General features: G+C 70.4%; 33 protein-coding genes and 5 pseudogenes (1 of these 38 running past the window's edge). 19 read left to right on the top strand and 19 right to left on the bottom strand.

Translation table 11 applies throughout. The annotated features are described in order from the left end of the window. Positions 1-1,660, bottom strand: a 1,660-nt coding sequence (locus STRIP9103_RS38420; protein WP_048821733.1) for a condensation domain-containing protein, incomplete at its 3' end; no start/stop codon positions are given. A gap of 199 nt (positions 1,661-1,859) precedes the next feature. Here STRIP9103_RS38420 and ccrA point away from each other — a divergent pair. The 4 genes and pseudogenes from ccrA (at position 1,860) to STRIP9103_RS38435 (ending at position 18,864) form a co-directional block, all read left to right on the top strand. After that, positions 1,860-3,191, top strand: a complete 1,332-nt coding sequence (gene ccrA / locus STRIP9103_RS38425; RefSeq protein WP_048821734.1) for a crotonyl-CoA carboxylase/reductase — start codon at positions 1,860-1,862, stop codon at positions 3,189-3,191. Positions 3,192-3,346: 155 nt separating this feature from the next. Beyond that, a pseudogene (locus STRIP9103_RS38430) lies at positions 3,347-10,633 on the top strand (amino acid adenylation domain-containing protein); the annotation flags it as partial. Between the two features lie 20 nt (positions 10,634-10,653). Then, the gene (locus tag STRIP9103_RS53640) at positions 10,654-11,280 is read left to right on the top strand and encodes a hypothetical protein (protein WP_411572444.1); all 627 of its coding nucleotides are present in this window, start codon (positions 10,654-10,656) and stop codon (positions 11,278-11,280) included. 42 nt (positions 11,281-11,322) lie between these two features. Beyond that, positions 11,323-18,864, top strand: a complete 7,542-nt coding sequence (locus STRIP9103_RS38435; RefSeq protein WP_009336427.1) for a non-ribosomal peptide synthetase — start codon at positions 11,323-11,325, stop codon at positions 18,862-18,864. 275 nt (positions 18,865-19,139) lie between these two features. On the opposite strand, the gene STRIP9103_RS38440 is transcribed toward STRIP9103_RS38435, so the two are convergent. From STRIP9103_RS38440 to STRIP9103_RS52390, 7 genes and pseudogenes are all read right to left on the bottom strand, one after another. Then, positions 19,140-19,964: an IS5 family transposase gene (locus STRIP9103_RS38440; protein WP_009336408.1), complete on the bottom strand. Its 825-nt coding sequence runs from the start codon at positions 19,962-19,964 to the stop codon at positions 19,140-19,142. A 233-nt stretch (positions 19,965-20,197) separates the two neighbouring features. Next, positions 20,198-21,003, bottom strand: a pseudogene (locus STRIP9103_RS38445) (transposase family protein). 58 nt (positions 21,004-21,061) lie between these two features. Then, positions 21,062-21,936, bottom strand: a protein-coding gene (locus STRIP9103_RS47685; RefSeq protein WP_374005668.1) for an IS5 family transposase whose coding sequence is annotated in 2 segments (ribosomal slippage) — positions 21,062-21,544 and positions 21,547-21,936 — 873 coding nt in all. Because the reading frame shifts where the segments join, the coding sequence is not laid out codon by codon here. Positions 21,937-22,049: 113 nt separating this feature from the next. Continuing rightward, positions 22,050-22,913, bottom strand: coding sequence for a hypothetical protein (locus tag STRIP9103_RS50335; RefSeq protein ID WP_009336420.1), 864 nt, complete (start codon positions 22,911-22,913; stop codon positions 22,050-22,052). Continuing rightward, positions 22,910-23,623: a ParA family protein gene (locus tag STRIP9103_RS38465; protein ID WP_009336425.1), complete on the bottom strand. Its 714-nt coding sequence runs from the start codon at positions 23,621-23,623 to the stop codon at positions 22,910-22,912. The genes STRIP9103_RS50335 and STRIP9103_RS38465 overlap by 4 nt, the downstream gene beginning before the upstream one ends. A gap of 194 nt (positions 23,624-23,817) precedes the next feature. Beyond that, positions 23,818-24,387, bottom strand: a complete 570-nt coding sequence (locus STRIP9103_RS38470; protein WP_009336410.1) for a helix-turn-helix domain-containing protein — start codon at positions 24,385-24,387, stop codon at positions 23,818-23,820. After that, the gene (locus STRIP9103_RS52390) at positions 24,384-25,367 is read right to left on the bottom strand and encodes a helix-turn-helix domain-containing protein (protein ID WP_009336431.1); all 984 of its coding nucleotides are present in this window, start codon (positions 25,365-25,367) and stop codon (positions 24,384-24,386) included. The genes STRIP9103_RS38470 and STRIP9103_RS52390 overlap by 4 nt, the downstream gene beginning before the upstream one ends. Before the next feature lie 198 nt (positions 25,368-25,565). Here STRIP9103_RS52390 and STRIP9103_RS52395 point away from each other — a divergent pair, with 198 nt between their 5' ends. Then, positions 25,566-25,874: a hypothetical protein gene (locus STRIP9103_RS52395; protein ID WP_141580735.1), complete on the top strand. Its 309-nt coding sequence runs from the start codon at positions 25,566-25,568 to the stop codon at positions 25,872-25,874. A gap of 444 nt (positions 25,875-26,318) precedes the next feature. Here the strand turns inward: STRIP9103_RS52395 and STRIP9103_RS53645 are convergent, their stop codons facing one another. Beyond that, complete coding sequence (locus STRIP9103_RS53645; protein ID WP_048821737.1) at positions 26,319-26,714, bottom strand: hypothetical protein; 396 nt, start codon at positions 26,712-26,714, stop codon at positions 26,319-26,321. 154 nt (positions 26,715-26,868) lie between these two features. On the opposite strand from STRIP9103_RS53645, the gene STRIP9103_RS38490 reads away from it, so the two are divergent. Next, positions 26,869-27,561, top strand: coding sequence for a response regulator (locus STRIP9103_RS38490; protein ID WP_009336432.1), 693 nt, complete (start codon positions 26,869-26,871; stop codon positions 27,559-27,561). Positions 27,562-27,747: 186 nt separating this feature from the next. Then, a pseudogene (locus STRIP9103_RS38495) lies at positions 27,748-28,356 on the top strand (glyceraldehyde 3-phosphate dehydrogenase NAD-binding domain-containing protein); the annotation flags it as partial. A gap of 600 nt (positions 28,357-28,956) precedes the next feature. Here the strand turns inward: STRIP9103_RS38495 and tnpA are convergent. Continuing rightward, positions 28,957-29,388: an IS200/IS605 family transposase gene (tnpA, locus tag STRIP9103_RS38500; RefSeq protein WP_078614191.1), complete on the bottom strand. Its 432-nt coding sequence runs from the start codon at positions 29,386-29,388 to the stop codon at positions 28,957-28,959. Positions 29,389-29,411: 23 nt separating this feature from the next. Between tnpA and STRIP9103_RS38505 the strand changes: the two genes are divergently transcribed. The 3 genes from STRIP9103_RS38505 (at position 29,412) to STRIP9103_RS38515 (ending at position 34,847) form a co-directional block, all read left to right on the top strand. Next, positions 29,412-30,734: an RNA-guided endonuclease InsQ/TnpB family protein gene (locus STRIP9103_RS38505; RefSeq protein ID WP_009336404.1), complete on the top strand. Its 1,323-nt coding sequence runs from the start codon at positions 29,412-29,414 to the stop codon at positions 30,732-30,734. Between the two features lie 391 nt (positions 30,735-31,125). Then, positions 31,126-32,703: a rifampin monooxygenase gene (rox, locus tag STRIP9103_RS38510; protein WP_009336429.1), complete on the top strand. Its 1,578-nt coding sequence runs from the start codon at positions 31,126-31,128 to the stop codon at positions 32,701-32,703. A 410-nt stretch (positions 32,704-33,113) separates the two neighbouring features. Beyond that, a complete protein-coding gene (locus STRIP9103_RS38515) occupies positions 33,114-34,847 on the top strand; it encodes a sensor histidine kinase (RefSeq protein WP_009336411.1) in 1,734 nt (577 codons plus the stop codon). A 3-nt stretch (positions 34,848-34,850) separates the two neighbouring features. On the opposite strand, the pseudogene STRIP9103_RS47695 reads toward STRIP9103_RS38515, so the two are convergent. Beyond that, positions 34,851-35,492, bottom strand: a pseudogene (locus tag STRIP9103_RS47695) (ATP-binding cassette domain-containing protein); the annotation flags it as partial. 48 nt (positions 35,493-35,540) lie between these two features. On the opposite strand from STRIP9103_RS47695, the gene STRIP9103_RS52400 reads away from it, so the two are divergent. The 3 genes from STRIP9103_RS52400 to STRIP9103_RS38535 all read left to right on the top strand — a co-directional run bounded on the left by STRIP9103_RS52400 (position 35,541) and on the right by STRIP9103_RS38535 (position 37,665). Further along, entirely contained in the window at positions 35,541-35,945 is a 405-nt protein-coding gene (locus STRIP9103_RS52400; RefSeq protein ID WP_234022411.1) for a Gmad2 immunoglobulin-like domain-containing protein, read from the top strand. A gap of 174 nt (positions 35,946-36,119) precedes the next feature. Beyond that, positions 36,120-36,650, top strand: coding sequence for a sigma-70 family RNA polymerase sigma factor (locus STRIP9103_RS38530; protein WP_048821741.1), 531 nt, complete (start codon positions 36,120-36,122; stop codon positions 36,648-36,650). Then, positions 36,634-37,665: a hypothetical protein gene (locus STRIP9103_RS38535; RefSeq protein WP_009336423.1), complete on the top strand. Its 1,032-nt coding sequence runs from the start codon at positions 36,634-36,636 to the stop codon at positions 37,663-37,665. The genes STRIP9103_RS38530 and STRIP9103_RS38535 overlap by 17 nt, the downstream gene beginning before the upstream one ends. Positions 37,666-37,804: 139 nt before the next feature. Here the strand turns inward: STRIP9103_RS38535 and STRIP9103_RS38540 are convergent, their stop codons facing one another. Continuing rightward, positions 37,805-38,989, bottom strand: coding sequence for a serine hydrolase domain-containing protein (locus STRIP9103_RS38540; RefSeq protein WP_048821742.1), 1,185 nt, complete (start codon positions 38,987-38,989; stop codon positions 37,805-37,807). Positions 38,990-39,186: 197 nt separating this feature from the next. Here STRIP9103_RS38540 and STRIP9103_RS38545 point away from each other — a divergent pair, with 197 nt between their 5' ends. Further along, a complete protein-coding gene (locus STRIP9103_RS38545; protein WP_048821743.1) occupies positions 39,187-42,324 on the top strand; it encodes an AfsR/SARP family transcriptional regulator in 3,138 nt (1,045 codons plus the stop codon). 75 nt (positions 42,325-42,399) lie between these two features. Here STRIP9103_RS38545 and STRIP9103_RS48660 read toward each other — a convergent pair. The 5 genes and pseudogenes from STRIP9103_RS48660 to STRIP9103_RS38565 all read right to left on the bottom strand — a co-directional run. Continuing rightward, a pseudogene (locus STRIP9103_RS48660) lies at positions 42,400-42,855 on the bottom strand (molybdopterin cofactor-binding domain-containing protein); the annotation flags it as partial. Between the two features lie 177 nt (positions 42,856-43,032). Further along, entirely contained in the window at positions 43,033-45,051 is a 2,019-nt protein-coding gene (locus STRIP9103_RS38550; protein ID WP_009336381.1) for a beta-galactosidase, read from the bottom strand. Positions 45,052-45,095: 44 nt separating this feature from the next. Next, complete coding sequence (locus STRIP9103_RS38555) at positions 45,096-45,977, bottom strand: carbohydrate ABC transporter permease (protein WP_009299416.1); 882 nt, start codon at positions 45,975-45,977, stop codon at positions 45,096-45,098. Next, positions 45,974-46,948 carry a carbohydrate ABC transporter permease gene (locus STRIP9103_RS38560; RefSeq protein ID WP_009336413.1) on the bottom strand — a complete coding sequence of 325 codons (975 nt, stop codon included), beginning with the start codon at positions 46,946-46,948 and terminating at the stop codon, positions 45,974-45,976. Before STRIP9103_RS38560 ends, STRIP9103_RS38555 begins: the two co-directional genes overlap by 4 nt. Then, positions 46,945-48,255 (bottom strand): ABC transporter substrate-binding protein, encoded by a 1,311-nt coding sequence (locus STRIP9103_RS38565; RefSeq protein WP_009336417.1) that lies wholly within the window; start codon positions 48,253-48,255, stop codon positions 46,945-46,947. Before STRIP9103_RS38565 ends, STRIP9103_RS38560 begins: the two co-directional genes overlap by 4 nt. Positions 48,256-48,725: 470 nt before the next feature. Here STRIP9103_RS38565 and STRIP9103_RS38570 point away from each other — a divergent pair, with 470 nt between their 5' ends. From STRIP9103_RS38570 to STRIP9103_RS38580, 3 genes are all read left to right on the top strand, one after another. Continuing rightward, positions 48,726-49,790 (top strand): LacI family DNA-binding transcriptional regulator, encoded by a 1,065-nt coding sequence (locus tag STRIP9103_RS38570; RefSeq protein ID WP_199790611.1) that lies wholly within the window; start codon positions 48,726-48,728, stop codon positions 49,788-49,790. A gap of 226 nt (positions 49,791-50,016) precedes the next feature. Beyond that, complete coding sequence (locus tag STRIP9103_RS38575) at positions 50,017-50,634, top strand: hypothetical protein (protein WP_009336395.1); 618 nt, start codon at positions 50,017-50,019, stop codon at positions 50,632-50,634. 81 nt (positions 50,635-50,715) lie between these two features. Continuing rightward, positions 50,716-52,218, top strand: a complete 1,503-nt coding sequence (locus STRIP9103_RS38580; protein ID WP_181800130.1) for a glycoside hydrolase family 43 protein — start codon at positions 50,716-50,718, stop codon at positions 52,216-52,218. Between the two features lie 112 nt (positions 52,219-52,330). Here the strand turns inward: STRIP9103_RS38580 and STRIP9103_RS38585 are convergent, their stop codons facing one another. Then, positions 52,331-54,964, bottom strand: coding sequence for an alpha-L-rhamnosidase (locus STRIP9103_RS38585; protein WP_048821746.1), 2,634 nt, complete (start codon positions 54,962-54,964; stop codon positions 52,331-52,333). Next, entirely contained in the window at positions 54,964-55,737 is a 774-nt protein-coding gene (locus STRIP9103_RS38590; protein ID WP_009336385.1) for an alpha/beta hydrolase, read from the bottom strand. The genes STRIP9103_RS38585 and STRIP9103_RS38590 overlap by 1 nt, the downstream gene beginning before the upstream one ends. A 272-nt stretch (positions 55,738-56,009) precedes the next feature. On the opposite strand from STRIP9103_RS38590, the gene STRIP9103_RS38595 reads away from it, so the two are divergent. Beyond that, positions 56,010-56,990 carry a LacI family DNA-binding transcriptional regulator gene (locus STRIP9103_RS38595; protein ID WP_009336390.1) on the top strand — a complete coding sequence of 327 codons (981 nt, stop codon included), beginning with the start codon at positions 56,010-56,012 and terminating at the stop codon, positions 56,988-56,990. 485 nt (positions 56,991-57,475) lie between these two features. Then, on the top strand, positions 57,476-57,671 hold the 5' portion of the coding sequence (locus STRIP9103_RS38600) for an ABC transporter substrate-binding protein (protein ID WP_009336379.1). 1,364 nt of this gene lie beyond the right edge of the window; 196 of the gene's 1,560 nt are visible here — the first part of the coding sequence; its start codon is at positions 57,476-57,478; its stop codon lies off the right edge, out of view.

Below are 57,671 nucleotides of genomic sequence, written 5' to 3' on the forward strand. Positions count from 1 at the left end.
CCTCCAGCATGAACACCGTCCGCTCCTGCGGATACGCGAGGTCCAGCGGCAGATACGACGCCCCCGCCTTCAACACCCCCAGGATCGCCACGACCATCTCCACACCCCGTGGGACGGCCACCGCGACCACACCCTCCGGACCCACACCCCGCCCCCGCAGCCAGCCGGCCAGCTGCCCGGCCCGCGCGTCCAACTCCAGATACGACAGCGGCCCCTCGTCCTCGTCCGGACTCACCACCGCCACCGCGTCCGGCACCGCCGCCACCCGCGCCCGCCACAACTCCACCCAACTCCCCGCCAGCACCCCACACCCCGTGTCGTTCCACCCCTCAAGCCGCTCACGCTCACCCCCCAGCAGCAGATCCACAGCCCCCACCCGCACCCCCGGATCAGCCATCACCTGCTCCAACACCCGCAAAAACCGCTCCTGATGCCCCGCCACACTCACCCCATCCCACAACTCAGGATTGGCGAGGAACGACACCAGCATCCGGTCGCCGCTGACGCAGAAACCCGTCATCAGGTCGACCGGGCAGGCGAAGAAAATCTCCCGCTCCGTGCGATGGCCGTCGAAGTCCAGGTCGCCGCCGGAGATGATGTTCACGGTGACGCCCGGGAGTTCCTGGCCCGCCGAGGTCGTGCCGATCTCGCGAACGAGGTGCTCGTTGCGGAAGCGCTGATGCCGCATCACCCGGCGCACCTCCTCTGCGGCCTGCCGGGCGAGCGCGGTGAACGGTGCCTGGCTGTCGACGTGGAGCCGCAGGGGCAGGATGTTCGACATCACGCCCGGAGTGGCCTGGGCGACAGGACCCACTCGGGCGCTCACCGGCAGGTTCACCACGACGTCCGCCGTGCCGTTCATCGCGCCGACATACGCCGCCATCGCCGCGATGATCACGGCGGAGCGCCGCACACCGGCCGCGTCCGCCGCGCGGTTCAGCCCGGCCAGCTCGATGCTCACCTGGTCGGCGCGCACACAACCGCGGGTCACCTCGGCCGAGTTCCAGCCGACGCCAGGCCCGCCGGTCAGCAGGGAAGGGCTGAGGCCCTCCTCGGCCCGCTCCAGCCAGAACCGCCGGTCGGCGGCGTAGTCGGCGGACTCCTGGTACGTCAGCTCCGCGTCGACCAGGCCGGCGAGGGAGCCGTATCCGGGGTCCGGTACCACCTCGCCGCGCACCAGGGCGCGGTAGACCTCCGCGACCCGCTGTTCGATGAGGGAGAACGCCGAGATGTCGCCCATGATCTGGTGGTACTGCTGATGCCACCGGAAGTGGTCCGGGCCGAGGGCGAGCAGCGCGTAGTGGAACAGCGGCCCCCGGTCGGTGGGGTAGGCGCGGTTCCAGTGGGCGTCGACCCAGGCGTCGGCCGCCGCGCGCGGATCGTCCGCGCCGGAGAGGTCGACGACCGTCAGTTCCCATGCGAGCGACGGATCCGCCACCTGCCGCACCAGCGGGCCGTCGGAGACGAAGTACGTGTGCAAGGCGTCCGTCTCCGAGACCACCCGCCGTAGCGCAGCCTCGAACGCCGACAGCTTCAGAGGACCGAATATCTCCCGCTCCACCGACGCGATTCGGGGATTTCCCAGGATCTGCAGCGAGAGCCAGATCTCCAGTTGCGCGACGGTCAGGGGCAAGGCGGTGTGATTGTCCAGCTCAGGCATGGCACCTCGTCTCTTTCGCGTGCCTACCGGACCGACACTGGCATGGGCGGTCGGCACCGCACATCACCCGCATGAATAGTCGGCGACCACTACCAAGGCTGGTGATGCGACGGTGCACCGGCCTGCCCCTAGACTGGCGAAATCCCAGCACAGCGGGTATGCCGCAGAGTCACTCCCCAGGAGTGAGAAACGAGTGGTTGTGCAGGAAATAGTCAGTGCTGCTCTCTCCGAGAACGCGACAGGCGCCGATTTCGCCGGAATCCGAATTCCGGAGAGTTATCGGGGAACTGTCGTCCGCAAATCCGATGCCGAGGCTTTTGAGGGAATGGCGACGGCCGACAAGGACCCGCGCAAGACCCTTCACATACAGGACGTGCCGGCGCCCGAACCCGGTCTGGGCGAGGTGCTGGTCGCGGTCATGGCCAGCTCGGTGAACTACAACACCGTGTGGTCCTCGATCTTCGAACCGATGCCGACCTTCCGCTTCCTGGAGCGCTACGGCAGGCTCAACGACCAAGCCCGCCGGCACGATCTGCCGTACCACGTCATCGGTTCCGATCTCGCCGGTGTGGTCCTGCGCACCGGTCCGGGGGTCAACTCCTGGGCGCCCGGCGATCGGGTGGTCGCGCACTGCCTGTCCGTCGAGCTGGAGAGCGCCGAGGGGCACGGGGACACCCTGCTCGATCCGGAACAGCGGATCTGGGGCTTCGAGACGAACTTCGGGGGCCTGGCCGAACTGGCCCTGGTGAAGGCGAACCAGCTGATGCCGAAGGCACGCCATCTGAGCTGGGAGGAGGCCGCCTCACCCGGTCTGGTCAACTCCACCGCCTACCGGCAACTGGTCTCCCGCAACGGCGCCGGGATGAAACAGGGCGACAACGTCCTCATCTGGGGCGCCAGCGGCGGACTCGGCTCCTTCGCGACCCAGCTCGCGCTGGCCGGCGGCGCCTTCCCGGTGTGCGTGGTCTCCTCCCCGGACAAGGCGGAGATCTGCCGCGCGATGGGCGCCGAGGCGGTCATCGACCGCAGCGCCGAGGGCTACCGGTTCTGGAAGGATGAGCACACCCAGGACCCGAAGGAGTGGCGGCGCTTCGGCACGCGCATCCGCGAACTGACGGGTGGTGAGGACATCGACATCGTCTTCGAGCACCCCGGACGTGAGACGTTTGGGGCCAGTGTGTACGTCGCCCGGAAGGGCGGCACGATCGTCACCTGCGCCTCGACCTCCGGTTACACCCACGAGTACGATAACCGCTACCTGTGGATGTCCCTGAAACGGATCGTCGGCTCGCACTTCGCCAACTACCGGGAGGCCTGGGAGGCCAACCGCCTGGTGTGCAAGGGCAAGATCCACCCCACCCTGTCGAAGGTGTTCCCGCTGCCGGAAGTCGGCGAGGCCGTGCACGAGGTCCACCGCAATCTGCACCAGGGCAAGGTGGGCGTGCTGTGCCTGGCGCCGCGCGAAGGACTCGGTGTCACCGACGCGGAACTGCGCGCCCGGCATCTGGACGCCATCAACCGCTTCCGCTGACAGCGGACCGGCAGAGCGACGACGGCGGAGCATCTCGCACCGTCAGCCCCCCTGAGGCCAGACCTCGTGAAACCGCCTTCCTTCTCCCTTTCTCGCCCCGCCGGCCGCGACCGCCCGCGAAGCGACCGGATCCTCATCGGAAGAGACGTGGTGACATGCCCGAGGACACGAAGCGTTCCGCCCTGCCCCTGACGGCCGCACAACTGGAGATCTGGCTCTCGGCGCAGATCCGCGGAGTCGACCCCGTCTTCTCGATGCAGCGCGAAATCTTCGGGCCGGTGGATCCGCCGCTGTTCATCAGAGCGTTGCGGCAGGTCGTCGTGGAGACGGACGCCCTGCACACCCGCTTTGTGGCCGAGGACGGGCAGGTACGGCAGATCCCGGATCCGTCGCTGGAGTGGGAGCCGGCCGTCGTCGACCTCTCCGCCGAGACTGATCCGCGCGCGGCGGCCGACGAGTGGATCGACCGCCGCTGGGAGCGCTCGTACGACATCACGGGCGGCCCGCTGTTCGCGTTCGCGCTGCTCAGGCTCGCCCCGGACCGCTTCCTGTGGCATCAGCAGTACCACCACCTGATCAGCGACGCCATCGGCGCCTCGCTGGTGGAGCGGCGGGTGGAGGAGGTCTACCGGCGGCTCGTGCGCGGGGAGTCCACCGGGTCCCCGTCCTACGGCTCGCTCGCCGCCCTGGCCGACGAGGAGACGGCCTATCTCGCCTCCGAGGAGTTCGCCCGAGACCGCGCGTACTGGCTCGACAGAGCGGCCGGCGGCCTGGTCCCGTCCGCGCTCGCCCCCGAGAGCGGCGCGCTGCCGGACCCCCGAGGCCGTGACGTCGTACGCGGCAGTCTGCGGACCCCGCACACGGAGATCGAGCTGGCCGGGCTGAACCGCGCGGCCGACGCGGCCGGGGTGCGGCGTTCCGCGGTGATCTTCGCCGCCGTGGCCCTGTACCTCAGCGCGGTCATCGCCGAGAGCGAGGTCGTCGTCAACCTCCCCGTCGGCGCCCGCACCGGACCCGCCGGCCGGACCACGCCCGGGGTGGTGGCGAACGTTCTCCCGGTGCGTGTCCGCGTCGACAGGGAGGAGCCGTTCGCCGGCCTCGCCCGGCGGGTGGCGGAACTGATCAGGGAGGCCGTCGAGCACCAGCGTTTCCGGGCCGAACTCCTGGCCCGCGAGGCGGAGACGGGGCCGGCCGCCCACGGCCAGGTACGGCGGGGTGTGCTGGTCAACATCATCGCCCCGGGCGGAGAACTCACATTCGACGGCCACCGGACGGAGCGGGAGATCACCTTCGCCCGCCCCGAGGACCTCTCGATGCGGTTCCACTCCGTCGACGGCGACCGCATGGTCTTCTTCCTGGGCGCCAATCCTGAGTTGTGGGATGGGGTGAGTGTGGCGGGGCATCAGGAGCGGTTTTTGCGGGTGTTGGAGCAGGTGATGGCTGATCCGGGGGTGCGGGTGGGGGCTGTGGATCTGCTGCTGGGGGGTGAGCGTGAGCGGCTTGAGGGGTGGAACGACACGGGGTGTGGGGTGCTGGCGGGGAGTTGGGTGGAGTTGTGGCGGGCGCGGGTGGCGGCGGTGCCGGACGCGGTGGCGGTGGTGAGTCCGGACGAGGACGAGGGGCCGCTGTCGTATCTGGAGTTGGACGCGCGGGCCGGGCAGCTGGCCGGCTGGCTGCGGGGGCGGGGTGTGGGTCCGGAGGGTGTGGTCGCGGTGGCCGTCCCACGGGGTGTGGAGATGGTCGTGGCGATCCTGGGGGTGTTGAAGGCGGGGGCGTCGTATCTGCCGCTGGACCTCGCGTATCCGCAGGAGCGGACGGTGTTCATGCTGGAGGACACCCGTCCGGCGCTGGTGCTGACCACGACCGGCGTGGCGGACAAGCTGCCTGTGGTGGCGGGGGTGGAGGTGATGGCACTGGACGGTGCTGCCGCCGCCGAGATCGCCGCACAGCCGGCAGCAGACCTGGACTTGGCCGTTGAGCTTCGGGCGGAGCATCCGGCATACGTGATCTATACGTCGGGTTCGACGGGTCGGCCGAAGGGTGTGGTTGTCCCGCACCGGGGGGTTGTGAACTATGTGTCGTGGCTGCAGGCCGAGCACAGCATCGGTGTGGGGGATCGGTTGCTGCACAAGACACCGGTGACCTTCGACGTGTCGGTGCGGGAGCTGCTGTGGCCGCTGGCGGCGGGTGCGGCGGTGGTCCTCGCGCGGCCCGGCGGGCAGGGCGACGCCCGGTACATCGCCGAGCTGATCACCGCCGAGGAGGTCACGGGGACGCATTTCGTGCCCTCGATGCTGGAGGTCTTCACACAGGAACCGACGGCTGCGGGGTGTACGAGTCTGCGCTGGGTGATGTGCAGCGGGGAAGCCCTGTCGGCGTCCGCGGTGGCCCAGCTGACCGCTCTGCTGGATGTGGCGGTCCACAACCTCTACGGCCCCACCGAGGCGTCCGTCGATGTCACCGCCTGCCGTGACGTCACTCCGGAGGGTCCGGTTCCGATCGGTGTGCCCGCGGCCAACACCCGCCTGTACGTCCTGGACTCGGCACTGCGCCTGGTCCCGCCGGGCGTTGCGGGTGAGCTGTACCTGGCCGGCGCGGGACTCGCGCGTGGGTATGCCCGGCGTGCGGGACTGACCGCGCAGCGTTTCGTGGCCTGTCCGTTCGAGCCGGGTGAGCGCATGTACCGGACGGGGGACATTGTGCGCCGGCGGCGGGACGGGCGGCTGGACTACCTCGGGCGTGCGGACGACCAGGTCAAGATCCGCGGTTTCCGTATCGAACCCGGCGAGATCGAAGCCGTCCTGACCCGGCATCCCGGTGTCGCGCAGGCCGCGGTCACCGTCCACGAAGACCCCTGCGGCCCCCGCCGCCTGGCCGCCTACCTCACCCCCACCACCGACACCACCGAGACCGTGCTGGACGGGGTGGAGGTGCGGGAGTTCGCCGCCCGCCGCCTGCCCGAGTACATGGTCCCTGCCGTGTGTGTGGTCCTGGACGCGCTGCCCCTGACCCCGAACGGGAAACTCGACCGGCGGGCCCTGCCCGCCCCCGACTTCACCGCCCTGACCACCTCACGCCCGGCCCGCACCCCCCACGAAGAAGCCCTGTGTGCCCTGTTCGCCGACCTCCTCGGCGTGCCCGGTGTCGGGATCGACGACAACCTCTTCTCGCTCGGCGGGGACTCCCTCCTCGCCGTCCGGCTCGCGGCCCGTGCCCAGACCCAGCTCGGCACCCACATCACCCTCCGCGACGTCTTCCGCACCCCCACCCCCGCCGGCCTGGCCGGGCTGACCAGGCGCAGTCTTCCGCCGCGCCCGCCGCTGGTGAAGGCGGCACGGTCGGCGCGGCTGCCGCTGTCGTTCGCGCAGAACCGCCTGTGGTTCCTGTACAACCTGGACGGCTCCGGCAACGCGTACCACATCCCGCTCGCCGTGCGACTGAAGGGCGAGCTGAGCCCGGCGGCCCTGGAGGCCGCGCTCGCCGACGTGACGGACCGGCACGAGATCCTGCGGACGGTGTTCCCCGACGACGGCGGCAAGCCCTGGCAGCGGATCCTTCCGGCGGACCGGGCACGTCCACGGCTGACGGTCTCGGACGTCGACGCCGATGCCGTCGGGCAGCTCCTGGCCGACGAGGTCGCGCGGCCCTTCGACCTCACTCGGGAGATCCCCCTGCGGGCGCGCCTGCTGCGGACCGCCGCCGACGAGCACGTCCTGCTGGTCCTGCTGCACCACATCGCTGCGGACGGCTGGTCCATGGGCGTCCTGATCCGTGAGCTCGACACGGCCTACCGGGCACGCCTTGAGGGGAGCGTGCCGGAATGGCAGCCGCTGCCGGTCCAGTACGCGGACTACACCCTGTGGCAGCACGGGCTTCTCGGCTCGCGGGCGGAGGAAGGCGCGGACGTCGCCGGGCCCGGACAGGAACAGGCGGACTTCTGGCGGCGTGCCCTGGCCGGGGCCCCCGAGTGCATCGACCTGCCCTGCGACCGGGCACGTCCCGCCACGGCCGGACGGGACGGGGCGGTGCTGGAGCTGCACTGGCCGCCCGCGCTGCACCAGGGGATCACGGCGCTCGCCCGCGAGAGCGGCGCCAGCGTCTTCATGGTGTTGCAGGCCGCGCTCGCAGCCGTCCTGACCCGGCTCGGCGCGGGTGAGGACATCGTGCTGGGCGCGCCCGTCGCCGGGCGGGGGGAGGACGCTCTCGACGGGCTCATCGGGTTCTTCGTCAACACGCTCGCCCTGCGCACCGACACCAGCGGCAACCCGGCCTTCCGTGATCTGCTGCGCCGCGTCCGCGACGCCGACCTCGACGCCTACGCCCACCAGGACCTGCCCTTCGAGCGCCTCGTCGACCTGCTCAGTCCCACCCGCAGCCTCGCCCACCACCCGGTCTTCCAGGTGATGCTGGCCGTCGACAACACCTCCCGCCCGCCGCTGTCCTTCCCCGGAGTCGAGGCCCGGTACGAGAACGTCTTCCCCACCGAGGCCAAGTTCGACCTGTCCTTCAACTTCTCCGAGACCCGTGACGGCGACGGCCGCGGCGCGCCCGCCGGGATCCGGGGAACGCTGCACTACCGCACGGACCTGTTCGAGGAGTTCACGGCGAGGGCGTTCGCCGACCGCCTGGAGCGCTTCCTGGGCCAGGTCGTGGCCGACCCCGGCACACGGCTCGCGGCAGCCGAGCTTCTCGGCGCCGACGAGCAGCGCCTCCTGGACGGCTGGAACGACTCCGCGTATCCGATACCGGACGCCGACTGGACCCGGCTCTTCGAGGAGCGGGCGGCCGAGACCCCGGACGCGGTGGCCCTGGTGAGCCCTGACGAAGGCGGCGCCCCGGTGCCGTACCGGGTGCTGAACGAGGAGGCCAACCGGCTCGCCCACTGGCTGCTGCGCCGTGGCGCGGGCCCCGAGGACGTCGTCGCCGTCGCCGTGCCGCGCGGTGTGCGCATGGTGGTCGCGATCCTCGCCGTGCTCAAGGCGGGCGCCGCCTATCTGCCGGTCGACCCCGACCATCCCGCCGAGCGCGTGGCCTACCTGCTGCGGGACGGACGTCCCGAGCTGGTGCTTGCCACCGCCGCCACCGCCGGGAGGCTCCCGGCCGTCGACGGGGTGACCGTCGCGGCCGTCGACGACCCGGACGTCGTCCGGGAGCTGAGCGCGCTGTTGGTCACCGATCCCACCGCCGGGGACCGGCAGCGCCCGCTGCTGCCGGCCCACCCCGCCTATGTCGTCCACACCTCGGGTTCGACCGGCCGTCCCAAGGGCGTGGTGATCCACCGCCGAGGGCTGGTCGACTTCACGCAGTGGCTGCAGCGGGAGTACCGGCTGGCGCCCGACGACCGGATGCTCCACAAGTCGCCGGTCACCTTCGACGCCTCGGTGATCGAACTGCTGTGGCCGCTGACGACGGGCGCCGCCGTCGTGCTGGCGAGGCCCGGCGGCCAGCAGGACCCGCGGTACATCGCGCAGGTCATCGCCGCCGAGGCCGTCTCCGCCGTGCATTTCGTGCCGTCGATGCTGGAGGTGTTCACGCAGGAACCCGCCGCCGCGCGCTGCACGGGGCTGAAGTGGGTGATGTGCGGCGGCGAGGCACTGCCCGCGGCGACCGTCACCGCCGCGACCGAACTGTTGGGGACGCCGGTCCACAACACCTACGGACCTACCGAGACCACCGTCTTCGTCTCCGCCTGCCAGGCACTGCCGGGCGAGGCGGTGACCGTCGGCCGGCCCGTGTCCAACACCCGCCTGTACGTGCTGGACCCGGCGCTGCGGCCGGTACCGCCGGGGGTCGCGGGGGAATTGTACGTCGCCGCCGAGGGGCTCGCGCGCGGCTACACCGGCCGCGCCGCGCTGACCGCCGAGCGCTTCGTGGCCTGCCCGTTCGGCTCCGGGGAGCGCATGTACCGGACCGGGGACGTGGTGCGCCGGCGCGGCGACGGGCAGCTGGAGCACCTGGGACGGACGGACGAGCAGGTCAAGATCCGCGGGGTGCGCATCGAGCCGGGCGAGGTCGAGGCCGCCCTGCTGCGCCACGAGGCCGTCGGCCAGGCGGCCGTGACGGTGCACGTGGACTCCGTGGGCACCAAGCGGCTGGTCGGCTACCTCGTGCCCGCCGCCCCCGCTCCCGGCGGGGCGCCCGACGTGCTGGACGTGGCGGAGGTCCGGCGGTTCGTCGCGGGGCTGCTGCCGGACTCTCTGGTGCCCGCCCTGTGCGTCGCGCTCGCCGAACTGCCGCTGTCGCCGAACGGGAAGCTGGACCGGCGGGCGCTGCCCGCGCCGGACTTCACGACGACGGCCACCCGCGAACCCCGGACCCCGCGCGAGGAGGTGCTGTGCGGGCTGTTCGCCGACCTCCTCGCACTGCCCCGCGTCGGCGTCGACGACGACTTCTTCACCATCGGCGGGGACAGCATCCTGTCGATCCAGCTTGTCAGCAGGGCTCGGGCACAGAGCTTGGCGATCTCGGTACGGGACGTCTTCGAGCACAAGACACCGGCCCGGCTGGCCGCCGTGGCCGCGGACGTCGCGGACGAGGAGGAGCACGCCGGGAGCGCCGACGACGGGACCGGAGCGGTGCCACTGACCGCCGTCATGCACGAGCGTCTGCAACGCGGCGGCCCCGTCAAGGAGTTCAACCAGACCCTGCTGCTGGTGGTCCCGCCGGACGCGGACGAGGCCCGACTCACAGCGGCGCTGGGGCTGCTGCTTGACCACCACGACACCCTGCGGCTGCGGATCACCAGCGGGCCGTCGCAGCCCTGGGAACTGGACATCGCGCCGCGCGGCTCGGTCGACCCCGCGGCCTGCCTCACCCGCGTCGACGTCGCCGGCCCGCACGACAGCGCCCAGGGCACTTCCCCGGGCCCCTGGAGCGAGGAGCGGCAGAGGGTCGTCCGGGCCGAGGCCGAGGCCGCGCGCGGACGTCTGGACCCTTACTCCGGCCGTGTCGTCCAGGCCGTCTGGTTCGACGCCGGTCCGCGTGAGCCGGGCCGGCTGCTGCTGGTGATCCACCACCTCGCTGTCGACGCCGTGTCCTGGGGCGTGCTCCTGCCGGACCTGGCCCGCGCCTGGGCCCTGGCCGCCGACCCCGACGGTGTCCGGCCGCTCGACCGGGTCTCCACCTCGTTCCGCACCTGGGCCCGCGCGCTCACGGCCGAGGCCGTCCGGCCCGCGCGGACCGCCGAACTCCCGTACTGGTGCGCCGTCCTGAGCGACGTCGAACCGCTGCCGGGCACGAGGGAGGCGGGTACGGGCGCAGCGTCCTCCGTCACGATGACCCTGCCGCGCGAGGAGACGCTCCCGCTGCTCACCGACATACCGGCGGCCTTCCACGCCACCGTCGAGGACATCCTGCTCACCGCCCTGACCATGGCGTTCCAGCGCTGGCGCGGGCCGCGCGCGGGCGGGGGCGGTCCGCTGGTCGTCGGGCTGGAGAGCCACGGCCGGCAGCCGTCGACAGCATGCCGCGATCCAGCGACCTCTCCCGCACGGTCGGCTGGTTCACCGTGTGCCGCCCGGTCCGGCTCGACCTCGGCCCGCTGGACGCCACGCGGGACGTCACCGAGGGCGCGGCGGTCGGCCAGGCCGTCAAACACGTCAAGGAACTGGTGCGCCGGGCCCCCGACAAGGGACTCGGCTACGGACTGCTGCGCTACCTCAACCCCGACACCGCCCCCAGCCTCGCCGAACTGCCCCACCCGCAGATCACGTTCAACTATCTGGGCCGCGTCACCAGAGCCGCCGGGGCGACCGTCATATGGACCCGCGCCCCGGAAGCGCACGGCCTCGCGGCCGAGTCGTCCAGGGCGACCGCGAGCGGCGGCATCGAGATCAACACCGTGGCCTACGAGGACGGCGACGGGCCCGTGCTCCAGGCCACCCTGTCCGCTCCCGGCGGCATGCTCGCAGCCGAGGACGTCGGCCGCCTGGCCGCCCTGTGGCGGACCGCGCTCACCACGGTCGTCACCAGCGCGAGCCACCCCGACGCCGGCGGCCGGACCCCGTCCGACATGCCGCTCGTCTCGCTCGACCAGCAGCAGATCGACGATCTCGAAAACGTCTGGCGCGCGCTGAACTCCAGGAACTGACGGCGCCTGCGCACCCCCCTCTCCCACGAAAGGAACCCGGACATGGAATTCGGGATCGAGGACATCTGGCCGCTCGCGCCGCTGCAGGAAGGGCTGTTGTTCCACGCGGAGTACGAGGCCGAGGGAGGTGACGTCTACAACCGGCAGATGAGCATCGATCTGGAAGGGGAGATCGACCCGGCGGCCCTGCACGCCGCCGCTGTGACGTTGTTGCGCCGCCATCCCAATCTGCGGGCCGGATTCCTGACGATGGGCGCGAGCGGCCCCGTGCAGGTGGTGGCGAAGGACGTCACGGTGCCGTGGCGTGAGGTCGACGTCTCGGACGAGAGCGCGGAGACGTCCGAGAAGCGGGCGCGCGCCGTGGCGGAGGAGGAGTACCGAGCCCGGTTCGACATGGCCAGACCGCCTCTGGTCAGGTTCGTCCTGCTGCGCCTCGGTGAGCGCCGGCACCGCTTGGTGCTGACCAACCATCACATCCTGTGGGACGGCTGGTCGCTGCCCCTGCTGGTGCGGGAGCTGGTGGCGCTGTACGAGCGGGGCGGGGACGACACGGGGCTGGCGCCCGCCGCCTCCTACCGTGCGTACGTGGCGTGGCTGGCGGGCCAGGACCGTGACGTGGCGCTGGCGGCGTGGCGGGAAGCACTGGCGGGGCTGTCGGCGCCGTCGCTGCTCGCTCCGGGGCACGAGGTCGCCCGCAGCGCGGTCCGGCGCGGTCTGGTGACCCACCGGCTCCCTCAGGCTCTGACCAGCCGGCTGGGGGAATGGGCGCGTGCGCGTGGCGTGACGGTCAACACCGTGATGCAGATGTGCTGGGCGCTGCTGCTGTCCGGCATGACGGGGCGTGAGGACGTGGTCTTCGGCATCACCGTCTCGGGCCGGCCCGCCGAACTCGCCGACGTCGACGCGATGGTCGGCCTGTTCATCAACACCCTCCCCCTCAGGGTCCGGCTGCGCGCCGACGAGCCGGTCGGCGACCTCGCGGCACGCATACAGGGCGAACAGGCGGCCCTCCTGCCCCACCAGCACCTCGGCCTCTCCCACATCCAGCGCCTTGCCGACACCGACACCGGCGGCGACCTCTTCGACACGGTGATGGTCTTCCAGAACTATCCGCACGCCGGTCAGAAGTACTCTGCCTCGGCCGCGAAACTCACCGTCGCCACCACGGGAGGAGACTCCCCGCACTACTCCCTGGCCCTCACCGTCGTACCGGACTCCGCGCTCCTGTTCCGGCTCGACTACCGCGCCGACCTGTTCGACCAGCCGGCGGTGGCGGAACTGGCGGCACGGCTGGAGCGCCTGGTGGAGCAGGCCGTCGCCGATCCGCAGGCACGGGCCGGACAACTGGACCTGCTCGGTGAGGACGAACGCCGGCTGCTGCTGACGGAGCGGACCGGCTCCACGGACGACCTGCTCGCCGGCGGCTGGGTGGAGCTGTTCCAGGCCCAGGTGGAACGCACCCCGGACGCGGTGGCGCTGGTCGGCCCCGACGAGGACGAAGGGCCGCTGACCTACCGGGAACTGGACGAGCGCGCGAACCGGCTCGCGCACTGGCTGATCGGCCGGGCGGTGGGCCCGGAGGACATCGTCGCGATCGCCGTCCCGCGCGGCGTGCGGATGATGGTCGCGACCCTCGCGGTCCTGAAGGCCGGCGCGGCGTACCTGCCGATCGACCCGGACCATCCCACCGACCGGATCACCTCCATGGTTCAGGACGTGCGTCCCCGGCTCGCGCTCGTCACCGCCGCAACCGCCGAGGCCCTGCCCACGGTCACCGGTGTCACGGTCACCGTCATCGACGAACCACCGATGATCGGCACCCTGGCCACGCTGCCGGCGACGCGCCCCACCGACGAGGACCGCACCAGCCCCCTGCGGGACACCCACCCCGCGTACATCATCTTCACCTCCGGGTCCACCGGCGGGCCCAAGGGCGTGGTCGTACCCCACCGCGGCCTGGCCAACTACGTGAGCTGGCTGCAGCGGACGTGCCGGCTGACTCCGGACGACCGGGTGCTGCTGAAGACGCCGGTGACGTTCGACGGCTCGGTGATCGAGCTGTTCTGGCCGCTGACGGTGGGCGCGAGGCTGGTGCTGGCCAAGCCCGGCGGGCACCAGGACGCGCACTACCTCACCGAGGTGATCGCCACCGAGCAGGTGACGTGCGTGCAGTTCGTCCCGTCGATGCTGGACGTGTTCGTCGACGAGCCGGCCGCGGCACGCTGCACGAGCCTGCGACAGGTGCTGTGCGGCGGTGAGGCGCTGCCCCAGGACGTCGTCGACCGCGTGACGCGGCTGCTGCCGGTGGAGGTCTACAACCTGTACGGCCCGACCGAGGTCACCGTGGACGCCACCGGCGGCCGCGTGTTCGCGGACGCCGATGACGGCGTGCCGATCGGCCGGCCGGTGGCGAACACCCGGCTGTACGTGGTGGACACGGCACTGCGGCTGGTACCGGCGGGAGCGACGGGCGAGCTGTACGTCGCGGGCGCGGGCCTCGCGCGCGGGTACGCGGGGCGTGCGGGGCTGACCGCCGGCCGGTTCGTGGCGTGCCCGTTCGAACCGGGCGGGGAGCGGATGTACCGGACCGGGGACCTCGTGCGGCGGCGCCCGGACGGCCAGCTGGAATACCTGGGCCGGGCGGACGACCAGGTCAAGATCCGCGGCTTCCGCATCGAGCCGGGCGAGATCGAAGCTGTCCTGCTGCGGCACACGGACGTCCGGCAGGCGGCGGTCGTCGTCCGCGAGGACCGGCCCGGCTCCGGCCGGAACCTGGTCGCCTACCTCGTCCCGGCCGCGCCCGCCGGAGCCGGGGCCCACACGGCGCACCTGGACACGGCGTCCGTGCGGGACTTCGCGATGAGGGCGCTGCCCGACTACATGGTCCCGACGGCGTTCGTCGTGCTGAAGACCCTCCCCCTGACGGCCAACGGGAAGCTGGACCGGCGGGCGTTGCCCGCGCCCGACTCCACGGCCCTGGTCACGCTGCGCCCGCCGCGCACACCCCAGGAAGAAGTGCTGTGTGGGGTGTTCGCCGAGCTCCTCGGCCTGCCGCGCGTGGGAGTCGACGACGACTTCTTCGCGCTTGGGGGCCAGTCGCTGCTGGTCATGCGGCTCGTGGCGAGGACACGGGCGCTGCTGGGCGCGGAGCTTTCCGCGCGGGACGTCTTCAAGGCGCCGACCGTCGCCGGTCTCGCCCAGCTCCTCGTCCGGGACGACTCGGCGCGTCCGGCGCTGAAGGCGGTGCAGCGCCCGGAGAGGGTGCCGCTGTCGTTCGCCCAGCGCCGCCTGTGGTTCCTCTACCAGCTGGAAGGCCCGAGCACCACCTACAACGTTCCCTTGACGCTGCGGCTGTCCGGCCGGCTGGACCGGACAGCCCTGGAAGCGGCCCTCGCGGACGTCGTGGGCCGGCACGAAAGCCTGCGGACGGTGTTCGCCGAGGTGGCCGGCGTGCCCTTCCAGCGCATTCTGGACGCCGGGGAGGCGCGTCCCGAGCTGAGGGTGAGCGAGGCCGACGCCGCGGGGCTGGACGCACGGCTGGCCGAGGCGGCGGAGTACCGCTTCGACCTGGGCACCGAGATGCCGCTGAGGGCCGAGCTGTTCACGCTGGGCCCCGACGAACAGGTGCTTCAGGTGCTGGTGCACCACATCGCCAGCGACGGCTGGTCCATGACGCCGCTCGCCCGCGACCTGGCCGCCGCCTACGCGGCACGCTGCCAGGGGCTGGAGCCGGACTGGCCCGACCTGCCCGTGCAGTACGCGGACTACACGCTGTGGCAGCGGGAGCTGCTGGGCGAGGAGTCCGACGCCGGCAGCCTGTTCGCCCGGCAACTGGCCTACTGGACGCGGCAGCTGGCCGGACTGCCGGAGCACCTGCAGCTGCCGGCCGACCGGCCCCGGCCGCCGGTGGCGTCGCACCGCGGCGACATCGCCAGGGTCGAGCTGAGCCCGGAACTGCACGCCGGGCTCGCGGACATGTGTCGGCGCACCGGCAGCAGCATGTTCATGGTCCTGCAAGCCGCGCTCGCGGCGCTGTTCACCCGGCTCGGCGCGGGCACCGACATCCCCATCGGCAGCCCCATTGCCGGCCGCACCGACCAGGAACTCGACGAACTGGTCGGGTGCTTCGTCAACACCTTGGTGATACGTACCGACACATCGGGCGACCCGACGTTCAGTGAGCTGCTGGGGCGCGTCCGGGAGAACGCGCTGGCAGCGTACACACATCAGGACGTGCCGTTCGAGAACCTCGTCGAGGTCCTCAACCCGGCGCGGAGCCTGTCGTACAACCCGCTGTTCCAGACGATCCTGGCGCTGCAGAACGTGCCGCTCGGCGAGTTCGACCTGCCGGGGCTGCACGTGTCCACCATGTCGATGCCCGTCAGGACCGCCAAGTTCGACCTGGTCTTCAACCTGCGTGAGCGGTACCGGCCGGACGGCGGCTCCGGCGGAGTGACCGGCGCCGTCGAGTACGCCACCGACCTGTTCGATCTCGCCACCGTCGAAACGCTGGTGGCCCGCTGGACGCGCCTGCTCGAAGCCGTGGTCGCGGATCCCGACACGGCGGTGAGCCGCATCGACATGCTCTCCGACGACGAACGCGCGCGGCTGCTGCACGGCCCTGCGGACAGAGCGGCGGAGGGGGTCGAGAACGTCGTCTCGAAGGCGTTCGAGGCGCGGGTGGCCCTGGCACCGGACGCGGTGGCGGTGGCGGCCGGGGACGTGTCGCTCACCTACGGGGAACTGAACCTCCGGGCCAACCGGTTCGCGCACCTGCTGAGGAAGCGCGGTGTGGGCGCCGAGCAGATCGTCGCTCTCGTCCTGCCCCGGTCGCCCGAACTCCTCGTGGCGGTGCTGGGTGTCCTCAAAGCGGGCGCGGCCTATCTGCCGGTGGACCCGGAGTATCCGCGGTCGCGGATCGAGTTTATGCTCAGCGACGCCCGTCCCTCGCTGATCGTGGACGATCCGCAGACCGTGCGTGAGACGGAGGCGTATCCGGAGACCGACCCCGAGGTGGCGGTGGATGCCAGACAGCCCGCGTACGTGATCTACACGTCGGGTTCGACCGGCCGGCCGAAGGGGGTGGTGGTCAGCTACGCGGGTGTCGGAGCCCTCCACGCGGCCTCCGTCGAACGGCTGGCCATCGACGACGGCAGCCGGATCCTCCAGTTCGCCTCGCCGAGCTTCGACGCGTCGTTCTGGGACATCACCAACGCCCTGCTGTCCGGCGCCACCCTGGTCCTGGCCTCGCCCACCGAACCGCTGACCGCCCTCACTGACCTGCGGCTCGCGGTGACGCACGTCCTGGTGCCCCCGTCGGTCCTGGCAGCCGTGGCCGAGGACGACGTCCCCGCGTCGACGACTCTGGTGGTCGGCGGCGAGGCATGCCCGCCCGGCCTGGTGGAACGGTGGTCGCCCGGCCGACGGCTGGTCAACGCGTACGGTCCGACCGAGGCCACGGTGTGCGCCACCATGAGCGGGCCGCTCTCCGTACTCAGCCCGACACCGCCCCCGATCGGCCGGCCGATCGCGAACACCAACGCCTTCGTGCTGGACGCCGGCCTGCGGCCGGTGCCGACAGGGGTGGCTGGGGAGCTGTACGTGGCCGGACCGGGGCTGGCCCGCGGATACCTGGGCCAGCCGGGCCTGACCGCTGAGCGGTTCGTCGCCGGTCCGTACGGCCCGCCGGGGTCGCGGATGTACCGCACGGGAGACGTGGTGCGGTGGCGGCGCGACGGAGAGCTGGAGTTCCTCGGGCGCGCCGATGAGCAGGCCAAGGTACGGGGCTTCCGGATCGAGCCCGGTGAGATCGAAGCGGTCCTCGCGGCCCATCCCCGGCTGGCGCAGGCGAAGGTGATCGTCCGGCAGGACCGCCCCGGCGACAAACGGCTGGTCGCCTACGTCGTGGCCGCCCCCATTCCGCAGGAAAGCACCGTGCTGACCGACGACGTGCTCGCCCACCTGCGTGAGCGCCTGCCGGAGTACCTGGTGCCGTCGGCGATCGTCGTGCTGGACCGGCTGCCCCTGACACCCAACGGCAAGGTGGACCGCAACGCGCTGCCGGCACCGGAACCAGTAGCCCAGGGAAGCGCCCGGACACCTCGGGAGCAGCCGCTCACCGCACGTCAGCGGACGCTGTGCGAACTCTTCGCGGAGACTCTGGGGGTGGAGGAGACCGGTCTCGACGACGGATTCTTCGCGCTCGGCGGGCACTCGCTTCTCACGGTCCGGCTCGTCCGCGCGATCAACCAGCGCTTCGGTACGCACCTTCCGCTCAACGTGATCTTCGAGCATGAGACCCCGGCAGCGCTGGACGCCCTGCTCGGAGCGGACGGTACGGACGAGGAGACCGGGGCCGAAGGGCAGGCGCTGCCGCCGGACCTCGCCGCCGAGATCTCACTCGACCCGTCGATCACCGCGCAAGGCGGGTACGACGGCTCGGACTTCGCTGCGCCGGACGCCGTTCTGCTGACCGGGGCCACCGGGTTCGTGGGGTCCTTCATCCTCCGGGAGGTCCTGGAACGCACCTCCGCCGACGTCTACTGCCTGGTTCGAGCCGGCACCCCGGCCGACGCGCTGGCGCGACTGCGGCGCAGCCAGGAACGCTACGGCCTGTGGGACGACCGGTTCGGCGCCCGGATCGTCCCGGTCCCCGGTGACCTGGCGGAGCCGCTGCTCGGACTGCCCGCCGACCGTTTCGACGACCTCGCCCGCCGGATCAACGTGGTGTACCACAACGGGGCTCGGGTCAACCACCTGGAGTCCTACGGGCAGTTGCGCGCCACGAACGTCTCGGGCGTCCGGGAGGTGTTCCGCCTCGCGGCCCGCCACCGGATCAAACCCGTGCACCAGATCTCGACGGTCGGTACCCTGGCCGCCGCTCCCGGCAAGGACCCCGACACGCTGCCGGAGGACTGGCTGAGCCCTCCGGACGCCATCGGGACCAACGGCTACGTGTGCACCAAATGGGTCGGGGAAGCCATCGGCCGGCTGGCTCGCGATCGCGGCATTCCGACCGCGACATACCGGCTGGCCCGGATCAGCGGCCACACCGAGACCGGGGCCATGGGGCCCGACGACGCGTTCTGGCACAAGGTGCGGGCATGCGCCGAGATCGGGGCCCGGCCCGTGCGCGACGACGGCACAGTCGAGCGGCAGAACCTGGTACCGGTGGACTTCGCCGCGCGTGCCTTCGTCCATCTGGCCCTCACCCAGCGGCCCGACGGCCGGATCTACAACATCGCGGCCCCCGCTGGCACGGCCGAGGACGCCGTGCTGGACTACGCGCAGGAATTCGGGTATCCGATGGAACGGGTCTCCCCGTCCGTATGGCGGAAGCGCGTGGAGAAAGCCGCCGCCGACACGCCCGTCTCCCGCACCGGTTCCCTCCACGCCGTCGCTCTGCTCAGCAGCGGGACTCGCGCCGTGCCGGGCAACGTTCCCACACGGTACGACCGACGCAACCTCCTGGCAGGGCTCGCCGACGCCGGCTGGGACTTCCCGGCGGTCGGTCCCGAGATCCTCGAACGGTACTTCTCCTACTTCGTAGCGGGCGGGTTGTTGCCGCCGCCCGACAGGTCGTAGCGGCCTGGGCCGAGTTGTCGGTGGGTGATCGGGCGGCGGGCGGCTTCGAGGAGCGCTGAGGAGAAGGCATGACACCTTCGCCTGAAACATGTCCAGGACCATCCAGCTCACGACAAGCGCAGCCGCAGGCACTGACACACCAGGAACGCTTTTCCGCGTAGGGCACCCTGCCCTCACTCATGCGCTCCCGCCCCGTGAACAAAGCCGTCGTTGCGATGGCATTAGAGGACATTTGATTTAGGCGTATTGCCATGTATGCCCTAGTAGGTTCCTCGTCAGGTTGGCATGGTCTCGTCCGTTATGCGTTTGGCGAGGTTGTCGATCGAGGCGATGTGGATCATGGCTTCGGAACTGGCGGTGAGGGTCACGTAGTCGCGGGCGAGATGGCGGTGCATCATGATCCAACCAATACTTCGCTCTACTACCCAGCGCCTCTTCACGATGTGAAATCCGCGCGTATCCGGGTTTCTGTTGACTACTTCGACGTCGATTCCGAGGCGGGCTCCGTGTTCGATTACGGCATTTTTGAAGCCGGTGTCGACCCAACTCTTGGAGATGGTTGGGTACTTCTCTTTCGCCTGGTCGAGGGAGCGTATTCCCAGGGCGTTTTCCGAGAGGCTGGCGGCAGTGACGGTCACGGCGAGGATGAGGCCGATGGTGTCGGTGGGGATGCCACGCTTCCTGCCGACGATCTTCTTGGCGGCGTCGGTTCCCTGGCTGGTCAGGGGTACGTTGGTGGAGGTCTTCACGCTCTGGGTATCGATCACGGAGGCGGTCGGTTCGGGCTTGCGGCCGTCCTTGACGCGGGCCAGGCCGGTCAGGTCATGGTTGAGCTGGGCGAGGATTCCCTCGTCGCGCCAGGTGGCGTAGTAGAAGTAGACGGTGCCGTGGCCCGGGAAGTCGTGCGGGAGGTACTTCCAGGGGATTCCGGTGCGGTTGATGTAGAGGAGTGCGTCGAATACGTCGCGCAGTTCGACTTTGGCCGGCTGTCCCGTTGGCCGGCGTTCGAGGCGGGCCTTTCTCCAGGCCGTCAGCGTCGGCTCAATCAGGGCCCATCGGGCGTCGGGCAGGTCGCTGGGGTACGGCTTGCGCTCGCTCACGGCGCAGCGTGATCACGAATACGACGGAGGAGCGGGTTCCGCTGGAACTCAGGCGATTCTGTGGCATTTTAAAATCAGACGGGTTTTCGGTTATGGAGCTGCACGAAATGGACAGCCGAGTACTCGACCCTGCAGAGTGCGAATAGCTCCTACCCGGTGAAGACGCCCAAAGCAGGGCATGGGCAAAACTCGCATACCGAAAAAACATTATGTGAACGCCCACTGAGCTTCTTTCATCCTGAATAGTCGCAGGTCAGCAGGGTGTGCACTGCGGTGACGGTCCGGCCGATGCGGTTCGTTGAGCACCGGGCCTTGCGGAAGATGCGCCATTGCTTGAGACGGGCGAAGGCGCGTTCGCCGGGCGCGCGGAGGCGGGCGTGGTCGCGGTTGTACTGCTGGTAGTGCTCGGGCAGTTCGCGGTGTCCGTAGTAGGGGGTGCGAACGGTGGCGCCGGCGCCCTGGTAGGCGCGGTCGGCCAGGATGAGGATCTGGCGGGTCAGGCAGGCTTGGACGATGCCGTGGGCGCGGGCCGCGGTCAGGTCGTGGGTCCGTCCCGGAGTTGCCCGGGAGAACTACAGCGGAGTTCCGTCCGGCGGGGTGATGACCTGGACGTTCATGCCGTGCTTCCTGTGCTTTTGCGAGTAGTACGGCTCGTCCGCCCGGATGCGGTCGGTGGGAATCAGCGAACCGTCGACAATGACGAAGTCGCCCTCGCCCAGGCCCACCAGGGCCTCGTGCAGGCCGGGCGCCCAGGCGGCTAGGACCTCGACGGTCTCGTCCACGTATCGCCACGCCGTCGCCTCCGACACCCCGAAACCGGCCCCCAGTTGGGCGAGCGTCTCGTTCTTGCGCAGGTGGGCCAGGGCGAGCAGAGCCTGTTTGAAGCAGCCCAGCTTCCGCCACGGCGAGTTCAGTTCACGCCTTCGGGTGTAGATGAGCCAGGAGACGTGCTCGACCAGCTCATACGGGACGTCGAGCATGGAAGGATACGGAACCAACAGAGCCCCTCGGTCGCCGGTGTGATGAGTGAGATCACCACGCCAACGACGAGGGGCTCTGCCACGTCACCACCCTAGGGTGCGTTTTGAAAGTGCTGGTCACAGCCACTCGTTGATGGCTGCGACCAGCACGGTCGCCTCGTAGCGAACTGCCAACTTGTCGTATCTCGTGGCGACAGCGCGGTGCCGCTTGAGGCGATTGATTCCGCACTCGACCGCGTGGCGCTCCTTGTAGTCGGCCTTGTCGAACTTAGGTGGCCGGCCGCCGTGGGAGCCGCGGTTCTTGCGGTTGGCGATCTGGTCGCGCTTCTCCGGGATCGTGCAGCGGATACCGCGCTTGCGCAGGTAGGCACGGTTCGCGCGGGAGCCGTACGCCTTGTCGGCACGCACCTTGTCCGGCCGGGTGCGCGGGCGGCCCGACCCGAGCCGGGGCACCCGGATGCGGCCCAAGACCACCTGGAACTGCGGGGAATCACCGCGCTGTCCTGCCGTGATGACCAGCGACATCGGTTTCTGGGCCTGCTCGACCGCCAGGTGGAGCTTGGTTGTCAGCCCGCCCCGGGAGCGTCCGAGCCCGTGGTCGTCGGGCTCGATGAACACACCGCCTGGCGGCTCGATCTGCAGATCCCCTTTTTGCGGGCGCCGGCCGCATGCTGGTGGGCGCGGGCGATGGTCGAGTCCACCGAGACGTCCCAGGTGATCAGTCCCTCGGCGTCGGCCTGGGCCTGCAGCTGTTCGAAGATGCGGTGCCAGGTGCCGTCCCGCTGCCAGCGGCGGAACAGGCCGTAGACCGTCTCCCACGGGCCATAGCGCTCGGGCACGTCCCGCCAGGGAGCACCGGCGCGGGTGCGCCACCGTATGCCGTCTATCAGTTGCCGCTTGGTGTGCACCGGTGGCCGTCCAGGCTTCTTGCCGACCGGGAGCAGGGGCTCCAGCTTCGCCCACTGTGTATTCGTCAGATCATGCCGCCCCACGAAGTGGGATCTTGACACATCAAGATCCACATATGAAACGCACCCTAGCTGACCAGCTCATTTCACTCCTGCAGCACTGGATGAAAGAGGCTCACTGAGAGATGAACGCCGCGTCAGAAGCCGCGGGCGCTGAGCCACTCGTCCAGCGCGACCGAGACGATGTCGCCGATGGGCAGGTGATCGAGTTCGTTGTCCAGTGCGAAGCGTTTGATCCGCTTCTTCAGCTTCAGGGCGGCGGGGACCGACGAGTCGAGGCTCTCGCGGGCGATGATGCGCTGGTTGAGAACGACGGCGACCTCGGGAACGTCCTTGGGACGGCCGGGGCCGTGCGCGTACGGCGTCCCCTCGCTGGGCGGCTCCTGCGATCGAGTGTCCTGTTCCTGGTGAGCCCCCGGACCATCGGTCCTCACCGGGAACGCCGTACCGCCTGCCGCCGGAGGAACGGCTGGGCGAATGGCCACCTCGGCGGCTGGAGCCGCACCAGCAGCCGCAGACGTGGCGGGAGACGGAGCATGCTGCGCAACACGTTCGACCGGCTGAGTGCCCTGGATCGCAGGTGTTGCAGGCTCGGGAGCCGGGGCCACAGGCCGCATGTGCCGCTCCACCGGCATTCCAACGGACTCTGTCCCCGCCTCGGGCACGTCGACGGCCGGGTGAGTCGGCTGACTGGCAGCTGGCTCCGGCGCCGGGCCGCTCGGCGCCTCGGCAGTCGGTTGGGCTGAGGTCTGCGCCACTTCGGGCACCGCCTCGGTCCGGTCGCGTGCCGACCCCTCGACCGGAACGGTCGAAGGAGCGGGCTGAACCTGCGGCTCGCCTGCAGTGGGATGGCCTTCGCCCTGGGCGGTGGCCTGTTCGGCGGCGTACTGCTCGGGGGTGAGTTCGGCGGCCGGGGGAGGGGGCGGCGGGGTCGCCTTCTTGGCCCCGCCGCCGAGGGTGCGACCGGTGCGGCGGGTCGGGGGCTTCATGCGCTCGCTCATGCGGTCAGCTCCTTCATCAGTTCGGCGTACTCGCTCAGCTCGGTCGGGATCTCGCCGAAGGCCTCCATGTAGTGCACCCAGGAGTGGATGGTTGTCTCGGCGAGGGGGAAGGGTTCGTCGCGGTCCGGGCCGATGCCCTCGCCCTTGGCGGGCTCCAGCAGCTGCTCCTTGGCCCGGCTGGGCAGGCTGGTGCGGTCGTCGGCCTTGACCAGGACCACGTGGGCGGTGACGTCGCGCTCGTTGCGGGCGGCGGCGCGCTCGGCCTCGTCGAAGGTGGCCACGAGCTTGCGGCGCTCGATCTTGGTGGGGGCGACCGGCACGATGAGCCGGTTCGCCTCGGTGACAGCCTCGTGGAAGATGCGGGCGCTGCCGCCGCCGGCGTCGACCACGATCGCGCCGAACTCGGCGCGCTTGGCGCGGATGTACTCGGCGATGTCGTCGAACGGGTACCGCTCGATGACCAGGTTGGCGGGGATCTCGAAGCCGGCGGCCTGGGCGACCTTGAACCAGTCCCAGGCCGACTGGCTGGTCGCGTCGGCGTCCAGCAGCAGCGTCGGCAGCCCCAGGACGACCGCGTAGTACAGGGCGATGAACCAGGCGGAAGTGGTCTTGCCGGTGCCGCCCTTGAGCATGCCGACAACGATCACGAAGGCGTCCCAGGCGCGGGCTGTGGCCACCGCCAGGGTCTTGATACGGGTGTTCTCGTTCACGTGTGCTTGATCTCCTGAAACTGAAAAGGTGCGTTGACTTGGCGGGGGTTGTCGACGGCGTCGACCCTTGCTTGGGCCTGGCTGCCTGCGGGCGAGCGGGGGTGCCCTTGCCGTCCAACCGAAGTCCGGATGATGCCGGAGGGGGACGTTCAGTCGAACGTCACCGCGGGGGTCATCAGAGAGGGCCGCAGTCCTCATGACCGCTTCCTCGCCTGGTCCGCGGGGCCATGGCGGTGCCGGGGCCGCATGGGAGTGCGGGCCTGGTGCAGGAGCCGGTAGACCGTGGCCACGGAGTAGTTGCAGTCCTCAGCCAGCTCCGGCACGGTGGCGCCAGCCTCGTACCGTGCGCGCAGGGACAGCGCGAGCTTCTGCCGCTCGGCGGCCCGCGCTGCGGCGCGCATCCGCAGCGTCTGCTTCGTGGTGCGCACGGTGCCGCCGGCCTCGATCAGCAGGCGCCGGGCAGCACGCCTCGTCCCAGCTCCCGCCGCGGCGAGCTCGGTGAGGGTCGCGCCGTGCTGCTCGTACAGGGTGCGCAGGTGGGCCGCGAGACGCCGGCGCGCTTGCGGGTCCTGGCGCATCCGGCGGGTCTGCCACGACGTGCGCATCTCGGTCCCGGCCTCGTGCAGCCGGTTGAGCACCGTGCCGTACGACAGCCCACTGGCGACGACGAGTTCGTCGACCGTGGCCCCGGACTCGTAGCGGGCGCGCAAGGCCTCCGGCGTGATCGGTACGTCCTCAGGCTGCCTCGATGATTTCCTGCTCATGCAGCGGACTCCCATTCTCTGAGTGCTTCGGTGTGTGCGGCGGCCAGCTCGTCGTACGAGCGCTGGTCGTAGGGGGTGATGAGGATCAATCGCCCGTCGCTGGCGACCCGCCAGGCCGGATCGACCTGGCCTGTCGCCGGGTTGAGGACAACTCCGCCGGGCCTGCGCCATTGCGTGGGAACCTCGTCTGGACGCAGCGCGGGTACCAGCACCTGACGGCCATCGCGGACCACAACGAGGGCCTTGCTGCGGTGCTCCGACAGTCGCTCCAGTGCCTCCCGATACGCCGCTCGTTCGGCGGCGTGGAGGGCCCTGCGGCTGGCAGAGGTGCCTGCGGTTCCGCACTGAGAGGCGATCTGGTCCCAGCCGCGCGAGGGCATGACTTGCCGGTCGGTAACAGTCTCCGGGTGACTGTTACCGAGACCTTCCAGGGCCCGGGGAGCCAACGACCAGACTTCGCCGACGTGGTGCACCAGGCCGTGGCGCGCGAGGCGGCGGAGGGCGCGATAGGCGGTGGCCCGAGAGACGGAGGAGGCGATGACGAGTTCGCTGACGGTCTGGTTAGGGCGTGCGTGCAGGGCTCCGATGATCAAGAGAGCGGGGCTGCCCAGACCGTGGTGGGCGAAGGCGTCGTGGGCCATGAGGCGGCTGATGACAGTGGAGTCGAGGTCGGTCGAGACTGGCGTCTCGGAGGTGGACCACTCCTCAAGTGCCGGGTAGGGGGGGAACTGAGTGGTCTTCTGACGAGAAGACGGGGACTGCGAGGAGCCACCAGGGCCGTTGCCGAGGTACCAAGTCGAGCCCTCCTTGCCACGGCCAGCCCGCAGCCGACGCAGCCACCCTCCTGGCTTCAGTACGGTCTCGTACGCGCTGCGCAGAGCCTGTCGGGAGATCCCGGCTTCCTCGGCGGCCTGGCGCTCACTCGCGGCGTGCAGACGGCCGCCAGCAGTCTCGGCGAAGTTGAGATGGGCCAGCAGCACTCGCAAGGCGGTGCGTCCTCGCTTCCCAGGCCACGGCGTGACCTCGATACGGTCGCGAAGAGCCGCGAGATCTTCGTGGGCGTGCTGGCGGGACACGACCTCTGCCGTGCTGTGGACCGTTGCGCAGGCGCTGTCCCACACTCGACGGATGTACGCGAGCGCGCGCGCCTGCCCAGACCGCATCGCGATGTTCTGTGTATGCCTGCCGCCCTCGTGATCCGGGTGCATGAGCAGGTGTGTCAACTGGTCGACGGTGCCCCCGGCGCGGGCGACGTGACAGGCGATGGCCGTGGTGATCCGGTGGCCGTGCTCGGCCATACCCTGCCGATCTTCGCGATGGACAACCCGTCCGCCGTGATCGAGCTTGCTGTAGCTACCCGCCGCATACCGGCCGGTGAGGTCTCCGAGAAGAACCAGATCAGCGGCGACCCGGGGGAGGCCGGTGAGTCCCTGCAGGGAGATTTGGGTGCCTGTGACTGCCTCTGGTTGGGAGTTTGCTGGACGTGAAGCCTTTTGGGAGTAGTGCGGAGAGCGTGCGTCGTATGGCATTCTGAGGTCGTCTCGCAAAGACATGGACGCCACCTAGGCCCGCTAAAACCACGGGTGGTGTCCGGAACCGACCTCCAATCGGTGCCAACGAAGCCTCCAGGATGGCCGTCCTGGGGGCTTTCGTATGCCTGGCTCCGATGGAGGCAGGCGTCCCCATCGCGGCTCGACCGGGGTCGAAGCGAAGAGCGTCGAGGTTGGCGTCCTGATCGAGCCCGCCAACTCGGGTCCACTCGGAGCCAGAATCAGAGGGATCGCCTCTGACTGCCTCCGAGCGGCCCGGGTCGAACCGGGGTCGAATCAGAGCGTTTCCCTCTGACTGCCTCCGATCGCCTCTGCAACCCGTCCTAGCAGGTCACAGCCGTTTCGACTGCCATAAGCCCAGGTCAGAGGGGTGCTCCGGAATTACCTGTCGTAGTAGGCCGTGTGCATGAGTTCCTGCATGTCGTCGAGCATCGGCATCCGTGGATTCGCGGGCGCGCACTGTTCCCCGTAGGCGTTCAGGGCCTGCTGGGGCAGGGCGTCGAGGAACGCGCGCTCGTCGATGCGGAGCGTGCGGAACGACGGCTCGATGCCCACGGCGTCGCGCAGGCGTTCCACGGCCGCGGCGAGCGACTCCACGCCCTCCTGCGCGGTCGCGGCGGGCAGGCCGAGGGGTGCGGGCGATGCCCTGGAAGCGTTCGGGGCGCGGTAGTGCAACCCGGCCCCGGCACCGAGACCGTGGGTCCCGCCACCGGCTGCCGTCGTCCCACGCCCCGGTTCCTCGACGGCGCCGACCCGCGGCACCACGAGCTCGGGCAAGCAGAGGCCGACCGGCCCTGGTCATTCGGCCGAACGGGGGCCGAACGGCCCTGGCCATTCGTCCCGGAACCGACAAGGATCTCCAACGAGACGGCCCATCGCGTCCACGCGGACATCGGCGCGGAACGCGGCACGCGGACAACAGGAGCATGCGATGGCGGACGGCGAGCGGCCGGGACCCGACAACCCGATCCGGGTCTTCCTGCTGGACGACCACGAGGTGGTGCGGCGCGGGGTGCACGACCTGCTGAACGACGAACCGGACATCACCGTGGTCGGCGAGGCCGCCACCGTCGAGCAGGCCCTCGTACGCGTCCCCGCGCTGCGCCCGCAGGTCGCGGTCCTCGACGTCCGCCTTCCGGACGGGGACGGCGTGACCGTGTGCCGCGAGCTCCGCTCGAGCATGCCTGACCTGGCCTGTCTGATGCTGACCTCGTTCGACGACGAGGAGGCCCTGCTGGACTCGATCATGGCCGGGGCGTCCGGGTACGTGCTGAAGCAGATCCAGGGCTCCGACCTGGTGGCTGCTGTACGCACGGTGGCCCGGGGCCAGTCCCTGCTCGACCCGAGCGCCACCACCAAGCTGATGGCCCGGCTGCGCGGAGGGCAGCGGAAGGAGGAGGAGCCGGACGCGCTGCCGGGTCTGACCGACCGCGAGCGGGAGATCCTCGCGCTGATCGGCGAAGGGCTGACCAACCGGCAGATCGGCCAGCGCCTGTATCTGGCCGAGAAGACGGTGAAGAACCACATCTCCCGGCTGCTCGCCAAGCTGGGCGTGGAGCGGCGCATCCAGGCCGCCGTGATCGCCACCGAGGCCCGGGACCGACTGCGGCAGGAAGGACACTGACGCGGGGCCGGCTGCAGCGAAGGCGTGAGGCGACGCGGCAGCCGGCGCCGGGCAACGGCGAAGCCCGGCACCGGGCCGAATTCCCTCGGCTCGCCCCCGTACGGCCCCTGCCCCTCTCGATCGCCTGTGCGCAGGCTGGGAACCCACCCCGGACACCACCGGGCACCGATCGGGAGGACGACGGACCTGACCGTGCGCGTGGGCATCAACGGCTTCGGCCGCATCGGCCGCAACTACCTGCGCCGCGTACTGGAGCGCGCGGAGCGCGGCACCGGTACCCCGGTCGAGGTCGTGGCGGTGAACGACATCACCTCACCGGCGGCGGGCTGCGGGTCGTCGTCTCCGCCGAGCGCGACCCGGCGGCCCTGCGTCCGAAGGCAGGCGCGCGGAAGGTGCTGCTGTCCGTGCCGGACAAGGGAGTTGACGCCACCGCCGTCATGGGTGTCAACGAGGGCACGTACGATCCGGAGCGGGACCACGTCGTCTCCAACGCCTCGTGCACCATGAACTGCGTGGCGCCCATGGTGAAGGTGCTCGACGAGGTCTTCGGTATCGACAAGGGCCTGATGACCACCATCCACGGCTACACCAACGACCAGGTCGTCCTCGACGGCATCGCCGTACGGGGCCCCGTGGAGGACGGTTCCCTGACCGACCTGAGCGTGGTCCTCGGCCGGGCCGTCACCGCCGAGGAGGTCAACGCCGCGTTCCGGGAGGCCGCCGACGGGCCGCTGAAGGGCATGCTGTGGGTATATCGACGCCCCGATCGTCCCCCGCGACGTCGTGGGCGACCCCCCTCCTCGACCTCACCGAGTACGTCGCCGCCCGCCTCCCGCTGGGCTGACCGCGGCGCCGACGCGGGCCGTGGGCTCGACACGAACCCACGAAACCTACGAACCTACGAACCTACGGTCCCTAGGGTGGAGTGACGATCGCCTTCCCCTGGGCGGTGTTTGCCCTCCGCCGTGCCGGGGACACGTGCACGACCGGGCTCGCAACCGGGACGGTCGGGCAGGCCGGTAGGGCCGTCCGGCCCCGATTCGCGCCACACCGCCGGGCCCAAGGTCCTGACCTGCATCGCCGTTCGGCCCCGATCCGGCGGAGGAGGCCGACAACGCGGCCGAGCGGCGGATTAATGGATTGCGGTTGTGATGTGTGAGCCGGGTGCCCGCGCACGTCTGCACTTCAGTCTGCGTTTCTGAGGAGACCCATGCTTTCGCCCGAGTCCGCCGCTGTCGTCCGTGCCACCCTGCCCGCCGTGGGCGGCGCCCTGGACGAGATCACGACGCGCTTCTACCTCTGACCTTGCGCAGTGCTCCCCCGGTTACGGGGGAGGTGAAGCGCGTCTCAAAACCGCTCCGACCCGCACGTGAGCACGGGTCTGTACTGTTTCGCTCAGCCTCTGGGACGCTGCTGGTTCTCGATGTACTGGCGTACGACGGTCAGCGGTGCTCCGCCGCAGCTTCCGGCGAAGTAGGAGCCGGACCAGAAGTGCCCGCCCCACAGGTAGCGGCGCACGTGCGTGCTGTATTCCTTTCTGAGCAGCCGGGCGGAGACGCCTTTGAGGCTGTTGACCAGCTTGGAGAGCTGGACCTTGGGCGGGTAGTGCACGAGCAGGTGTACGTGGTCGTGTTCGCCGTTGAACTGCTTCAGTTCGGCCTCGAAGTCGGTGCACACATCCCGCATGATCTCCTCGCATCTGGTGAGCATGGCGTCGGTGAACACCCCGCGCCCGTATTTCGTCACGAAGACCAAGTGCACATGCAGGTTGCAGACGACGTGACGACCCGTGCGTATATCGGGATTTGGATTCCGGCGCGGTGACATAAACCGAATGGTGCAGTGATCGTGTGACCACGGAACGTGCGCAAGGCGAGTGGCAGTTCGGGCATCGCGCCCGGCTGGCACTGAGCCCTGCGCAGGCCCGGCTCATCGACGACCAGGCGCACGCGGCCCGCACCATGTGGAACTGCCTACACGCCTGGTGGACGATGCTTCCCAGGGAACGCCGGTCACTGGCCGCCGCTGACGCGGTGATACGGCAGGCCCGCAAGGAGATCGACTTCCTTGCCGTCCTGCCCGCGCAGGCCGCGCAGGCGGTCCTCAAGACGTACCTCCAGGCGTGGAAGAACTGTTGGGAGGGCCGGACCGGGGAACCGAACTTCAAGGCTCGTTTGCGGTCGGTGATGAGCGTGGATATCCCGCAGGGCCGCGACCTTCAGATCACTCGGGTGCACCGCCGCTGGGGCATGGTCAACGTCCCCAAGGTCGGCCGTGTCCGCTTCCGCTGGACCCGCGACCTGCCGGTCGGCAGACACGCGAGCGCCGGCAGTCGGATCACTGGTGCTCGTCTCGTGAAGGATGCCCTCGGCTGGCATATCGCTTTCCGCGTCACCACCCTGGAACCCAGGCCCGAACCCCACCGGGGGCCGGAAGTCGGCATCGACGCCGGAGTGAACATCCCCCTCGCCCTCTCCGACGGCAACCACCAGGACCACGGGCGTCCGGCCCGCCTATCGGACAAAACCTCCGACCGGGACAAGTGGTTGAACCCCGAGGAGAAGGCCAAGCTGCTCCGCCTGGAGAGGCAGGCTGCCTGTCTCAAGCAGCACCGCAAGCCCAAACAGCGGTCATCGAACCGGCTGCGGGCGGTATACGACCAGATCGGCAAGCTCCGAGCGAAAGCCAAGCGACGGGCCACCGACTGGCAGCACCAGACCACCACCTACCTCGCCCGCACCTACAGCGTGCTCGTGGTGGAAGACCTGGACATCGCGAACATGACCAAGAGCGCCCGGGGCACCATCGAGGAGCCAGGCAAGAACGTCAAGCAGAAGGCCGGTCTGAACCGCTCCATCAGCCAGGAGGCATGGGGACGGACCGTGACGATGCTGACGTACAAGACCGCCCGCCACGGCGGCACCCTGCACAAGGTTCCCGCCCCCGGCACCTCCCGGCGCTGCTCAGCCTGCGGCCTCACCACGCCGGGCAGCCGGGAGTCCCAGGCCGTGTTCGTGTGCAAGAACCCGGACTGCGGCTGGTCGGGCAACGCCGACCACAACGCCGCCCGGAACGTCTTGCACCTGTACCGGACGGGCCACGCGCTCGTCCCGACTGCCGGAAGGGCAGTCGTCAGGCGCGCTCGTCGCGTCAAGCCCGCCACCGCAAGGTAGGCAGGAATCTCCTTCCTGAGCTTGCGAAGGGAGGAGAGCGCTTCAACAGACCATGTTCAGCGAGCACCCCGAGCTCCTGGACGGCATGTTCAACCGCGGCAACCAGGCCAGCGGCGAACAGCGCAAGGCACTGGCCGGGCCTGCTCCACGAGAGCGAGCAGCGCGCCGTCCGCACGGGCCCGTTCGGAGTCGTGATCACGTGGCTGGGAAAAGGAGTGGACGGGGTGATGCTCGGGTTTGTAGCTTGCGGTGGACCGGACACCGCCCGAGGAGGTGAGACCCATGACGCTGTATCGATGTGGGCGCTCCCTCTTCCCGTCACGGTCGGGCGATTGACGTAGGTGTCGCCGGGAGCGCCTCGACAACAAGGCACTCCCGAAAGGCAACACCCATGGACTCTCCGCAGTTCACCGCCGAGCCGTCGTCGAACGATACGGTCGAGCCCGACTTCACCGTGGCCGACGTCCCCGGAGTTCTCAGGTCGCCGGCTTCCGACGCTGATCGCGCGCCCCTCATGTTCGACGTGATCATTGCCGGGTGCGGCCCGACCGGCGCGATGCTGGCCGCCGAACTGCGGCTGCACGATGTGCGGGTACTCGTTCTGGAGAAGGAAACCGAGCCCGTTTCGTTCGCCCGCATAGTCGGTCTGCACATCCGCAGTCTCGAGCTGATGGCGATGCGCGGACTGCTGGATCGCATGCTCGAACACGGAAGACAGCGTCCGGCCGGCGGATTCTTCGCCGCCATCGACAAACCCGCGCCCAAGGGCCTGGACTCTGCGCACGCCTATCTGCTGGGCATCCCGCAGCCCGTCATCGTTCATCTGCTCGAAGAACATGCGATCCAGCTGGGTGCGCAGGTCCGGCGCGGTTGTGCGGTGGCCGCTTTCGAGCAGGACGACGAGGGTGTGACCGTCGAGCTGGCCGACGGCGAACGGCTGCGTTCGCGCTATCTCGTCGGCTGCGACGGCGGGCGCAGTACGGTGCGCAAACTGCTCGGCGTCGGCTTCCCCGGCGAGCCCTCGCGGACCGAGACACTGATGGGCGAGATGGAAGTGGGTGTGCCGCAGGAGGAGATCGCCACCAAGGTGACCGAAATCCACAAGACCGATAAGCGATTCTGGCTCAGGCCCTTCCGCGAAGGGGCATATAGCGTCGTAGTCCCCGCCGCGGGAGTCAGCGATCGCGCGGAACCACCCACCCTCGAGGATTTCAGACAACAGCTGCGCACCATCGCCGGAACCGACTTCGGCGTGCACTCCCCGCGCTGGTTGTCCCGCTTCGGGGATGCCACCCGGCTGGCCGAACGCTATCGGGTCGGGCGGGTGCTGCTGGCCGGCGACGCGGCACACATCCATCCACCCACCGGCGGACAGGGCCTCAACCTGGGCGTTCAGGACGCATTCAACCTCGGCTGGAAACTGGCCGCACAGATCCGCGGCTGGGCGCCCACAACACTGCTGGACACCTACCAGGCCGAACGCCATCCGGTCGCCGAGGACGTGCTGGACAACACCCGCGCCCAGATGGAACTGCACTCCACCGAACCGGGCCCGCGGGCCGTGCGCAGGCTGCTCACCGAACTGATGGACTTCGACGAGGTGAACCGCTGTCTCATCGAGAAGATCACCGCGATCGGCATCCGCTACGACTTCGGCGAAGGCCCCGACCTGCTCGGCCGCCGCCTGCGCGACATCGACGTGAAACAGGGCCACCTCTACGGTCTGCTGCATCGTGGCCGCGGACTGCTGCTGGACCGCACCGAACGCCTGACCGTCGGCGGCTGGTCAGACCGGGTCGATTACCTCGCGGACCCCACTGCGGCACTGGATGTTCCCTGCGTCCTGCTGCGCCCGGACGGCCACGTCGCCTGGATCGGCGACGATCAGCAGGACCTGGACGACCACCTCTCCCGTTGGTTCGGCAAGCCCGCCAACCGATTTCGCCCGAGCAACCGAAAAGGCCCGTGAGGAGGGTTGGTGCGGGCGAGTTTGCCGGTGAGGCGGTGGTTGAGGTCGCGCAGTCGCGCGATGCGGGCCTCGCGGGGGTCGGGCTGGTGCCCGGCGGCCCTGGTCGCGGCCCGCCGTGCTTCGAACTCGTCCTTGAGGTGACCCCAGGTCCGATAGAGGGCGGCGCGGGCGGCGTCGGCCCACGGGCTGCTGCGCCACTCCGCCTGCCCGGTCGCCGTCGTGCCCGACGGCAGGGCGTGACCACGCGCCGGGCGGCCCGAGCCGCGGAGGCGGGCGGCGAGGAGGCCTCGACCTGGCAGAGCCGCTGCCCGGCCTGATCCTGCACCGTCCGCTCCGGTGGGCCGTACCGTGGCGTATGACAAGCCACGGTCGGTTGTCGGCACGGTGGATGGCGACCTGGAGGATCAGGGGTGGGAAGTTCCGAGGAGGCCCGGGAGGCCCGGGAGGCCCGCGTACGGTTGCCGCAGCTGAGGCTGGATGAGCTGCTGGAGGAGCTGCAGGCCCGCCTGGACGCGGCCCGCGGCACGCGCGACCGGGTGCACAGCCTGCTGGAGGCGGTGCTCTCCGTCGGCCGGGAGCTGGACCTGCAGCAGGCGCTGCGCAGCATCGTGGAGGCCGCTGCCGTGCTGGTGGACGCCGAGTACGCCGCCCTGGGCGTGATCGGGCCGGACGGCAAGCGGCTGTCGGACTTCCTCACGGTCGGCGTCAGTGACGAGCAGGTCGTCCAGATCGGCAACTACCCGGAGGGCCATGGCATCCTGGGCGAGCTGATCCGCCACCCGGAGCCGCTGCGGTTGACGAAGCTCTCCGAGCATCCCTCCTCGTACGGCTTCCCGCCCCACCACCCGCCGATGAACACCTTCCTCGGCGTCCCGATCCGGGTGCGGGACCAGGTCTTCGGCAACCTCTACCTGACCGAGAAGCGGGGCGGGGTCCAGTTCGACGAGGACGACGAGTCGGTGCTCTCCACCCTGGCCGTCGCGGCCGGTGTGGCCATCGACAACGCCCGGCTGTATGAGGAGTCCCGGCTGCGCGAGCGCTGGCTGCGGGCGAGCGCCGAGATCACGCACAGCCTCATGTCCGGCAGCGAGCGCGGCGAGGTTCTCGGACTGATCGCGGAACGGGCCCGGGAGATCACCGGTGCGGCCCTGGCCGTGGTCGCGGTACCGATGCAGGACACCGACTCGCTGACGGTGGAATTGGCCATCGGGCAGGAGGCGGAGACGCACCAAGGGTTGGTGCTGCCCGTGGCCGACAGCCTGATCGGTGAGGCCTTCTCTCATGCCACTCCCGTCTCCAGCCCTGACATCACGCGCGACGAGCGCGTGGCGACGGGCCCACAGCGCTTCACCGGCCTCGGCCCGGCCGTGGCCGTCCCCATCGGCTCCGGCGATGGCGTACGAGGCGTCGTTCTGCTGGTCAGGGAGGCGGGCAGGCCCGTGTTCTCGGAAGAGGAGACGGAATCGCTGCAGGGCTTCGCCGCGCAGGCCTCGGTGGCGATGGAGCTGGCCGAACGCCGCAGGGACGCCGAACAGATCGCGGTACTCCAGGACCGCGACCGCATCGCCCGGGATCTGCACGACCTCGCGATCCAGCGGCTGTTCGCCACCGGTATGACGCTGCAGAGCGCCGGCCGCTTCATCGAGCACGCGGAGGCCTCGGAGCGCGTGGTGCGGGCGATCGACGACCTGGACGAGACCATCAAGATCATCAGGTCCACGATCTTCGGCCTGCGGTCGCGCGACGAAGCCGCCGGGCCCGGCCTGCGGGCGCGGGCGGTGCGTGTGGTCGGTAAGGCCGCACCGGTGCTCGGCTTCGCCCCCAGCCTGCGGATGGAGGGCCTGCTGGACACCCATGTATCCAAGGAGACCGCGGACCACGTGGTGGCCGTCCTCTCCGAGTCCCTGACCAACATCGCCCGGCACGCACATGCCGGCCGTGCCGAGGTGGCGCTCGAGACCGACGGGCGCGAAGTGCGGCTGGAGGTCTCCGACGACGGCGTGGGCATTCCCGCCGAGGGCCGACGCAGCGGCCTGCGCAACATGGCGGAACGGGCCCAGCAGTTGGGCGGGGACCTGGAGTGGACCAGTCCGGCCACCGGCGGCACCGTCCTGCGCTGGCGTGTGCCGGTGACGGACCAGTAGCCCTCACGGCTTGAGCCGCCGCACCCGTCCACGGGCGACGGCGGGTTCGCGTTCCGCTGTGCGCCGCAGCGGTCCGGGCACTGCCGCCAGTTCGTCCCAGGTGCCGCGTTGGACCATGCGGCCGTGGTCGAGGACGAGGATCTCGTCGACCTGCTCCAGGCCGCTGAGCCGATGGGTGATCAGCACGGTGGCCCGTTCGCGTGTGACGGTGAGCGGGTCCAGATGCTCGGTGGGTTCGTCGAGGACGAGAACGGGGAGGTCGGCGCGCAACGCGCGGGCGAGGGCCAGGGCGAGGCGTTGGCGCCGGCCGCCGGAGAGGCGGGCGCCGTATTCGCCGACGGGGGTGTGGAGGCCGGCGGGCAGCGCGCGCCCAGGTGTCGAGGCGTGCCGCCGCCAGGGCCGCCCACAGCTCCCGCTCGGTGCTGTCGCGGCGGGCGAGCCGGAGGTTCTCGCGCAGGGAACTGCCGAAGACGTGGACGTCCTGGGCGCACAGGCCGACAGCCTGTCGTACGTAGTCCCCGGACCCGGTGGTCGCGTCGGTGTCGGCGAGTGTGCAGTGGCCCGCTGCCGGGTCGAGGAACCGGAGCAGCACCTGGGCCAGGGGGTCTTGCCGGAGCCGCTCGGCCCGACGACCGCGATCCGGCGCCGGGGTGAGGTCCAGATCGATGCCGTGAGACGACGCTCAAGCTGAAGATCACAGACACCACCGGGCGCACTGCGGCCGACGGCCACGTCACGGCCACCTCCGGTACCGGGACCCGCGGCACGTCCGACGTGACCATCCCCTACAAGGCGACCCGCTCGGGTGCCGGCACGCTCACGGCGTACGAAGAGCTGGAAGAACAGGGGAAAGGTTCCGAGAACCCCGAGGGCGACGAGCGCGAGGCTGATGAGCGGTACGGCCCAGACGGCGAGGCTCTGCTCCTGAGCGTAATCGAACGGATTCGCTGGGTGAGGCGTCTGGTTAGGTGGGTGCACGCTCGCGCACTCCGGCGCGCCATCACAGGCGGAGGGCGTCACGGGCGTTTTCCGGGCCCGTCCGACGGGGTCCGCCAGTCCATGGGAGGGACGAAGGGCAGTGTCCTTGCAGCTACTTGATGAGGTGATCCTCGTAGTGCTCGCTGAGCGAGCCCCGGGCCGCGACGCGGTGGTGCCGCGCCGCGTCGCGGCGACCGGCGTGCGCGTGGGGGTCGGCGAACGGCGCCGCAGCGACCGCGAGGACGGAGAGGCGTGAGGCCGGACGTTCCGGGAAACCCAGCCGGCGCCGTGCCGATGACCGAGCTGCCGTTGGACTTCGAGGCATTCCACCGTATGCACCGCCCGGCGTACGTGAGCTGGGCGAAGACGTACCTGAACAACAAGGCCGATGCCGAGGAGGCGGTCGACCGTGCCTTCGAGCAGCTGCTCTTGGCCTGGCCGGAGATCCTGACGAAGGAGAGCCCGGCGGCCTACGCCTGGCAGGTGATGAAGAACCGCACGATCGATGTCGCCAGGGCCCGGGGCCGCCGTGAGGTACTGGTCGACACGGCGGCTTTCGAGACCACCGCGCTGCGCGAGGCGGTCGACCCCATGGGGCAGCTGGAGGAGAGCATCAACCTCTTCCAGGCGATCGAGGCTCTGCCCGAGCGGCAGCGGGACGTCGTGGTACTGCTCTACAGCCACGGACACTCCGTCCGCGAGGCCGCCGACCACCTCGGCATCACCCCCGCGGCGGTTCGCTCCACCGCCCGATACGCACGGCGCCGCCTTCAGGAGATCCTGGGGCTGACGAAGGAAGGACAGGCCGATGACGTCGCCCATTGACCAGCTCCTGGCCCGGGCCCGGTTGGTCGACGAGCCCTACACCCCGGAGGAGATCAACGCAGCGGCCGAGCGCATCGCCGCCCGGACGGCCGTCCGTCGCGCCGGGCCGCACCTCGCGGAACGGCCCGCGACCGAGCCCGAGGGGCCGCAGGGCGGCGCGGCACGGGATCTGCGCACGTTGTGTGAGACGGCGGTCATGAGCAGCGGGGCCCTGGCGAGCCTCAAGCGTTTCGTGGCCCCCGCGCTGCCGGAGCCCCCCGCGGCGCGGGTGCTGGGATGCATCCTGCAGCTCACCGAGCAGGAGGACTCCGCACGGTTCTGGTGGCAGTACGCCGCCGGTGCCGGAGACAGCGCCGCCACCTACTGTCTGTACCTGCACCACATGGCCCACGGTGAGGAGCCCGAAGCTGAGTGGTGGCACACCCAGGCGGCGGCCGGAGCCGTCGGAGACCGTGGCCGATCGGCCGCCGGGCCGCAGGACTTGGCGGCCACCCTGCGCGTCCTGCGGGGCCTGAAGGAGACCGGTGAGCCGGCCCTCGCCCTGGCCGCCAGGGCGGCGCAGGTCGGCGCGGTCCTCAACTACGTACCCGCGGCCGTTTCCTACGTCGACGACGACCTGGACCTGCCCCTGCCCGACGCCGACTTCGCCGACCGCATCACCTCGCTGACCGCATCGCCCCCGACGGAAGCCCGCCCGCAACGCCCCCGGACCACCACTCTTCTGTCGGAGCCCCACATCCGCCCCACCGCGTCCTCGTGCGCCACAGCGGCCCGCCCCGCCGCGCTCACCCACCAGCCATCCGCAACGCCGGCCACGCCCTCACGCTGGAGGTGGAACGACAGCGGAGGAGCGTTCGGGTACAGACAACGCGTCGGAGCCGGAGACCTCGCCGCGGAGGCGCGCCGCCAACACGCCATGCAGGCGTTCTGGCAGCACTGCGAGAAGTGCGCCGACTGCGATCCGGCCGGGATCCCCTGCCCCGCCCACACAGCGCTGTGCCCCGGACCGCCCTGACCGCACCGGTTGTCCTCCGGCGTGCGGCGCGTTCCGGAAGACCGGCGGGGTGCGATCAGCGGTCGGCATGGGCGGTGGCTACGGGGGGCGCGGTCGTGGTGGGCGGTGGCCAGGGGGGCGCAGTTGTGGTGGGCGACGGCTACGGGGTCGCGGTCGTGGGCGGGCAGAACTCGGCCGAGACGACGTTCTTGCCGCCGCCGACCCAGTCGCCGTTGAAGTTCAGCGTGATCATGTGGCGGCCGTCCTTGGTGCCGAAGGCCTGGGTCGAGGAGCCGTGGATACCGCCGGAGTGACCCCAGACCTTGACCCCGCAGGTCGTCTCGTACTCGATGAGGCCCAGGCCGTAGCGCTGGCGTGGCAGGTTGCCCTCGGTCGAGACCGTGGTCGTCATCTGCTGGAGTTGGGCCGGGCGCAGCAGTCTGCCGCTGAGGAGGGCGGTGTAGAAGCGGTTGAGGTCGGAGGAGTTGGTGACCATCTCGCCCGCCGCCCAGGCCCAGGACGGGTTGAGCTCGGTCACGTCGTAGGTCTTCCCCGGGTCCTCCGTGAAGGTGGAGTAGTGCCGGGTGGGCGCGGGCACGTGCGGGTCGGTGCCGGGGAAGTACGTGGCGCGCATCGCGAGCGGTCCGGTGATGCGCCGCTCGATCTCCTCGGCGTAGGGCCTGCCGGTCAGCTTCTCGATGATCAGCCCGAGCAGGAGGTAGTTGGTGTTGGAGTACTTCCAGGAGGTGCCGGGCTCGAACTGGGGAGGGTTCTGCAGGGCGAGGGCGATGACCTGCTGCGGGGTCCAGTCGTCGTAACGGGTCTCGAGGAACTCGATGCCCAGCACCTTCTTCGCGAACGTGGCGTCCTCGGTGAAGTTGAAGATGCCGCTGGTGTGATTCATCAGCTGACGCACCGTGATCTTCGTGCCGTCGTGGCCGTTCCCCCGTACGAGTCCGGGCAGGTAGTGGTCGACCGTGGCATCGAGGTCGATCTTCCCCTCTGCCTGGAGCTGGAGCAGGACGGTCGCCACCAGCGTCTTGGTGACGCTTCCCGCGCGGAACCGGTCGCCGTAGCCGCGCGGCTGCTGTGTGGTGAGGTCGGCGACGCCCGAGGTGCCCTTCCACACCCCGTGGGCGTCGCGTGCTTCGGCGACGACTCCCGGCACGCCCGCGGCGACGGCCGCGTCCATGGCGGCCTGGGTGGCGCCGTGCCCGGACTGCCGCGTCTCGGCGGCGGCCACCGTGACGTCGGCCGCGGCGGCGGGTGTTGTCAGCAGGGCCGTACCTGCCGCCGCGATCGCTGTCACGCCCACCAGCGTCGTCCGTATCAGGCGTGTCGACATGTGCACCAACCTCTCTCGGCTTGTGGAGCACGAATCGTGCCGACAGCCCCTAACGGGCCCCTAACAGGCCTCCAACAGCGATGATGTGACGCTCTTTGATCACGGCCCGGCGCTGAGCGAGGATGATGTTCTTCGGTCGATGTGGGCCGTCGGGCGTCGGGCGCTTCCTGTTCCGCGTCCGGCGTGGGGGAGTGCCGGTGAGGTTCGCAGTACTGGGATCACTGACAACCGTCGACGACGACGGTGTGACCGTCGTCGTCGGAGGACCGAAGCCCCGCGCGTTGCTCGCCGTCCTGCTGCTGGAGCCGAACCGCACCGTGCCGCTGGACACGGTGCGGGCGGCGCTGTGGGGCGAGGATCCGCCGCCGACGGCCACCGCTTCGCTTCACAACCACGTCGCCCGGCTGCGGCGCAGCCTCCGCGACGCCGACGGCATACGGCTGCGCACCATGACCCACGGGCTGCAACTGCGGGTCGACGAGGGCGAGTTGGACCGCGATGTGTTCGAGGGGCAGGTGCGCCGGGCGCAGGAGGCCCGCAACCGGGGGGACTGGGAGGCGGCGGAGCGCGACGCGGATGCCGCGCTGGCGCTGTGGCGCGGCGCACCGTTCGCCGACGTGCCGGCCCTCGCCGGCCATCCCGTCGTGACGCTTCTGCAGGAGCAGCGGCTGCAGGCGCTGGAATGCCGCTTCGAGGCTCTGCTGCACCTCGACCGCCTCGACGGGCTCGCCGCCGAACTGGGTTCCCTGGTCAAGGAACACCCGTTCCGGGAGACGCTGCACCGCCAGCTGATGCTCGTCCTCGGCCGCACGGACCGCCAGGCCGAAGCGCTGGCCCTCTTCAGGTCCCTGCGCCGGACCCTGGTCGAGGAACTCGGGGTGGAGCCCGGCCCGGCGGTCCAGGAGGCCCACCGAGAGGTGCTCCGCAGCGCGGCCGTCCGGCACCGCGAGCCGCCCACGCCCGCTGCCCCGTTCGCCGACCCGGTGGCCGACCCGTGGACCCTGCCAGCGGGGGAGCCTCCGCGGCCGGCGCAGCGCCTGTCAGCGGGTACGCCTCCGCGGCCGGCGCAGCGCCTGTCGGCGGGTACGCCTCCGCGGCCGGCGCAGCACCCGTCGACGGGTACGTCCGCGCGGCCGGCGCAGCACCCGTCATCGGGTACGCCCCCTCGGCCGGCGCGGCATCTGTCGGCGGCAACGCCCCCTCGGCTGGCGCAGCTTCCCGCACCGCCCGGTGGGTTCGTCGGCCGCGCCGAGCACATCGCCGAGATCCGCTGCGAGTTGGAGGCGGACCGCAGCCGTACCGCGCTCGCCGTGATCAGCGGAATGCCGGGCGTGGGCAAGACGGGCCTCGCCCTCCACATCGCGGAACAGCTCCGGCACGCCTTCCCGGACGGCCAGCTCTATCTCAACCTGCACGGAGCCACACCCGGCGTGGCCCCCCTCGCACCCGCCGACGCCCTCGCCGTGCTCCTGCACGGCCTGGGGGTGGACGCCCGGCGGATCCCGTCCGACGTGGCAGCCGGCTCCGCCCTGCTGCGCTCCACACTCGCCCCCACCCGCACGCTGCTCGTCCTCGACGACGCGGCCTCGGTGAGCCAGGTACGTCCACTGCTGCCGGCCGGCGCCGGCTGCGCCGTACTGCTGACCAGCAGACAGCCGCTGGCCACCTTGGGAGCCTCCACGCATGTCCGGCTCGACCCGCTCTCACCACAGGACAGCGCCCTGTTGCTGGAGCGGGCCTCGGGCCGGTCCTGGGCCGCGACCGACGCCGAAGCGGTCGCCCGACTCGTGGCCCTGTGCGGCCACCTCCCTCTCGCGCTGCGGGTCTGCGCGGCCCGCCTGAGGAGCCGGAGGACGCTTCCGGTGGAGAAACTGGCGGAACGCCTCGCCCGGCAGGAGGACCGCCTGGACCATCTCGAACTGGAGGACCTCAGCGTCCGCCGCTCCCTGATGGCGGCCCACGAGGCGCTCCTCGGCTCGGGCGACCCGCGCGACGGTGACGCCGCCACGGCCCTCGTCCTCATCGGTGCGCTGGACCTGCCCGAGTACGGCGCACCGCTGATGGCCACCGCCATGGACTCCACCGAACGGAGCGCAGAGCAGGCCCTGGACCGCCTGGTGGAGGTGGCGCTGCTCCAGGAGGCGGGCTGGGGCCGCTACGTCCCGCACGACCTGGTCCGCGACTTCGCCCGGGAACTCGCAGCCCGACCGGGCGCGCATCCCGAGAACGCCGACGCCGTCGAACGGTCCCTGCGCTGGTACCAGCGGCGGCTCGCGCGATGCGCCGCGACCCTGCGGCCACACCCAGGGCGGGTGCCTGAGCAACCCGGCGGCGGTACGGCCTTCGTCGACGCGGCGGCGGCACTCGCCTGGGGTGACACGGAAGCGGCGAACCTGCTCTTCCTGGCCGGCTCGGGTGGGCACGGGCGCCTGGGCCCGACCCGCACCCTGGACCTGATCAACACCCTGTTCCCCTACCTGCACGACCGTGGCCGGGTACGGGATCTCGAACGTCTGACGCGTCATGCCATCACCCTCGCCAGGGCCAGCGGCAACACCGCCGCCGAAGGACGGGCGTTGGGCCATCTCGCCTCCGCGCACTACTCGGTCGGACGCGTCCGCCAGGCGCTGCTCCTCCTGGACGAAGCCGTGGAGCTCAGCGAGCATCTGAGCGACGACGTGGCCCGGATGCGTCACCTCGGCAACCGCGCCGCGCTGCTGAGGGAACTCGGCCGGGACACCGACGCCCGGACGACGTTGGCACGGTGTCTCGCACTGCGTCCCGACACCCTCGCCCCCGGCGAGGAAGCGATACTCCTCGGGCACCAGGGGTACGTCGCCGAACTCACCGACCCGCGCTCGGCCCTCTCGTTCCACCTGCGCAGCCGGGAACTCGCACGTCAGGCCGGGAGCGCCGTGATCGAGCAGGTCGCCCTGTGCAACACGGGCCGTACCCACCTGGCCCTCGGGGAGCCCGCCCAGGCCCTGCGGCGTTTCGACGAGGCGCTGCGCGTCATGGCGTCCGGCGCGGCCCACTGGAACGCGGAGCGCGAGACCCGCCTGGGCCGGGCCCAGGCCCTGCGGGAGCTGGGCCGCCTCGCACCGGCCCGGGAGGCGTGCGGCGAGTTGCTGGAGGAAACCACCGCACGCGGCGACTCCTACGGGCGGGGCCTCGCCGAGTACGAGTACGGCCACGTCCTGAGAGCACTCGGCAACGAGCAGGAGGCCCTGACCCGTTGGAACAGCGCGCTGTCCGCCCTGGACGGCACGGACGCACAGGTACTCACGGACCTGCGCACCCTGACGGCGACCGCGACGACCACTGCCGACAGCTGACGAGGGCACCGGGCCCGTCGAGCCCGGCGGGGCCCGCACCGACGCCCCCGATCGGCAGGCGCGCACCCCGAGTCCGGGGGCCACCTGCAGCGCGTCCGCGGCGACCAGGACGATCGCGGTACGCGCCCCCGTCCCGACGTCGATCGCGTTGATCCGCACGGTGAAGGTGCCGTCCGCCTCCGCTGTGACAGCCGCTGTGGACGACATGACGTAGGCGGGACAGGTGGCCGTGCCGGTGCCGAGCAGCCGGCGTCCCTCGCGGCGCGGGCCGGGGCGCGGATCCCGCTGCGCCCAGCCGAACCTGCGGGCGCTCTCGCGGAAGCAGGCGATCAGGTTGCGGCCGGCGAACGGCAGCCCCGAAACAGGACCCACCTCGGGTTCGTTGCGGACGCGCAGTTCGATGGGGTCGATGCCGCACTTCTCTGCGAGCTCGTCGAGCGCGGTCTCCAGCGCGAACGAGCCCGGTGTCTCGCCGGGTCCGCGCATCGCCATCGGTGCCGGCACGTCGAGCCGTACGATCCGGTGGCCGGTGCGGGTGAAGACATCCTGATCGACTTGGAGCAGTCCTCGCTGCGGCGGTTGCTCCCCCAACCGGAGTAGCGCGGAAGAGGGCACCCCTGGAACACCGCGCCGAGACGCCGTACAGCCGGCCGGAACGTGGTGTTCCGGCCGGCTGTACGGCTTGCGCTTCGACGAACTGGCCGCCGGTCAGTGCTGCTCGCGTACGACCGCGACACCCCCGGGGGGAACGGTGACCGAACCGTTGACGGGCTTGCCGGTGAGGAGTTCGACTCCCTCGGCGGGGACTTCGGCGCCGCTCCCGCTGTGGTCGATCAGGAACAGGTAGTCGGCGTCGGCGCCACCGCGCCGGACGGCTTCGATGCCGGGCAGTGGGGTGGCGAGGACCGGCTGGACGCCGGCCTCGTCGCAGATGCGGTCCAGCAGCGCGGCGAGAGTGGCGGGGTCGGGGCGGGTCGCCAGATACCAGGCGGTTCCGTCGCCGGGGGTGTGCCGGGTGACGGCCGGTATGCCTGTCAGGGGGCCGTCCTCGAACGAGGCGATCGACTTGGCGCCCGCGAGCCGGACCCGCTCGGACCACAACGTGGCGGTGGCACCCGCGGGGACCTCCCCGGTGAGGTGGAGCGTCTCGCCGGGCAGCAGCGGGAAGAGTTCGTCGCCGCACACCCCGAGGACGTCCCGGAAGGCACCCGGGTAGCCGCCGAGCCGGACGTGGCAGTTCTCGTCGACCGCGCCGCTGTGGAAGCCGACCGCCAACGTGCCGCCGCGCTCCGCGAAGCCCGCGAGGTTGGCCGCGCCCGCGTCGTCGACGAGATAGAGACTGGGCGCGAGAACCAGGCGGTACGCGGACAGGTCCGCGTCCGGGCGTACGAAGTCCACGGCCACACCGGCGCGCCACAGGGCCCCGTACCAGTCCCGTACGAGGTCCAGGAAGCGCAGCTCGCCGCTGGGCTGGGAGGGCAGTTCCATGGCCCAGCGCGCGTTCCAGTCCCACACCACCGCGACCTGGGCGGTCGACGTGCTTCCCCGTACCTCGGCCAGGGCCTTGAGATCCGCGCCGAGTCGTACGACGTCCCGCCAGATCTGGCTGTCGGTGCCGGCGTGCGGAAGCATCGCCGAGTGCCATTGTTCGGCGCCCGCCTTCGCGGCCCGCCACTGGAAGTAGGCGATGCCGTCGGCGCCGTGCGCGACGTGGGCGAGCGCGTTGCGGCGCATCTCGCCGGGCGCCTTGGCCCGGTTGACGGGCTGCCAGTTGACGGCTCCCGTGGAGTGTTCCATCAGCAGCCACGGCGCCCCGCCCGCCAGCGAACGCACCAGGTCGCCGCTGAGCGCGATGTCGATCTCCGACTCGGGGTCCGTCGACTGGAGGTAGTGGTCGTTGGAGACGATGTCCAGCTCGGGGGCCCAGCGCCAGTAGTCCAGCTTGTCGAAGTTGTGCACCACCATGAAGTTGGTGGTGGCGGGGATGTCCGGGGCGGCGCGGCGCAGCACGTCGCGTTCGGCGGTGAACAGCGACAGCAGTTCGTCCGAGCAGAAGCGGCGCCAGTCCAGCTGGTGGGTGGGGTTGTGGTCGGCGCCGGTGGCGCGGGGCGGGATGATCTCCTCCCAGTCGTAGTACCACTGGCTCCAGAAGGTGGTGCCCCAGGCGTGGTTGAGCGCGTCCAGGTCGTTGCCGTACTTCGCCTTCAGCCAGGTGCGGAAGGCAGCCGCGCTGGTGTCGCAGTAGCAGGCGGCGTTGTGGCAGCCGTACTCGTTGTGGACGTGCCACATCGCCACGGCCGGGTGGTCGGCGTACCGCTCGGCCAGCACGCCGGCGATGCGCAGCGCCGCTGTGCGGTAGGCCGGGCTGGAGGGGCAGAACGTCTGGCGGCTGCCGTACGAGAGGGTGCGGCCGTCGCGGTCGACGGGCAGCGCCTCCGGGTGGGCCCGGAAGAACCAGGCGGGCGGGCAGGCCGTCGGGGTGGCCAGGTCGGCGGCGATGCCGTTCTCGTGCAGCAGGGCCAGCAACCGGTCCATGCGGGAGAAGTCGTAGCGGCCCTCGGCGGGCTCCAACAGGGCCCAGGAGAAGATGCCGACGCTGACCATGGTCACCCCGGCCTCGCGCATCAGGCGCATGTCCTCGGCCCACACCTCCTCGGGCCACTGCTCGGGGTTGTAGTCGCCGCCGTAGGCGATGCCGGGCAGACGAAGGCGGCGTTCGGTGCTCACTGGTGGTACTCCGGAAGGTCTGGGGAACGAGTGGGAGAGATGGTTCAGCCCTTGTTGGCGCCGAGGGTGAGGCCGCCGACGAACTGCCGTTGGAGCAGGAAGTACACGGCCAGGACGGGTACGGCGGTGATCAGGGCGCCGGCGGCGATGAGGTTGGGGTCGGTGAAGTACTGCCCGGAGAGGTTGTTCAGCGCCGAGGTGATCGGCATGTTCTCGCCGGTGGAGATCAGTACGAGGGCCCAGAAGAAGTCGTTGTAGATCCAGATCGACAGCAGTGTCGCCAGGGCCGCCATCGCCGGCTTGCACAGCGGCAGGGTGATCTGCCAGTACAGCCGCCACACCGACGCGCCGTCGACCAGGGCCGCCTCGGTCAGCTCGTGGGGGAGCATCTTCATGTAGTTGCTCAGCACGAAGGCGCAGAACCCGGACTGGAACGCCACGTGGATGAGGACCAGGCCGAGGGCGGAGTCGTACAGCTTGCCGCTCATGGTGATGCCGGGCAGGTCGACGAGCAGGTACAGCCGGTACAGCGGGGTGATGATGACCTGCTGGGGGAGCAGGTTGCCGGCGGTGAAGACCAGCAGCAGGAACAGGTTGACGCGGAAGTCGAAGCGGCTGACGTAGAAGGCGACCATCGACGACAGGAACAGGGTCAGCAGTACCGCGGGCACGGCGATGACGAGCGTGTTGCCGAAGTAGTGCGTCATGTCCGACTGGGTGAAGGCGTTCGTGAAGTTCTCGAACGTCAGCGTGTCGGGCCAGGAGACGTAGCCCTTCTCGGAGGTCTCCGCGTAGGGGCGCAGGGCCGCGTACATCGCCCACAGCAGGGGGGCGAGCCAGGCCAGTGCCGCTCCGGCGAGGAAGAGGTGCAGCAGGATCCGGGCCGGGCGCACGGGGGTGCGTTTGGCCGTGAGGGCCGTGCTCATGCGCGCCGCTCCTTCCGGAAGGTGGCGATCAGGTACGGGATGATCACGGCGAGGGAGATCACCAGCAGGACCACGGCGATGGCGGAGCCGTATCCGATGCGGCTGGACTCGCCGATGATGTTGTTGGTGACCAGGATCGACAGCAGCTCGGTGCCTTCGGCGCCCTTGTTGAAGACGAAGACGAGGTCGAAGGCGCGCAGGGACTCGATGATGGTGACGACCAGGACGATGGTGTTGGTCGGGCGCAGGGTGGGGAAGACGACGTTCTTGAAGGTCTGCCACTCGTTGGCGCCGTCCAGGGCGGAGGCCTCGCGCAGTGCGGGGTCGACGCCCTTGAGGCCGGCGAGGTAGAGGATCATCATGTAGCCGGCGTGGCGCCAGGACGCGGCGATGAGGATCGCCCACAAATTGAGGTCCGGGTCGCCGATCCAGTCGATGTACTTGCCCGGTTCGTTGGCGCCGATCAGGCTGTTGATCAGGCCGGTGTCGGGGTTGTAGACGAGCTGCCACACGAAGCCGATGACGGCCATGGACAGCACCACGGGCAGGAAGAACGCCGTCTGGTAGACCCGGCTGAAGCGGATCTTCTTGTCCAGCTGCACGGCCAGGAACAGGCCCAGCGGGGTCGGGATCAGGATCAGGACGACGAACCAGACGACGTTGTGCTCGACGGCCGGCCAGAACTGCGGGTTGTTGCTGAAGAGCTCCTTGAAGTTGTCCAGCCCGACCCACTTGATCGAGTCGAAGCCGATGCCGTCCCAGGTGGTGAAGGCCAGCGCGATGGAGGCGAGCGCCGTGACCCAGACAAGGGCCACATGCAGGATCGTCGGCAGCCCGGCCATCAGGCCGAGCGTGAGCCGGTCACGGCGGGTCAGCAGGCGCTGGTGCCCCTGCGGCCTCTTGCGGGAGGCGGGGCCCGGAGGCGGTACGACGGCCGCCTCCGGGATCTCGGTCTTGGTCTCGGTGGTCATGAGGAGGCGAAGATCGTCTTCTTCTGGCGCTCGATCGACGAGAGCAGGCTGTCGATCCCCTTCGGATCACGGATGAACTTCTGCAGCGCGGGCTGCATCACCGTGGAGGTGAAGTCCGGACGGCTGTCGCGGTCCATGAACTGCGTCAGGCTCTTGGCACCCGAGATCATCTCGAACGCCTTCTTCTGCAGGGCGCTGTACGACGAGGTGTCGGCCTTGGCGGAGGCGGCCACCACGCTCGGGTCGGCCTTCAGGTAAAGCTCCTCGGCCTCCGGGGTGCCCAGGAACTCCAGCAACTGGAAGGCGCCATCCTTGTTCTTCGGGGACTTGCTGAGCATGAAGCCGTCGGTGGGCGCCTCGACCGTGTCCTGGCCGTACGCCGGGTCGATCTCCGGGAAGGCGAAGAAGTCGAGGTCGTCCAAGTCGGCCTTGTCGGTGAACTGCTGCCCCACGAAGGTGCCCAGCAGGTACATGCCGGCCTTCTTCGACACGAGGGTCTGCGCCGCGTCCTGCCAGGTCCGGCCGACCGCGCCCTCCTGGTGGTAGGGCAGGACCTCGCTCCAGTGGTCGAAGACAGCCTTCACCTTGGCGTCGGTCCAGGACGCCTTGCCGGCCATCAGCTCGACGTGGAAGTCGTAGCCGTTGGTGCGGAAGTTGATCTGGTCGAAGGTGCCGAGCGCCGGCCAGGCGTCCTTGTCGCCGAACGCGATCGGGACGAGCCCGTCCTTCTTCATCTGCTTGCACAGCGCCACGAAGTCGTCCCACGTGGTGGGGACTTCATAACCGTGCTGCTGGAAGACGCTCTTCCGGTAGAAGAGCGCCCACGGGTACGTGGTCAGTGGCACGAAGTAGTACTTGCCGTCCTCGCCCTTGCTGAGCTTGTGCATCGCCTCGGGGAAGTTGCCCCCGATGGTCTTCCACACGTCGTCGATCGGCGTGGCCAGACCCTTCGCCGCGAAGAACTGCATGCGGTAGCCGGCGAACCAGTTGAACACGTCGTCCGGCGTGCCCTGGAGGTAGGTGTTGATCTGCTCCTGGAACGTGTTGTGGTCCTTGGTGTTCACGTCGACCTTGATGCCGGTCTTCTTCGTGAAGGCCGCGTAGATCTCGGCGAACGCCTTCTTCGGGACCGCGTCGGACGCGTTGGAGCCGAGGGTGACGGTCTTGGGGTCGGCGGCCGTGCCGCTGCCGCCGCAGGCGGAGAGCAGGGGGATCCCCGCGCCGAGGACGGCGGCACCGCCGAGGCCACGCAGCAGGGTGCGGCGGCTGGTGCCAGGCATGGACTGACCGAGGGAGGAAAGGTGCATTGCGGCTCCTGACAGGGCGGTCGTAACCAGGCTTGGCACGTCGGCCCGAAGGGGTGTGGCGAGGAAGCTGTCGCCAAGCGACCATAATCAAACGTGATCGCACAAACGCGATCGGCGAATGCCAGGAAGAGTGAACGTCGCATGGGGTCACTGTCAAGGCTCTGTGGTCGACGACCTGCAAGGGCGGGAACTGGGGCAGGGGAGTGCTCGCCTTGCTCGACCCGGCTCACCGGCCCGTCCGGGCAAGCGGAGCCGCTCGGTCATTCGGCCTCTGACCAGCGGTGATGTATTCGATGCCCCGTACCTCGACGCAGTCGTGACGACCTTCGCCGCCTGGTGTCGAACCGAAGTGGAGCGGTGAGAACCCTTGACGCGCGCCCGTCGGCTGCGTAGACATGACCGCGCGATCAGACCGCGTGGTCATATCGTTGACCTCGACGGATGCAGTGGCACGACCATGGGGAGACTTCATGACACCAGGAGTGGGGCGAGGTGGCGGTTCCCCTGTGCCGCGCAGTGCGGACGTCGCGCGGCTGGCCGGGGTGTCACGCAAGACGGTCTCCCGGGTCCTCAACAACGAGCCGTACGTCTCGGAGGAGGCCCGCACAAAGGTTCTCGCGGCCGCTGAGGAACTCGGCTATCGGCTGAACCAGGCGGCCAGGGCGTTGGCCTCCGGGCGCACGCGCTCCATCGGTGTCGTCGCCCTGGGAACCGCGGGGTACGGAACCGCCTCACTGCTCGTGCACATCGAACAGGCGGTACGGGATGCCGGTTACGCGCTGCGCGTGGTCAACACACCGGACGGCGACCCGGAAGGCATCGCGGGTGCCGTGGAGTCACTCCTCGAACAGGGCGTGGACGGTGTGGTCGTCTCCGAGCCCATCGTGAAGGGGGAAGTCCCGCTCCGTGTCGACGTGCCGGTCCTCTTCCTCGGAGCACCCCCCGCCTTCACCGCCACCCGGACGCTGACCGTGGGCGTGGGCGCCCGTGAACTGGCGCGGGCGGCCACCGAACACCTGCTGGACCTGGGACACCGGACCGTCCATCATCTCGCCGGCCCGCGGAAGTGGTACGCGACCAAGGACCGCATCGAGGGATGGCAGGCGGCGCTCGCGGCGCGGGGTGCGTACGAGCCGCCGCTGCTCGACGGTGACTGGTCGGCAGCCTCCGGCCATGCCGTGGGCCGAGCGCTGGCCTCGGACGGTTCCGTGACCGCGGTGTTCGCGGCGGGCGATGAGATGGCGATCGGTCTCATCCATGCCCTGCGTGAGGCGGGGCGTCGCGTGCCGGAGGACATCAGTGTCGTCGGCTTCGACGGCAACCCGGTCTTCGCCTACGTCTCCCCTCCCCTGACCACCGTGCGCCAGCCCTTCGAGGCCGCCGCGCGGGAAGGCATCCGGCTTCTCGTGCACGTCATCGAGAAACCCGACACCGACCTGCCGCAGGCGAGCGACCCACCGGTCGAACTCGTCGTCCGCGGCTCGACCGCGCCCCCACCGTCCCCCCGGAGCCGACCGCTGCTCCGCACCACCTGAGCACCGGTCGGAACCGCCCCGGGCGTACGCCCGCACACCTGAGCACCTCGCCCGTCACCCACCGGCCGCCCACATGCGGGATCCGGCCGGACCGCACGTCGACGTCACCAGCCCCTTCGGGCCCGGCCGACGTGCCTCTCGGACTCCGCCGTTTCCCCGACCCAACTGGTCCCGGGGATCGGCGGGCATCGAAACACCTCTCCATCCCCGTTGATCAGAGCCGCACATGTCCCCCGCACAGCCAGGCGCCGGACCCGGCGCCGCTCCGCGTCCCCGTCCCGCCAACCTCCTGTTCCTGCTGCTCGCCCTGGTCGTCGCGGCGGCGTCGCTGGTCCTGCCCGCCGCGGGCAGGGCGGACGCCATCTCCCGTACCGCCCAGACCCTGTACACCCCGCCGTCCGACGCGCCCGCGCCCGGCTCGCTCTACGCGCGGGGGCTGCGCCTGCGGTACAACGGCTCGGCCAACGGCACCCTCCTCGCCACCTTCGAGCAGTACACCAACGGCATCCCGGTCTTCCCCATCTACCGCAGCACCGACAACGGCACCTCCTGGACGAAGATCTCCGACATCGCCGACACCCAGAACGGCTGGGGCATGCGCTGGCAGCCCGAACTGTTCGAACTGCCCACCGCAGCACCGGCTGCGCCTGCCAGCGGTGGAACCTCGACCAGACCGCGCTGCCGCCCCTCGTACAGCGGGTTCACCCCGTCCTCGGCCACCCAGATGGTGTACTCGTACCGTAAGAACGCCACCTCGATCGGGTCCGCCACGACGGGCAGCGCGACCCGCCAGACCGTGCCCGCCTACTCGATCGTGGTCGTGCAACTCCGCCCGGCCCGCTGAACCGGGAGCCCTCGGGCTTTCCGGCGACATGTCCACCACAGCGTGGTGAACCAGTGAAAGGACCAGATAAGGGTGTCGAGCATGCCTGAGACGGGCGCCACCATCAACAACCCCGTGATCCCCGGGTTCTACCCGGATCCGAGCATCTGCCGGGCGGGCGAGGACTACTACCTCGCATGCTCCAGCTTCGAATACTTCCCCGGCGTGCCCATCTTCCACAGCCGGGACCTGGTGCACTGGACCCAGATAGGCAACGCGCTCGACCGGCCGAGCCAACTGCGCCTGCCGCTGGACTCACCGTCCTCGGGCGGGATCTACGCGCCCACACTGCGCCACCACGACGGCCGTTTCTGGCTGATCGTCACAAACGTGAGCAGCGACGGCAATGTGCTGTTCACGGCCACCGACCCGGCCGGCCCCTGGTCCGATCCGGTCCGGCTGCCCGGCGTGCCCGGCATCGACCCGGACCTCGCCTGGGACGAGGACGGCACCTGCTGGTGCACCGTCGCCGGAGTCGGACAGGTCCGTATCGACCCCAGCACCGGGGAGACGTTCGGCCCGCCGAGCCACCTGTGGTCCGGCTCCCCCGACGCCAAGGCCCCGGAGGCACCGCACCTGTACCGGATCGGCGACTACTGGTACCTGCTCATCGCCGAGGGGGGCACCGAGCGGTGCCACGGTGTCTCGATCGCCCGCAGCCGCACGCCGAACGGCCCGTTCGAGCCCTGCCCGGCCAACCCGATCCTGACCCACCGGGGCACCGACCACCCCATCCAGAACACCGGCCACGCCGACCTGGTCGAGGGGCCCGACGGCTCATGGTGGATGGTGCTGCTCGGCGTACGGCCGGGCGGCGGCACTCCCGGCTGGCATGTACTCGGCCGGGAGACGTTCCTGGTGCCGGTCGACTGGGTCGACGGCTGGCCGGTGGTCGGCGAGCTGTCGACCGTGATGCCGGCGCCACCGTGGCCGCTGCGGCCCGGCGCGGTCGAGCCGGGCCGGGACGACTTCGACCTCAGCGAACTGGCCCCGCGCTGGGTCTCGCTGCGCCACCGCCCCCCGGAGGACTGCACCACGAAGGAACGGCCTGGCTGGCTGACCCTGCGCGCCCGCGGCGGATCACTCGACGACACCGACGTGACCTTCGTCGGCCGGCGGCAGCAGCACCTGTCCTGCCGGGTACGTACGCTGATCGACCCGGCGGAAGGAAGCGGTGGCCTGGCCGTCCGCCTCGACGAGCAGCACCACTACGACATCGAGGCGGCCTCCGGCGAGTTGCGTGTACGCGCCCGTATCGGCCCGCTGGACTCGGTCGTGGCGTCCCGGCCGATCCCTGCCGGGCCCGTGGTTCTCCGCGTCGAGGTGGCCGCCGTCCAGACCGTGAACGACGCCCGCACCGGACCCGACGTCCTCACGTTCGGCGTGGAGGAACCGGACGGCACGTTCGTCGAGCTCACATCGCTGGAGGGGCGATACCTCTCCACGGAGGTCGCGGGCGGCTTCACCGGCCGGGTCATCGGAATGTTCGCCTCTGCGGGGTCCGTGCACTTCGACTGGTTCGACTACGAGCCGACGGAAGGCTGAGCCGCGACAACCGTACAAGCGGCCCGCTGTGGTGTCAGGTCACAGCGGGCCGCGTCTGTGGGGGCAGTCGGGCCTGGTGGACGCGAAGCCATGGCCCGAGAGCAGTGCGGGGCTACGAGCCGGAGCGCAGGAGCAGGTGATGCTCTCCGGATCCGAGTCGGCCGACCGCGGTGGTGCAGGTCCAGCCCTCGGGTGGGCTGAACCGTCCGGTGGTGCCGGGCGGCAGTGAGACGTTCACCGTCAGGGTGGTGTCGCTGATCGACCAGGCGACGGATGCCGTGCCGTAGGGAGTGGCGATCGAGGCGTCGGCCGAGGTGAGGTCGCCCCCCGGTCGGGGGGCGACCTCAAGGGTGCGGTAGCCGGGAGCTGTGGGTCGCAGTCCGGCGACGGACCGGTAGAGCGAGGCGGCGACGGCACCGTAGGCGTAGTGGTTGAACGACAGCATCGTGCCGGCCTTCTCGACGTCGATGGTGCCGTCGGGGCGTATGGCGTCCCACCGCTCCCACATGGTGGTGGCGCCGCGAGCGACCTGGTAGAGCCAGCCCGGGCACTCGGGGTTGAGGAGGAGCTGGTACGCCTCGGCCATGTGGCCGGTGCCGGCGAGGGCGGGCAGCACGAAGGGGGTGCCGAGGAAGCCGGTGGCGATGCGCCCGCCGTTGGCGCGCACCAGGGCGGCGAGTGCTTCGCCCACGGCGGCGCGCTCGGCGGCGGGTGCGATGCCGAATTCCAGCGCGAGCGCGCATCCGGTCTGGGTGGTACGGGCGTGGTCGCCCCACTTGCGCCAGGCGGCCTCGGCGGTGCGCCGATGCAGGGCCGTGTACCGCGCGGCGTCGTCGGCGTGGCCCAGTTCACGGGCGGCGTCGGCGAGCAGACGGGCGCTGTGGGCGACGAAGGCGGTGGCGACGTACGCGGAGTCGGTGGTGGCGCGCGCCGGGTCCTCCGGGGGTGCGGCCGGGTCGAGCCAGTCGCCGAGTTGCGCGTTGCCGCTCCAGGTGCCGTCCTCGTCCAGACGGTCGGCGGTGAACTCGACCCAGGCGCGCATCGCCGTGTAGTGGCGGTCGAGCAGGCTGTGGTGGCCGTAGGCGTCGAAGAGGGCGGCCGGTACGACGGTGGCGGCGTCGCCCCAGCCCGCGGCGGAGCCGGCGAACGGCAGGTCGGTCGGCAACTCGCCGAGGTCCACGCGGGGAATCACCAACGGGACCGCGCCGTCCGGTAGTTGCTCGATGGCGAGGTCGGTGAGCCAACTGTCGAGGAAGGAGCGGCTGTCGAACGTGGCGCACGCGGTCGGGGCGAAGGCCATGAGGTCTCCGGTCCAGCCGAGCCGTTCGTCGCGTTGGGGGCAGTCGGTCGGTACGGCGAGGAAGTTGCCGCGCTGGGAGCGGACGACGTTGGCGTACAGGGTGTTGACACGTTCGTCGGAGCAGCGGAACTCGCCGATGCGGCGCAGGTCGCTGGCCACGACGTGGACCTCGACCGCCTCGACGGTGACGTCGGGGGAGGCGCTGATCTCGGCGTACCGGAAGCCGTGGAAGGTGAATTCCGGCTCCAGTTCGGCCGTGCCACCGGACAGGGTGTACTGGTCGGTGGCGCGTGCGCCGCGCAGGATGCTGGTCAGCAGGCGGCCGTCGCCGTCGAGCACTTCGGCATGCCGGACGGTGACCGTGCTTCCTGCCGGGCCATCGGCGCGCAGCCGCAGCCAGCCGGTGATGTTCTCGCCCGCGTCGACGGCGATCGTGCCGTCGGGCAGTGTCCGCTGCCCGGGCTGGATGACCTGGACGACGCGTACGGGTGGGTGGGCCCGCTGGGTCAGCCCGGCGGGCAGGGGGAGTGCGGCGGCCTGCTCCCAGTCGCGGTCGTCGAAGCCCGGCAGCCGCCAGCCGTGCGGCTCCTGGCGGAGATCGAGTTCGCAGCCGTCGTACAGGTCCGCCGCCAGCAGGGCGCCATGGCCGCCGCGCCAGTTGTCGTCGGTGGCGACCGTGACGGTCGTGCCCTCGGCCAGGGTGACTTCGAGCTGCGCGAGCAGCGCCAAGGTGTCGCCGTAGACATCGCGGTTCTTGTGCCAGGTGAGGTGGCCGCGGTACCAGCCGTCGCCGACGGCGGCGGACAGGGCGTTCGGGCCGGGCACGAGCAGGTCGGTGACGTCGTAGGTGGCGTAGAGGAGACGGTTGGGGTAGCTGGTCCAGCCCGGTTCCAGTAGCTCGTCGCCGACGGGTCGGCCGTTGATCGCGGTGCGGTGGACGCCCAGCGAGGTCACGTACAGCCGGGCGGAGACCGGCTCCGCCGGGAGGTCGAACTCCCGGCGGAGGAGCGGCACCGGCCCCGGGGCGGTACGTCCCCGGTCACTGGGCAGATGGACGGGGCGGGCCGTCCAGTCCCGCTCGGCCAGCAGCGCGGCCTCCACCCGGGCGGGCTCGCTCCATCCCGTCCAGCCGAGGTCGGTGCGGACCCGGACGCGCCAGTGACGGACCTCGCGGCTGCGCAGCGGTTCGGCCGGCCACGGGTGATCGACCACCACGTCGGAGTCGACCTCTCCGCTGGAGGTGGCGTCGCCGAAGGACCCGTCGGCCGAGACCTGGATCTCGTAGGCGTGCTGCAGGACACCGGCCCGGTCGCTCACCAGAGACCACGACAGACGGGGCGCGGGACTCCGGGTGGCCACGAGGCCGGAGTCGTCCGCGGTGCACAGTCCAGTGACCGCCATCGTGGTGTCCGTGGCGCGGAGTGTCTCGGAGCTCGGCGTGGTCATCACTGGAGGTGCCTCCGCAGGAATCGCAGGGTCGACTGATGCAGCTCGGTACGGTGCGGGACGGTCCCCCAGGCGTGGTCCGCGCCCTCGACGATCTGGAGTTCGGCGTTGCCTTCGTAGTGGTCCAGATAGCGCCGCACGTACTTGAGGGGAGCGATCTCGTCCTTGTCGCCGTGCAGGATGTGGACCGGGCCCGAGTACCCGCTCGACCGCCCGTAGACGTCGAGACCGGCGATGTCCTCGACGAGCGCGGGGCTCATCCGGTGCCCGTCGGCGTCGAAGTACCCCTTCTCCTCGATCTGCGCCGCGAGACTGCGGCCCTTGAGGTAGCCGCTGCCGATCTCGAAGGGGGCGACCGCCGCCGGGGACCACAGGCACAGCGCGCTGATCCCGGGCTCCTCGGCGGCCACGATGCCGGCGACGACGCCACCCATGCTCATGCCGACCAGGCCGATGCGGTCGGGGTCGACGAAGTCGAACGCCCGGACGGCCCCCAGTACCGCGCGGGTCTCGGCGATCTCACCGGTGATGGTCACGTCGAAGAAGTCGCCGTCGCTCTCGCCGTGGCCCGAGAGGTCGAAGCGGACCGAGGCGATTCCGTCCGCCGCCAGCAGCCGGGACATGCCGACGAAGTTGGGCAGTTCGAGCCGATTGGAGGTGAAGCCGTGGACGAACACCGTGGTCGGCCACCGGGTTCCGGCCGGGCCCTCGGGGATGTGCACCGTGGAGCGGAGCGTCAGGCCGTTGTGGGAGAAGTCGTGATGGCGGATCACAGGGGTGCCTTTCCGGTGACTTCGGAGGGAGGAGGAGCGCGGAAGATCTCGTGGACGCGGCTGATGGGGATGGCTTCGGGGCCGGGTGTGGGTGGGCGGCACCGCCGTCTTCCGAGCGGCGCGCGGGGGCGAAGGAATCCCTCCGAGATGACTTAATCGCGCCACTTAAACGTGTAGGTAGACTGCGCAGCAAGTTATCCGCAGCCACGGGCTTTGACAAGTGGTCTGTCAGAAGGGCGGGGTGTATGACCGGAACATCCGACCGTAGACGGGTGACCAGCGGGGATGTGGCGCGAGAGGCCGGGGTCTCCCGTGCGACGGTGAGCTACGTCCTCAACGAGACCCCTCATCAGAAGATCCCCGAGGCCACGCGCCGGCGGGTGTGGGAGGCAGCCGCCCGGCTCGGCTACGCCCCCTCCGCCGCGGCGCGAGCCCTGCGGACGGGACGCTCGGACATCGTGCTCGGCCTGCTGCCGGACTGGCCGATCGAGCATGTCTTCGGACGGCTTGTCCAACAGCTGACCAACGCCTTCGCCGAGCACGAACTCACCTTTCTCGTGCACTCGTCGGCCCGCCCCGCCCGGCCCCTGCGGGAGGTCTGGAAGGCCCTGACGCCCGCGGCGGTGCTGGCGCTCGGCGAGTTCCCCGAGTCCGAGGCCGGCGCCATGCGGGCGGCAGGCGTCGAGGTCGTCATGGCGGTGCACGGCTCGGTACGGGGTCGGCGTCGGCCCCCTCTCGTGTCGGAGGAGCCGATCGGAGCGGCTCAGGCCGGCTACCTCGTCGAATCGCACCGCCGACTCGGCTACGCCTACCCGGACCTGGCGGGACTCGAGGTCCTGGCCGGGCCGCGATTGGACGGCGTCCGCAAGGTCTGTGCCGAACGCGGCCTTCCGGAGCCGGACGTTCGCGTCGTCCCCGTCGACCCGGGCGGCGCCGTGGAAGCGGTGAAGGGATGGCTCGCCGCCGGTCCGCCGGTGACGGGCGTCTGCGCGTTCAACGACGATGTCGCCATGTCCGTGCTGGCCGCTCTGCGGTCCCTGGGGCTGCGGGCCCCGCAGGACCTGGCCGTGATCGGTGTCGACGACACCCTCGGCGCGGCGCTGGCGCATTCGCCGCTCACCACGATCGTCCGCGACACCGACGCCATCGCGCGGGGCCTCGCCCGTCGTATCGTCGACGCCCTCGACCGGAAGCCGGTCCCCGCCGATCCCGTCGAGGCCCCGCTCCGGGTTCATGTGCGGGTGTCCGCCTGACCGGCTCCACCGCCGCGGCGGCGGGCCCCTGGATGCCGTGGTCCGGTCGCATCCGCGCTGGTCGCCGCCCTGTTCGAGCAGTCCTCGCGGCCACTTGCCGCGAATCCCTTGCGCAATGACCGCGACACGGTTACGTTACCCGGCACTGGCTTAAACGTTTAAGCGAAACGTGAAAGCTACTCGAAGCAACCAGTGATGGGGGCGACGAGACCGAACGTGCTTCCGACCAGTCCGGCCCTGCTCCACGGCAAACGCCCGGAACAGGCATGACCCCGGCGGATGCCGTCGACCCGCGCCGCCCTCACCCGTCATTCCCGGCCAGACGTGCGAGTCCGGCTCCACCTCCGGCCGCCCCGCTCACGCAGTCCCACCCGGGTCTCCTGCGATCCGCGGGCTCGCAGCCCGCCATCCGAACCATTCACGTCGGTGGCGCCCTCGCGAACCACGACACCCTCCAAGTCCTCCCCGACACCACGGAGATCTCAATGAAGAGAAGGACCGTCCTCCAGGCCTCGATCGGCGTTGTCGCAGCGCTCGCACTCACCGCCTGCAGCGCCGCGAACAGCAACACCGGCGGCAACGGCAGTGCCGGCCCGGCGAACCTCACCATCGCTCTGAACTCGGCACCCAACAGCCTGGACCCCGCCCAGGTCGCCGTGGGGCCCTTCCTGAACTACATGG

Source organism: Streptomyces ipomoeae 91-03 (assembly GCF_000317595.1).
GTDB lineage: Bacteria > Actinomycetota > Actinomycetes > Streptomycetales > Streptomycetaceae > Streptomyces > Streptomyces ipomoeae.

Bases quoted from the DNA above. Each gene is read 5' to 3' on its own strand.
- STRIP9103_RS38435 (WP_009336427.1), top strand. From the start codon at position 11,323: ATGGAATTCGGGATCGAGGACATCTGGCCGCTCGCGCCGCTGCAGGAA.
- STRIP9103_RS38535 (WP_009336423.1), top strand. From the start codon at position 36,634: ATGACGTCGCCCATTGACCAGCTCCTGGCCCGGGCCCGGTTGGTCGAC.
- STRIP9103_RS38470 (WP_009336410.1), bottom strand. From the start codon at position 24,387: ATGAGCAGGAAATCATCGAGGCAGCCTGAGGACGTACCGATCACGCCG.
- STRIP9103_RS38530 (WP_048821741.1), top strand. From the start codon at position 36,120: ATGACCGAGCTGCCGTTGGACTTCGAGGCATTCCACCGTATGCACCGC.
- tnpA (WP_078614191.1), bottom strand. From the start codon at position 29,388: ATGTCACCGCGCCGGAATCCAAATCCCGATATACGCACGGGTCGTCAC.
- STRIP9103_RS38540 (WP_048821742.1), bottom strand. From the start codon at position 38,989: ATGTCGACACGCCTGATACGGACGACGCTGGTGGGCGTGACAGCGATC.
- STRIP9103_RS50335 (WP_009336420.1), bottom strand. From the start codon at position 22,913: ATGAGCGAGCGCATGAAGCCCCCGACCCGCCGCACCGGTCGCACCCTC.
- STRIP9103_RS38580 (WP_181800130.1), top strand. From the start codon at position 50,716: ATGCCTGAGACGGGCGCCACCATCAACAACCCCGTGATCCCCGGGTTC.
- rox (WP_009336429.1), top strand. From the start codon at position 31,126: ATGGACTCTCCGCAGTTCACCGCCGAGCCGTCGTCGAACGATACGGTC.
- STRIP9103_RS53640 (WP_411572444.1), top strand. From the start codon at position 10,654: ATGCCGCGATCCAGCGACCTCTCCCGCACGGTCGGCTGGTTCACCGTG.
- STRIP9103_RS38585 (WP_048821746.1), bottom strand. From the start codon at position 54,964: ATGACCACGCCGAGCTCCGAGACACTCCGCGCCACGGACACCACGATG.
- STRIP9103_RS52395 (WP_141580735.1), top strand. From the start codon at position 25,566: ATGCCTGCCGCCCTCGTGATCCGGGTGCATGAGCAGGTGTGTCAACTG.
- STRIP9103_RS38490 (WP_009336432.1), top strand. From the start codon at position 26,869: ATGGCGGACGGCGAGCGGCCGGGACCCGACAACCCGATCCGGGTCTTC.
- STRIP9103_RS38565 (WP_009336417.1), bottom strand. From the start codon at position 48,255: ATGCACCTTTCCTCCCTCGGTCAGTCCATGCCTGGCACCAGCCGCCGC.
- STRIP9103_RS38575 (WP_009336395.1), top strand. From the start codon at position 50,017: ATGTCCCCCGCACAGCCAGGCGCCGGACCCGGCGCCGCTCCGCGTCCC.
- STRIP9103_RS38570 (WP_199790611.1), top strand. From the start codon at position 48,726: ATGACACCAGGAGTGGGGCGAGGTGGCGGTTCCCCTGTGCCGCGCAGT.
- STRIP9103_RS38555 (WP_009299416.1), bottom strand. From the start codon at position 45,977: ATGAGCACGGCCCTCACGGCCAAACGCACCCCCGTGCGCCCGGCCCGG.
- STRIP9103_RS38560 (WP_009336413.1), bottom strand. From the start codon at position 46,948: ATGACCACCGAGACCAAGACCGAGATCCCGGAGGCGGCCGTCGTACCG.